The sequence below is a fragment of the Pedobacter sp. GSP4 genome, assembly GCF_051857575.1.
GTDB lineage: Bacteria > Bacteroidota > Bacteroidia > Sphingobacteriales > Sphingobacteriaceae > Pedobacter.
In genome coordinates this window covers 115343-173013 of sequence record NZ_JBPZIR010000009.1, presented here as the reverse complement: position 1 = coordinate 173013, position 57671 = coordinate 115343, and the positions used below count along the sequence as shown (strand labels likewise).

Here is a 57671-nt window from a genome sequence, read left to right as displayed (position 1 = left end):
ACACCAGTTTTTACATGGGCGATGATATGAACCAACCGCCGAAACCGAATATCAAACTAATTAAAAACCACCGTAATTCTAAGTAAATCATCATGAAAAAATATAGCTACATCCTTACCGGATTAATGATTGGCCTTGCCGCTATGGCTTTTGTTAGGCCAAATAAACCTGCATTGCATACCATTGGCGATTCTACCGTTCGCAACTCCAATAAAGAAACCTGGGGCTGGGGAACACCCATCGCTGAACTTTTCGATACCACAAAAATCCACGTCGAAAACAATGCCATGGCTGGCCGGAGCACCCGTACTTACCTTTCAGAAGGTCGCTGGGATAAAGTTTTGGAAACATTAAAGCCCGGCGATTTCGTAACCATGCAGTTTGGCCATAACGATGGCAGCGCACCCGACACTACAAAAGCAGGGAGAAGAGGTGTTTTAAAAGGAACCGGCGAAGAAACCAAAGTTTTAACCTGGCCCGATGGGAAAGTAGAAACCGTGCATACCTATGGCTGGTATATCCGCAAATTTGTGCGCGAAACCAAAGCAAAAGGAGCTACGCCCATTGTTGTTTCCATGATTCCGCGAAACATTTTTAAAGATGGTAAAGTAGTACGTGCCAGTAACGATTTTGGCAAATGGGCAGCAGAAGTAGCCAAACAAGAAAATGCTTATTTCGTCGACCTGAATCAAATTACCGCCGATAAATACGACGCGCTTGGTCCGGATAAAGTGAAGTTATATTTCCCCGGCGATCATACCCATACTAATTTAGAAGGCGCAAAAGTGAATGCCCAATCGGTAGTGGAGGGAATTAAGTCGCTAAAGGATTGTGATTTGAAGAAGTATTTGCTTTGAAACAAAACCTCGCAGGTTTTTTAACGAACTTCAAATTAAACCTGCGAGGTTTATGTAAATAGATTTCTCCATTCCGCTACGCTTCAGTCGAAATGACGGTCCCAAATATCTGTGCAATCAATTAATCTGTGTAACCAAGCCCGAAGGGTGTAAACATTCAAAAATGAAATCAACTAAATGCCTATACCTCATTCTCTTAACCGCGTTCATTATTTTTTCTTCCTGCATTGTTTTAAAGCAGCAGGCTAAACCCACTTTATTTCTCATTGGCGATTCGACCGTAAAAAACGGAAAAGGCAAAGGCGATGGTTCTTTGTGGGGCTGGGGGAGTTTTATTGGCAATTTGTTCAATACCGATAAAATAACAGTCGAAAATGATGCCTTGGGTGGAACCAGCAGCCGTACTTTTCAAACCAATGGCCTTTGGGATGCTGTGCTGGTAAAAATTAAAAAAGGCGATTTCGTAATGATGCAGTTCGGGCATAACGACAGTAGTCCGCTAGATGATACTGCCCGGGCCCGCGGCACCATAAAAGGAATTGGTATGGAAAGCAAAGACACCTACAATCCCATTAAGAAAAAGCAGGAAACCGTTTATACCTATGGCTGGTACATGCGCAAATTTATTAACGATATTAAAGCCAAAGGTGCAACACCGATTATCTGTTCATCAATTCCGCGTAATCCGGTTAAGGATGATCAGGTTGTTTTAGCCAACGATAGTTATGCTACCTGGGCAGAAGAAGTGGCCAAAGCCGAAAAAATCGATTTTATTCCCTTAAACAAAATTATCAAAGATAAATACGCCGCTTTAAGTGCCACAGAAGTTAAAAGCTTTTTTACCGAGAAAGATCATACCCACACCAACGAGGCAGGTGCACAGTTAAATGCAGCAGCAGTAGTAGAAGGATTGAAGCTTTTAAAAAACAATAAGCTTAATCAGTACCTCAAATAACAACGAAGCAGGATACTACAGGATGCCTACATGCGATTATTGTCTTATTTTAACAGCCTAACCAAATACCTGCGGTACTAAACCGTTCTATTTATGCAGATACAGATTAACCGAATTCTTAAAATATTTATTTGCGTTGCTTTCATCGTTTTGAGCATTGCGCAAACCCATGCCCAAAGTATTTCGCTGGCGGGCAAGTGGCGTTTCAAAATTGATGCTAAAGATGAAGGCATAAAAGGGAAATGGTACTCAACTGTGCTTCCCGAAGCTATTCAGCTGCCCGGCTCAATGGCCGAAAATTTAAAAGGTGATGATATTACCCTCAAAACAAAATGGACAGGCAGTATATATGATAGTTCTTACTTTTTTCATCCACGTTTAGCCAAATATCGCAAAGCCGATAACCTTAAAATACCTTTTTGGCTCACACCGGCTAAGCATTATACTGGCGCGGCATGGTATCAGAAAGATGTAGAAATCCCAGCCAACTGGAAGGGTAAAAGGATGGTACTCTCTTTAGAATATCCCCATTCAGAAACACGGGTTTGGATAGATGATATGGAGATAGGCACCCAGTTTACTTTTGTGGTAGCCCAGAATTTTGAACTGCCCGCAAATTTAAAAGCCGGAAAACATACCATTACCTTGTTAATCGATAACCGCATTAAGGCAATAAATGTCGGGCAGGATTCGCACAGTTTAACCGATCATACCCAGGGCAACTGGAATGGTGTGGTAGGCAAAATGGAACTGGTGGCAGGCTCGCCTGTTTATTTTGAAGATATACAGGTTTATCCCGATTTGAAAAATAAATCGGCTAAAGTTAAAATTCAGCTTAAAGCCAATGCCAGTCAATCTGCTACCGGAAAAATTACACTTTCTGCTGCAACTTTCAATACCAAAAATGTAATCGAGGTTAAACCCGTAACAGCGCCCTACCAAATTACCAATGGCGAAGGTACATTGGAAATCAATTTGCCAATGGGCGATAAAATAGCCACCTGGGATGAGTTCGACCCGGCACTGTATCGTTTAACAGCTGCTTTGGTTTCGAAGGATGGTAAAAAGGACGAGAAAAAAGTACAGTTCGGGATGCGCGAGTTTAAGGCTGTAGGCAGATCTTTTGAAATAAACGGCAGACCGGTGTTTTTGCGTGGTACCGTAAACAATTGCGAATTTCCTTTAACGGGCTATCCTTCAATGGATGTTGCCGCCTGGATACGCATCTTTAAAATATCGAAAGCCCATGGTTTAAACCACATGCGTTTCCACTCCTGGTGTCCCCCCGAAGCCGCTTTTATTGCTGCAGATCAGATCGGATTTTACCTGCAACCCGAAGGACCAAGCTGGGCCAATCATGGATCATCAATCGGAGATGGTAAACCGATTGATCAGTTTATTTACGACGAAACCAACCGCATGACTAAAAACTATGGCAACTACGCCTCTTTTTGTATGATGGCCTATGGAAACGAGCCACGCGGCAGGCAGGTAGAGTACCTCACCAAATTTAATAATTACTGGAAAGCCAAAGATTCGAGAAGGTTGTACACAGGCGCATCGGTAGGCGGTAGCTGGCCGGTGATTCCGAACAACGAATTTATGGTGCGTGCAGGTGCCAGAGGGCTTGACTGGGGCAGGAAACCTGAAAGTATTTCAACCTATGCCAAACAGATTGAGCAGTTTACGGTGCCTTTTGTAGCACACGAAATGGGACAGTATTGTGCATTCCCGAATTTCGACGAAATAAAAAAATACACCGGGGTTTATCGCGCAAAGAATTTCGAAATGTTTCAGGAAGACCTTAAAGATCACGATATGGCCGATCAGGGGCACGACTTTTTAATGGCTTCGGGTAAATTACAGGCACTTTGCTATAAAAATGAAATCGAAAAAGCATTACGAACACCTAATTATAATGGTTATCAGCTTTTGTCTTTAAATGATTATCCGGGACAGGGCACCGCACTGGTTGGCGTTTTAGATGCTTTCTGGGACGAAAAAGGATATATCACAGCTAAAGAATTCAAGCGTTTTTCTAATAGTACCGTGCCTTTGTTAAAAGTTTCGAAATTTGTGTTTACCAATGCCGAAACCCTTGAGGCTGCGGTAGAAGTAGCGCATTTTGGCAAAGCACCTATTGAAAATGCAAAACTTTCCTGGACCGCAAAAGATGAAAGCGGTGCCCTTATTGCCAAGGGTAATTTCAGTCCTAAAACCTTAGCGGTAACCAACTGTATTGCTATCGGAGAGCTTAAAATTCCATTAAATACTATTACAAAAGCAACAAAACTCAAACTGGAAGTTACAGTTGATGGAACTGAGTTTGCCAACGACTGGAATTTCTGGGTTTATCCGGCGCAGCTGCCAGAGGTTAAAAGCGACGTATATTATTGTACCAGTTTAGATGATAAAGCCCAATCGGTTTTGGCCGCAGGTGGCAATGTTTTCCTCAACGCATCAGGCAAGGTGGTAAAAGGGAAGGAAGTGGTGCAAACTTTTTTACCTGTTTTTTGGAATACTTCCTGGTTTAAAATGCGCCCGCCTCATACTTTGGGCATTTTATGCGATCCAAAACATGCTGCTTTTAACAGTTTCCCAACCGATTTCCACAGCGATATGCAATGGTGGGAAATTGTAAACAAAGCGCAGGTAATGAACCTCGAAGATTTTCCAGCTGGCTTTAGGCCCATTGTACAGCCTATCGATACCTGGTTCTTAAACCGTCGCCTGGCGCTGGTTTTTGAAGCAAGGGTGGGTAAAGGAAAGCTGATTGTTTCGAGCGCGAACCTATCTCCCGATCTGAAAGAAGCTCCGGCAGCACAGCAACTTTATTTCAGCTTGCAGCAGTACATGTCGTCAAACCAGTTTAATCCAAAATATGAAGTTGCTTTTAGCACCGTGAAAGATATCTTCGAAACTCCGTCGAAAATTCAGTTCGATACCTTTACAAAAGATAGTCCGGATGAGTTAAAAGTTAAACCTAAAACCAAATAATTAAGATAAGCGAAATAACATGAAGAAATTTGTATTCAGCACCGCAGTAATATGCAGCATAGCCACCCAGATACTTTTCGCCCAGAAAATCCCGAATAAAAAAGAGGTTTTAAAGGTGTTAAAATCTACGAACGCTTATTTCATGAATAAGTGGCCCGATGCCGGCAAATCGATCATAACCAATAAGGAAAGACCAAGCAACATCTGGACAAGGGCTGTTTACTACGAAGGCCTGATGAACCTGTATAAAATTAATCCTGAGAAGGAATATTACGATTATGCTGTTCAATGGGGACAGAAACACAATTGGGGTTTAAGAAATGGTATTGCCACAAAAAATGCTGATGATCAGGCTTGTGGGCAAACTTACATTGACCTTTACCTGATTGATAAACAACCTGAGCGCATAAAAGATATCAAGGCTTCGATAGATCTGGTGATGCAATCGGGCAAAGTTAGCGACTGGACCTGGATTGATGCAATACAAATGGGTATGCCAGTGTTTGCTAAACTGGGCAAATTATACAACGATACCAGTTATTATAACTACATGTACAAAATGTACCTGCATTCGAAAAATACCGAAGGTGGTGGCTTGTACAATGCTAAAGACGGACTTTGGTGGCGCGATAAAGATTTTGTACCACCGTACAAAGAGCCAAACGGCGAAGATTGTTATTGGAGCAGGGGTAATGGATGGGTGGTTGCTGCCCTCGTACGCGTTTTGGAAATTATTCCTGCAAATGAACCACACCGCAACGAATATTTAAAAACATATCAGGAGATGATCAAAGCCCTTGTGCCTATTCAACGTGCCGATGGTTTTTGGAATGTGAGTTTGCACGACTCCACGCATTTTGGCGGCAAAGAAACCTCGGGAACAGCATTATTTACCTACGGTATGGCCTGGGGCGTAAACCAGGGTATTTTAGACAAGGCCACTTATTTGCCCATTATTACCAAAGCCTGGAATGCCATGAGCACAGAGGCCGTTCAAAAAAATGGTTTCATCGGTTACATGCAGGGCACAGGTAAAGAACCTAAAGATGGGCAGCCGGTAAGCTATACCAGTATGCCCGATTTTGAAGATTATGGTTTGGGCTGTTTTTTATTGGCCGGAACCGAAGTATATAAGCTTAAAAAGTAGGTAGCATGAATTTCAGAAATTTAGCGGGTTTATTGGTATTGATTTCCTTCTTTTTGCTGCCTGAACAAAGCAGGGCACAAAAAGCAGGTATCGCTGTTTCTGAAATTAACAGTGCTTTAGCTTTTCCTGTTGTTGATGACGAAAAACCGGCAGCCATTTATATTGATGCCAAGGATGCTGAAGTGGTTCATATTACCGCCGAGGCTTTTAAAGCTGATATTCAGTTGTTAACGGGGCAAACTGCTCAGGTTTTAAAGAATAACCCTGCTTTAACCGCTTATCCCATCATTATTGGTACAATGGGGCAGTCCTTTTATATCGATCAATTGGCCAAAGCAGGGAAAATCAACAGCGCCTGTTTATCTGGCAAGTGGGAAACCTTTTCTGTTTCGGTTGTCGAAAATCCGGTAAAAGGAGTGAAAAGAGCTTTGGTTATTGCTGGCAGCGATAGAAGGGGCACGGCTTATGGTGTTTTTCAGCTATCGCGGATGCTGGGCGTTTCGCCCCTTTGTTGGTGGGCAGATGTTAAACCGGAAACTAAAAAATCACTCTACGTAAAAGCCGGGCAGCCTTTGGTAGAATCGCCATCGGTTAAATACCGTGGCATTTTTATTAATGATGAAGACTGGGGCATCCAACCCTGGGCAGCTAAAATGATGGATACCGATGTAAAAGACATTGGCCCCAAAACCTACACCAAAATATTCGAATTGCTGCTCAGGCTAAAAGCCAACTACATCTGGCCGGGTATGCACCCTTCAACCAAGGCATTTTATTATTATGCCAATAATCCCGTAATGGCCGATAAATACGGAATTATTTTAGGCTCGAGTCACTGTGAACCCATGCTGCGCAACAATGTTTTTGAATGGGCGGAGAATTTTGAGCACGAATATGGCAAGAAACCGGGTGAGTGGCGTTACGACCTCAACAAAAATGAAATTGCAACTTATTGGACCGACCGCGTAAAACAGGCCAAAAATTACGAATCGGTTTATACCGTTGGGATGCGTGGTATCCACGATGGCAGTATGCCGGGACCAAAAGATAAAAATGAAAAGGTAAAACTGCTGGGCGAGGTAATTGCCGATCAGCGTGCCATTTTGAGCAAAAATATCACTAAACCCGTAAGTTCCATTCCACAAATTTTTTGTCCTTACAAAGAAGTACTGTCTTTATATCAGGCTGGCTTAAAACTACCTGATGATGTGACGATTGTTTGGGCGGATGATAATCACGGTTATATCCGTCAGCTTTCTAATTCCGAAGAGCAAAAACGATCGGGTGGGAGCGGTGTGTATTACCATATCTCGTACTGGGGGGCTCCGCAAGATTACCTTTGGCTTTCGTCTATTTCTCCATCGCTGATGGCTTACGAGTTAACGAAAGCCTATCAATACAAAGCCGACCGCCTTTGGGTAATTAATGTGGGCGATATTAAACCTGCAGAAATGGAAACCCAGTTTGCAATGGATCTGGCCTGGAATGTAGACCAATGGAAACCCGAGAACGCCGATCGATATGCCGAAAGCTGGGCAGCGGAAACCTTTGGTGCTGAATTTGCAAAACCAATTGCCGAAATAAAAGGAGTTTATTATCGCCTGGCGCAGGCTGCTAAACCTGAGCACATGGCCAGTGTTAATTTTACCGACGAAGAAGCAGATGAAAGACTAGCCGCTTACGAAAAGATTTATCAGCAGGCCAAAAGTTTACATGATCAAATTCCGGCCAGGTTAAAAGATGCTTATTTTGAGTTAATCCTTTATCCGGTTGAAGGGGCGATGCTGATGAACCAGAAAATTTTATACGCCAAAAAAAGCTTGGTCTTGGCTGCAAACGGAGATCAATCGGCTTTAAGCTATTCGAAAAAATCGAAAGCAGCTTTTGATCAGATTCAGGTAATTACCAAAAAATACAATAAAGAAATTGCAGGTGGCAAGTGGAATGGAATGATGAGCTGGAAACCACGTGATTTGGCCGTTTTTAAAATGCCCAAAGTAGCAGATACAGTAGCGCCACAGTCATCGGCCCCTAAAGCGAAAGCCGAAGATAAAATAACCGTTCGTGCAACTGAATATCTCGTAAAATCATCGCCGAAAGAACTTTCATTACAAATCCTTAAAGGACTCGGCTTGGGTGGCAATGGCATTTCTGTGCTTTCTTTTACATTTAAGCCTTTTAGCGAAAAAGACTTGCAAAATGCACCTTTTGTTAGCTATAACATTGATTTTAAAACGCAGGGCGAGCACCAGATTGAGGTGAAGTGTTTACCTACCCAGGGCGTTAATAGCGGTATAAAAGTGCGTTATGCCATTTCAGTTAATGATGATCAGCCTCAGGTAATTAATATTTCTCCGGCTTCAGAAAATAACATCTGGAAACAGAATGTATTGCAGGGTTACGCTTCGGGTATAACCAAGCATCAGGTAAATAAAACAGGTAAATCAACAGTTAAAATCTATATGCTCGATCCGGGATTGGTGCTTAACCAGTTGGAAATAAAATAATACAATGAAGAAACTTTTAGTCTTTGCCCTATCCTTAATTTTTGTCCTGTCTTTTGCCCAGGCGCAAAGCATAGGCGATTATAAATCCGGTTTTAAAAAAGCAGGAAATGTCATTTCTTTTTCTACCACCAAGGGTGAGGTGAAATTGGAATTCTGCACGCCAGAAATATTCCGCATCAGAACCAGCTGGAACGGTAAATTCGAAGCCGACGAAAACCTGATGGTAATTCAGTACAAATGGGACGATGTTAATTTTAAAGTTTCGGATAAGCAGGATCATTTTTTGCTTACTACCGCCAAACTGACTGTTAAATTGTATAAATCACCATTCAGGCTTGATGTTTATGATACAAAAGGTAAATTGTTATGCAGCGATGCGAACAGCGCAATAACTAAAGTAGATACCAGGGTTGGCGTAACCAAAAAACTGCAGGCTGACGAGCATTTCTTTGGCTTTGGCGAGCGCATGGATTTTATGGACCGCCGTTTCAAAAAAGTAACTTTAAATGTTGGCCGCGGTAAAGGTTTGCCACATGCCATCGGCGCTTACAACATATTGGAAGCCAATTATTGCCCGGTTCCGTTTTTTATGAGCACAAAAGGATATGGCATTTTTCTGCATAATTCTTTTGCTACCGAATGGGATATGGGGGCTTCGAAAAAAGACCAGTACAGCTTTAAGGCTGCTGATGGAGAATTGGATTATTATTTCATGTATGGACCAACTTTCCCTGCTATTTTAGATCACTATACCAGCATTACAGGTAAATCGCCAATGTTGCCACAGTTCGCCTTAGGCTTACATGCGGGTACTTATAGTGGCGGCACCTGGGGTTACGAAGCACAAACTTCCGATCATTACGTGGTTGAGCTGGCCAAAAAATACAGGTCGCTGGGGATTCCTGTTGATCTGCTTTGGCTCGATTCGACCTGGCGCTTATTTGGCGAAAACGGTGGAAAAGGTGCTACTTCTTTTGAGTGGAGGGAAACTTTTAAAGATCCAAAATCGATGTTCGATAGCATTTATGCCATGAACTATAAAATGGTAGGCTTGCACCTTCGTCCTAGGTTTGATAACGCAAAAAAACTAAACCTGTTAGATCAGGCCAGGGAAAAAGGTTATACCTATCCCGAAAATGGTAAACCGGGCGAATTTGTAAACTTTTTTGATGAAAAGGCCACAAAATGGTGGTGGGATAATGGCGTAATGCGCGTTGCAAAATTAGGCGCTAAATTCCTGAAAACAGATGAAGGAAGTGCTTTTGGTGCACTCGCCAACGAAAGTGAAAAAGTAGGGCCAACAGGAAAAGATGCAGAGCGCCTGCACAACCTTTTCCCGGTGGCTTATGCCAAAGCACCATTTTTGGAATTTGAAAAATTTAATGGCTTTAGGGGATTAAATCAAACCCGAGAAGGCTACTCGGGCATACAGCGTTACCCTTACATTTTTGCCGGCGATTGGCCCAGCGAGTGGCAATATTTTGCGCCCGTTATTAAGGCAGGTTTAAATGTAGGTTTATCAGGCGTAGGCTCGTGGGCGCATTGTATGGGCGGTTTTGAACATCAGGCCGATCCCGAATTGTATATCCGTTGGGTTCAGTTTGGTATGTTTAGTCCCATTGCACTGGTTTTTGGAATGGATCATCCCGGTTATAAAGAACCCTGGAAATATGGTGAAGATGCCCTGCGTAATTTTAAAAAATACGATCTGCTGCGCTACCGTTTATTTCCTTACCTCTACACCAGTATGCATCAGCAGTACCAAACAGGTTTACCGATGATGAGGGCTTTAGTGCTAAACTATCAGGATGACGAAAATGTGTACGAAATTGGCGATCAATATTTATTTGGCGATAATTTAATGGTTGCGCCCGTTACCACCAAAGGAGCCATTACCCGCTCAGTTTACCTGCCCGAAGGCACCTGGTTTAACTATTGGACAGGAGAGCAATACAATGGTAAAAGTTATCACCATGTTGTAGCGCCTTTAGATACCATTCCATTGTTTGTAAAAGCCGGCAGCATCATTCCGATGCAACCAGAAATGGCATACAGTGGCGAAAAACCAGTTGATGTAATTACTCTGGATATTTTTCCATACGGCGAATCTAAATATAACCTGTACGAAGATGATAATTTAAGTTCGGCCTATAAAAAAGGAAATTTTGCGCTAACTACGATTACTGCTTCGTTAAAATCGACAGGTTTTACACTCCAAGTGAATAAGCCTGCAGGGAATTTTAAAGCAACTAGCCATAAATACCTGGCTAAAATACATTGGACTGGAAAAACAGCGCCTAAAACCGTTACAGAAAACGGTACAGCGTTAAAAACAGAGAAAACTCCAAGTGCATTGGATAAAACAGGAGGCTGGTTTTACGATGCAAAGAACAAAATACTTTGGGTCAAATCTGTCGGAGATAACAGCACTGATTTGAATATTGTAGTAAATTAGGCTGGTTGGTTAATGTGGTTCGTGAGGACACGAACCACGGTAGCTGTGTCTCTGTGGTAAAAAAAGAATTGTGAAAAAAGTGTTCATGGGAGAATGAATCATGAAAGATGGATTAGTAAAAGGTCTTCGACAAGCTCAGACTGACAACTTATGTTGTTAATTTAACAGAAAAAACAGTTCTGTGCTTTCCGTGCCTCCGTGGCAAAAAGAGAAACTAAACCCTCGGTCTGTGTCCTCACAGACCGAAACGAGTGTTTGGATAGATGAAAATATATGGTTCTTGGGGACACGAACCACGGCGGAGAAGAAAAAGAAAACAACTTTATGCGCTCCGTGCCTTTGTGGTAATAAATAACGGTGAATTAACAATATTCGTGGCAACACGAACCAAAGAATAATAAATACAAGTAAACATGAAAATTGCATTTAAGATGAAACTTAAACCCGGTTTTGAAACAGAATATAAAAAGCGCCACGATAAGATCTGGCCAGAATTGGCAACTTTGTTAAAAGAAAATGGTATCAGCGACTACTCTATCTTTTTAGATGAAGAAACCAACACGCTCTTTGCTGTTCAACAGCAAAATGGCAGTTCCTCGCAAGATTTGGGCAGCACGCAGATTGTGCAAAAATGGTGGGCATACATGGCCGATATTATGGAAACCAATGCAGATCATTCCCCAAAAACATTCCCTTTAGAAATGGTATTCCATTTAGATTAAAATGATGCAATTACATAAATTCTTTCCTGTTCTGCTGCTTGGTACCTTAACTTTCGGGATAGCCAAAGCACAAAAACCAGTAAAAAATACAGGTGGCTGGCCTGTTATCGAAAAGCAAATGAAACCCTGGACCCGCTGGTGGTGGATGGGGAATGCAGTAGACAAGCAGAATTTAGATCTGGTTTTGAAAAAATATGCCGATGCTGGCCTTGGTGGGGTAGAAATTACACCTATTTACGGCGCTAAAGGCTTCGAAAAACAATACCTGCAGTTTTTATCGCCAGAGTGGATGAACATATTGCACTACACCGTAAACAAGGCAAATACTTTAGGCTTAGGGGTAGACATGAACACAGGCACCGGCTGGCCATTTGGTGGTCCGCAGATTAAGCCTGAAAATGCAGCAACTAAGCTAATTACACAGCAATATCAGCTTAAAGGAGGCGAGCAGTTAAACGAAGCCATTAAAGTTAAAGAAGCCAAACAGGATTTTGCACAGTTACAAGCTGTAACCGCTTATGGCGAAAATGGAGAAGTACTCAACCTACTTCCAAAAGTTGGGGAAGATGGAAAATTAAATTGGTCGCCTGGTAGTGGAAACTGGGATATTTATGCTGCCTTTGCAGGTAAAACCAGGCAAATGGTTAAGCGCGCCGCACCCGGGGGCGAGGGTTTTACTTTAGATCACCTGGATAAAAACGCTGTAAATGTTTACTTAAAAAGATTTTCGGATGCTTTTGCTGGAAAACCACAAGGCATCAGGTCGTTTTTTAACGATAGTTACGAGGTATACGGCGCCACCTGGACGCCCACTTTCTTAGAGGAATTTAAGAAAAACAGGGGTTACGATTTGGCCAGCTACCTTAAAGATTTAAGCAGCAAAGACTCTACCAGCGAAAACATAGCCCGTTTAAAATCCGATTACAGGGAGACTATGGACGAACTTTTGCTCCATAATTTTACCCAAAACTGGACCAATTGGGCACACGGCCTTCAATCGAAAACCAAAAACCAATCGCATGGCTCGCCGGGCAACCTGCTCGATTTATATGGGGCCGTAGATATTCCGGAAACAGAAACCTTTGGTTCGAGCTATTTTCCTATTCCGGGCCTGAGGCGCGATGCCGGAGATATCCGGAACGTAGATCCCGACCCAATGATGTGTAAGTTTGCCTCGTCGGCTGCGCATACGGGCGGTAAAAAACTAGCTTCTTCCGAAACGTTCACCTGGCTGACCGAACATTTTAAAACATCCTTTTCTCAGTGCAAACCCGAAGCCGAGCAATTGTTTTTGGCAGGGATTAACCATATTTTTTATCACGGAACTACCAATTCGCCAAGCAATGCCCCATGGCCCGGATGGCTTTTTTATGCTTCGGTAGAAATGAATCCGAACAACAGTTTGTGGCCGCAGGCCCAGGGCTTAAACAATTATATTGCCCGTTGTCAGTCTATCCTTCAATCGGGTAAGCCAGATAACGAACTGTTAATTTATTGGCCAATTTACGATGTATGGAACAAAGCCAAAGGCTTGGATATGGCTTTAAAAGTTCACGATGTTGATGATTGGTTACATCCAACGGCCTTTTATCAACTATCGAAAGCGCTGTCCAAATCGGGCTATTCTTTCGATTTTGCATCCGATAGGTTACTTAAACAAGCTACCGTTAAGCAGGCATTGATCAGTACCAACGCCCAAGCCGCTCCATATCAGGTACTCATTGTTCCGCAGTGCGAAATGATGAGTCCAGAAACTTTAGATAAAATGATCCAACTGGCCAGTAACGGCGCGAAAGTAGTTTTTCAGGCATTGCCTAAAGATGTTCCGGGCTTAAATAATATAGATGTCCGCAGGGCACAGCTTAAAGCTAGCTTGGCTAAATTAACTTTTATTGATGGCCCAAATGGTATTAAACAGTTTAAAATTGGCACGGGCTTAATTTTGTTGACGGATGATGTGCAACAGGCTTTAAGCACAATAGCCCTTAAGCGCGAAACTTTAACCGATTCGGGATTGCAGTTTATCAGAAGAAATACAGCCACTGGCAAATATTACTATTTGGTTAACCACACTGCAAAGGATATTGATACCGATTTAACTTTGAATACGGTAGGACAGGTTTTAATGATGGACCCGCAAACTACGGCGGTGGGTTTGGCAGCGGTAAAAAACGGAAAAGTGCGTGTGCAGCTTAAATCAGGAGAAAGTTTGTTTTTAAGGGTGGCGCATAATGTAGCCGCCAACAGTGCATGGGTTTATTTGAACAAAGCAGAGAAAGCCATCCATCTTAACCAGCCTTGGGCTTTACACTTTACCGAAGGCGGACCATCGCTTCCAGCTGATCAGACATTGGACAAACTGGTAAGCTGGACGACTTTAAACGATCCTAAGCTACAGGCTTTTTCTGGAACCGGAGTTTATACTTCTAGTTTTAACCTCGATTCCAAAACGGCTAAAGAATACCTGCTCAACTTAAATCAGGTTGATGAGAGTGCGAAGGTGTGGATTAATGGTCAGGAAGTAGGTATTTTATGGAGCATTCCTTTTCAGGCCCGTGTAGGCAAATATTTAAAAATAGGTAAGAATACGATTAAAATTGAAGTGGTAAATTTAATGGCCAACCGCATCCGCGATATGGACCAAAAGAAGATCGAGTGGAGAAACTACCATGAAATCAATTTTGTAAACATCAACTATAAGGATTTTGATGCTTCGCAATGGAATGTAATGCCTTCGGGTTTAATTGGGCCGGTTATGATTACACCATTTAACTAATTCGTAAAAGCATTAAGGTGGGGCGGAAATAATTAACCATAGAAGGAACATAAGGTCATCAAATCTTATATGCTCATTTATGCATTAAATGGTAAAAATATAAGTAGGTGATATGATGTTGTTAATAAAATCTGTGTCCTTTTTCCGTGTGATCAGCTGGCCCTCGCGCCATTTTCCCGCAGATACAAAAAGATAAAAGCCGCAGATTTTCGCAGATGCAGGTGAGATAATCTAAAAACAATGCATTAAGATTCCCGCCTGTGCAGGAATGACGGCTAAATTTAAAAATCTGCAAACGATGGTGTTAAATATTGCCGCTTAAGTCAGTACGGTTAACAGCTCAGGTCTTGCTCATATCCATGAATTAAATGCTAAAATAATTTAATAAACACATCGTGAGGCTTCAATCACGTATGATTACATCTACCCAAAATTATTTAACATATAATTTTTTGCTGTAGTTAATCGATTTAGCCGGCTGTTTGGATATACTTTATTTTTATGCTAATATTTTATAAAAAAAAGACAGGATAGTACAGGATGGGATTTTTGTGCCACCTTTTTATATTTAAGAAATAATTCACTAACCAAATAACTTTTTAACCAAATTTTAAATTAACGAACGTTAATACTCCTCTATGTAATAAAAATCTACTCATTTCTCAAATCAGTTTTTTTTACCATTCCAATTTCTAATTGATTTAGATCCATAGCTTTTTATTGCCCTGTATTTAATGGCCGTTTATCCAATGAAATTGCTATGAGTAAAATTTTACAAAAATTTTTAATCGTTAATCTGACGATTATATTCATTCTCAGCGCTTGCCGGAAAAAAGAGTTTGATGAGTTCTACGGCCGACCTGAAAACCTGGGAGATCCCATTTATCAGCAACTTCAGGCCAAAGGCAACTTTACCAAATTTTTAGATTGTATTGATAAAGCAGGTTACAAGGAAACCTTAAGTGCTGCTGGCTCGTGGACGGTTTTTGCACCAAACGACGAAGCATTTAACACTTACATGAAAGAGAACACCTTAACTGAAATATCAGCAGATCTGGCCTCGAAAATTGTACGCTATTCGATGATTTACGATGGGGAGAAAGTAGAAAGGTTAAGTGATTTTTTTTCTGTAAAAGGATTTGTAAAAAATACGGCCTTTAGACGAAGATCAGTTTACTACGATTTTGTATACGATGGCGTAGATAAGGATGGAAAGGCCATTAAGGTGATTGATGGAAACCGCAATGGCAGTTATCTTTCATCCGATTTCAATAATAAAAGTATCAGCTATTTTTTATCTCCATTTATGACTTTTTCAAGTCTTTCGGCAGCTGACTATAATTTCTTCTATCCAAACAGTGCCTATAACGGCAACAATATTGGCCCCGGACAACTGGTTAGTGGGCAAACCAATATTATAGCCGAAAACGGTGTAATACATGTGGTAGATAAGGTATTAACACCACCATTGAGCATTGATCAGTACATTGGCCAAAAGAGCGATTACAGTGTTTTTAAAAATATGCTGGATAAGTTTGTAACCTACTCGCTCAATACCGATGTTTCTCACCGTTATGAGGTACTTACCGGAAAAGCAGCCAGTGTATATGCCAAAACCTACAGTATTTTATTGGCATTTTCTCCCAACAATGAAAACTATTTAAAGGCTGATGCCAACGATGCCCAGTCGGGTTCTTATAGCATTTTTGCCCCAACCAACGCGGCCGTAAATACCTATGCCAATAATGTACTGCTTAAGTACTGGAAAAAACGGGGTGTAAACACCTTAAACGAACTATACGTGGTAGCACCCGATGTGATCCGCGATTTTGTGAACTCACATTTATTTACCAGCACCGTTTGGCCAAGCAAATTTACCACTACGGTAAACGCCCTTGGCGATGTAACCAAAAGAACCACCGCCGATGTTGTAGATAAACAGGCATTAAGCAATGGCTTTTTATATGGTCTTAACAAGGCGCAGGATGCCAGTGTGTTTTCTACCGTTTATGGTAATGTAAACCTCGATCCTGATTACAATATCATGAAACAGGCACTTAACTTTTTCAATTTAACGGTGCCTTTAAAAACGCCTTCATTAAGATATTTAATTGTGATGATCCCGGATGCAACTTTAAGGAAAATGGGTTTTTCTTACGATCCGTTTTTTGTAACCGCGCCGATCAGGGGAGACAATGCAGCCTTAAGGCGTATCCTTCAAACACATATCATCCCGCTGGGAGATAGAACCATACCTAATTTTGCAACAGGCTCGGGCATTTTAGAAGCTTCGAACGGTGAATACATTAAATACGATAAAGGCAGATTGATATCGGCAGGTACGCAAGATAGTGTGCTTGTGGCCAAGCAAACCATTCCAATCGATTCTACCAGTACCTCACCTGTAAACGGAGTAGCCTTATATGGTAAAGAAGCCCTTACCTATACCGTATTGAACATTGGTAAACATATCGAGAAGTATGGTACACTGCCTACCGATCCTTACTACAATTTTTTCCAGTACCTGAACAACAGTTTAATGTATAATAAAACCACTGGGGCCATAACCGGATTAACCGAGGGTGTAAATTACACGGTACTGGTACCCACCAATGCAGCTATTGTTTTAGCCGTAAAAGCTGGTTTATTACCAGGTACGGTGGCCACAGGTGTTCCAAATTTTACCGCATCTGATGGGGTATCGGTAACCTTGGTAAATAAGTTTATACAGTACCACATCATCAACAAAGCTACTGTGGTAAGTGATGGACAAAAAATAGGCGAATTTGAATCGTTGTTAAAAAATGATGGGGGTGATGCGGCCAAGCTAACCGTTACCATGAACACTACAAATACGCTTATTATCAAAGATGTAACGGGGGCAACTGCAAATGTGCTTCTGGGCGCAACCGATAGAAGTAATGTGCTTTCTAACAGGGCAGTAATCCATCAAATCAGTAACTACTTAAAATATCAATTCTAACCAACATGACTAAAAAATATACTTTTCATTTTTGTATTTTAATATGCTGCGTGTTGATATCTTCTATTGCCAGCGCTCAGCAGATTAATTACGTACGCGGTAAAATTATCGATAAGAAAGACAAGCAGCCTATTATTGGTGCTTCGGTTGTTTTGGTAGATAAAGACCGTAGGGTAATTAAAGGCGTTTCGTCTGATATTGACGGAAACTACTCGCTCCCTGTGGCCGATAAATCGTACCGGATTACTGTTTCGTACATTGGCTATAAATCTACTGCTCCAATTGCTATTGAAAAGGCTGTAATCAACTTTCAGTTAGAACCGGCCGATAACCAGATGGATGAGGTGCAGATTGTATCGAGGGCCAAAACAGATAACGGGAGCGGGATGAGCATTGATAAAAGAGATCAAACCTCAGCCATAGGTACCATCAACGCAAAAGAGTTGGAAGATATGCAGGCGGCTTCAATTGATCAGGCTTTGCAGGGCAGATTGGCGGGTTTAGATATTGCGGCAAGCAGTGGCGATCCGGGTGCACCCATGCAGATCAGGATCCGTGGTACATCTTCAATAAACGGGGCTGTTGATCCGCTTATTGTGGTAGATGGTATGCCTTATGATATTACCATCCCATCTGATTTTAACTTTGCCACTTCTGATGAAAATAATTACGGACAGCTATTAAACATCGCACCATCAGATATTAAAGATATCAGTGTGCTTAAAGATGCTGCGGCTACCGCCATCTGGGGTTCGAGGGCTGCAAACGGGGTTTTGGTTATCAATACCAAAAGAGGGGTTATGGGCCCACCGAGTATTTCTTACAACTTTAAAGGCTCGTATTCAAAACAGCCAAGCGCTGTTCCAATGTTAAACGGTAACCAATATTCATCATTAATACTGGAAGAGTTTTACAATGCAGGCCGTCAGTTTTCGACTTCCGATTTTGCCAAAGAATTTCAGTACGATAAAAACGATCCCTACAATTATTACAATTACAGTAATAATACCGATTGGTTAGAATCTATCACCAGGATCGGGTATTTACAGGACCATAACCTGTCTATTTCGGGTGGTGGTGAAAAAGCCCGGTACCGCGCATCGTTAAATTATTTTAACCAGAACGGAACTACCAAAGGCACCAGCTTGGGGCGTTTGAGTGCGAGGGTAAATTTAGATTATACCGTATCTACAAAAATCAAGTTTACGGCCGATATCGCTTACACCCATATCGATAATCAGAATTTATACTCTACAAGGGTTAGGGATGTTGCCTACAACAAAATGCCAAACCAGGCAGTTTACGAGTACGATGAATATGGCAATTTAACTTCAAATTATTTTAGTCCGGCAGTTACCGCACAAGGTTTATATGCAGGTACTTATAACCCCTTGGCTATGGTTATGGCTGCAAGCAATAGCCAGCTGGGCGAAAGGATTATCCCTAAGTTTGGTTTACAGTACCAGATTATTCCAGATCGTTTGCGTTTGAATGCTAATTTTCAGGCCGATATCAACAACACCAAGGTTAAAACATTCTTACCGCAAATTGCAACAGGAAGACCCTTCACCGAGTCGGTGGTAAATTCGGCAGGCGATTCGGATGGTGATGCTTTTACCATGGCAACCAATATTACGCTGGCCTACACACCACAATTTGGCAAAAAACACGATTTAATTGCTTTTGCCAGGTTTGATAGTAATGATAGCAGGAGAACGGGGCAGGGTATGTTTACCACCAACACCGCATCATCATATCTGGCCGATCCATCAATTGATAGCCGGACCAATACTACCGGATCTGCCTATTCATCTTATGCACAGAGCCGTTCGGTGGGTTTATTGCTAAATGCACAGTATAAATTTTTAGACCGCTATATTATCAATGCCGGTATCAGGGGCGATGGAAATTCTAAATTCGGACCAAACAACCGTTATGGTCTGTTTCCTTCTGCATCATTGCGCTGGAGGGTTTCTGGCGAGCCTTTTATGGCCAAAGCCAACAAATATATAGACGATTTGAGTTTCAGGGCCAGTTATGGTATTGTAGGTAATGCACCGCGTAACGATTATTCTTATTTCAACACCTATCAAAATTATGGTTTCAGTTACCTCGGTCTTTCGGGCGTATACCCAACCAATATAGAATTGTCTGATCTGCGCTGGGAAAAAGTTGCCCAGTCTAACGTAGGTTTAACCATCGTACTGTTAAAAAACAGGTTAAACATGGATATCGATGTTTACCGCAAACGTACAACCGATCTGTTTTATCCGGGTATCCAGATTCCAAGTTACAACGGTTACAACGGGGTAGACATGAACGTGGGTACAATGGATAACCAGGGCTGGGAATTCTCTTTTAACTATACAGCCGTAAGGAGTAAAAAACTGCGGGTAGATTTTAACTTCAATATTGCTCATAACGAGAACATTATCCGCGAAATTGATCCGCTTTACCCAAGAGAGAACAAAGGCAGGGTTACACAGAACAATGTGTTTAAGGTTTACATCCAGGAAAACAATCCTTTCGGCTCATTTTACGGCTTTAAATACAAAGGTGTTTACAGCGATTTAAATTCGACCATTGCACTTGATGAAGGCGGTAACCAGATTATCGGTCCAAACGGGCAAAAGGTGTATATGCGTTTTGCCTATCCATCAATTGATTATGTTTTTCAGCCGGGCGATGCTATGTACGAAGACATTAACCACGATGGTAATATCGATTACAAGGATATTGTATACCTGGGCAACAGTAACCCTAACCTTACAGGTGGTTTTGGTACCGGTATAACCTTTAATGGCAACATTAGGTTTGGCGCCAATTTTAGCTACCGTACAGGCTACCAGATTATCAACGGTACAAAAATAACCACTACCAACATGTATGGTTTTAACAACCAGAGTACTGCTGTTCTGCGCCGTTGGAAAACCGATGGCGATATTACCGATATGCCAAGGGCAACCTATGGTACCGGTTACAATTTTCTGGGCTCCGACCGCTATGTGGAAGATGGTTCGTACCTGCGTTTAAGGAGTATTACATTGAAATACGATTTTGGTAAGGCTTTTTTAAAGCGGATAGGGATGAAAGGTTTAAGTGCCAACTTAATGGTAGAAAATGTTTTAACCTTCACCAAGTATACCGGGCAGGATCCGGAAGTACCGGTAAAGCTAACGGCGTTTTCTACAGTAGTGGATAACTCTACAACACCTCCCATTAAAACGGTTACCCTGGGTTTAACGGCAAATTTTTAATCAGCGCTAAAAATGAAAAAAATTATATATAGTATAGGGATAATCATGATGCTGATCATGTCAACCTCATGTAAGAAATGGTTGGATTTACAGCCCCGTGACGGCATTACGCGCCAGGGATTCTGGAAAACCAAAGAAGATATTCAGGCTGCGGTTGCAGGTTGCTATGCTTCTTTACTGGCTGCACCGCCTACAGCTGCCGATCGGTCGCTAACCGAAAACATTTTTATGTTCGGAGAGCTCCGTGCAGATATGATTGATGCCGGACCGGGTTCGCTAACAGAAGAAAAAGATATTTTTGATGTTAACATTACCGAGAGCAATACCTTAACCAGCTGGGCTACTTTTTACCGCACCATTAATTTTTGCAATACGGTTTTAGATTATGCACCTGCTGTAAAAGAAAACGATCCGACACTTACAGATACCCAGTTAAACGCTTATCTGGCCGAAGTACTGGCCATTAGGAGCATGATGTATTTCTATCTGGTAAGAAGCTTTAGGGATGTGCCTTTGAAACTGACCTCAACAGCAAAAGATACCGATTTAGAAGATTTGCCTAAAACTGCCGGTGCCGATATCCTCAACCGGATTGTTGCAGATCTGAAAAAGGCAGAAACGGGTGCCGTAACCACTTATGGCAATACCTTATCAGATAAGGGAAGGGTAACTAAATTTACCGTAAATGCCATGCTGGCCGATGTTTACCTGTGGATGGATAACTATAGCGCATGTTTAACCGAATGCGAAAAAATTATCTCCTCGCAGCGTTTTGCACTGCAATCGGCCAGTTCATCGTGGTATTTTAATGTTTTCTATAATGGCAGCTCAACCGAAACCATTTTTGAGTTTAGCAACCAAACATCGGTAAATAGTCCTTTTTATAGTCTTTTGGTGCAATCGCGCAAGCGCTACCTCGCATCGCCTTATGTGGCCAGTGATGTGTATATCCCAGATGATGTGGATCCAGATCGTATTTATGATATCCGCGCCGATAACTTTTACCGTACTTCCGATTTTACCATTACCAAATGGGGTACCGAGAATCCATCATTTGTAAACTGGCAGGCTTATCGCTTATCTGATATTTTAATGATGAAAGCAGAAGCGCTGACCATGACCAATGGTGGAGCAGAAGCCCTGCAGATTATTAACGATTTAAGGGCGCGCCGTAATGCAGTAAATGCTACGGCCGAAACACCCGATCCAACTGATATTGATGGCTTATTGGGTTATATTTTGGCCGAACGTGCCCGCGAGTTTGCTTTTGAAGGCAAACGTTGGTACGATGTTTTACGGATTGCCAAACGCGATAATTATCAAAGGATCAATATTTTATTGAATATGGTGGCCCAAACGGTATCACCGGCGGTACAACAATCGGCCATTGCCAAATACAGGGATGTGAACAGCCACTACTTTCCCATTTATGAGGCAGAGCTTTTTGCTGATCCTAAACTTGTTCAAAATCCATTTTACACCAAATAAATAGAGCATGATGAAAAATAATTTAAATGTCCGCAATGTAACCGTATTAATGGTTATCCTCGCTTTTACATTTGTGTTTATAAATGCTTGTAAAAGGGAACAATATACATTGGCCACAACCGATGATGTAAATATTACCGGTTATTTGGACCGCTACCCTGATCAGTTTTCGATGATGAAACAGATTATTGACCGTTCGGGAACCACAGGCTATTTGGGCGCGTATGGCAAATACACCTTGTTTACGCCAAACAATGCTGCCGTTACCCAATGGCTTAAAGGAAAGGGCAAAAATGCCGTTGCCGATTTAACTGTTGATGAAGCAAAAGACATGGTTAAGTTCCACATCCTTCCCGATACGGTTGCCACCAATAAATTTACCGATGGAAAACTGGCGCAGATAACTTTATACGGGCAGTACCTGCAAACCGGAGCCATAAACGAAGGTGGGGTAAGCAGCCATATTGTAAATAAACTGGCCAAAATTACCAAATCAAATATCAGGGTAGGTAATGGGATTATACATGTAATAGATCATGTACTTATACCTGCAACCCTAACGCTTGCCAAAAGTGTAGAGGCCAATACCCGTTACAGTTATTTTACCCAGGCACTGAAAGAAACCGGATTTTACGATTCGCTAAATGTAGAACAGGCCGCGGTTAAAGATACCACCAAAAGATTTCAGACACTGATCCTAGAGTCTGATTCTGCCTTAAAAGCTGCCGGTTACGCTACGTATGCCAGTTTTAAAAGCCGTTATTCAAAAACAGGGAACCCTAAAAACCATGCAGATAGCTTATGGCTGTATATGGCTTACCATATTTCGGCCGGACCAACCTACACACCGGATATTATTTCTACGCCGGCCATCTATACATTGGCGCCAAAAGAAATTATTACCACAAAATTTGCCGGGCAGCGCATTTTATTAAATGAAGATGAGTTTAACGGCGTAGTGGAACCAGGTGTAGAAATTAACAGATCTTTTAGCGATGTTACCGCTGCAAATGGTGTTCAGCACGAGGTTAAAAAACCTTTCAGCATTAAGGTAAGGGTACAAACACCCGTATATTTTGATGTTGCGGATCAGCCCGAACTCCGCACCAACCCTAAATGGAGAGGAGCATCTGCAGCAACAATCCCACTGTACGCAAATGGTTTAAGCACATTAAGTGGCGTACTTTTTAACGATCCTTCTAAATTAACACAGGGTCAAAACTATCAGTTTGTTACTGTTCCTGATGCTACCAGAAAATACAATGCCAACGATTATTTCAACCTATCGATGGGTACCAACGTACAAAGGGCACAATGGATAGAAATTAAAACACCGATGTTGGTAAAGGGCAAGTATAAAATCTGGATCTGCTATTCGTATAATACCAGCGCACCGGTATTGCAGGCTGGTGTTGATGTAGGCAGACCGGGCGAACAGATTTTACCGAACATTATCGATATGAGGCAAAGTTTGGGCTCTTCCGGTGTTTCCTCGGCAACATCATCTCTGCCATCGGCCGATCCATTGATGCTGACCAACGGGTTTAAAAGGTACATGGCTACCACAGCAGAGTTTGCCGGTACGCTAAGGGGCGCCCAGCCTGTTACCGGTACCGGATGGGATGTAATGGTTGGCAGGTTGGCCGGAACTGCCGATATACAAACCACCGATAGGCACTGGATTAGGCTAACGGTAGTTAATACAGCAGCGGGCAGCAGTAACTTCACCTGGATTGATATGATCCACTTCATTCCGGTTGATGCTGACCAGAACTATCCAAGGTTTTCTATTTCAGGTACACAATTTAACAGACCTTAATTTTTTTGCCAGGTAGCCATACCTGGTAAAATAATGCTAACCAAACCAGAATGTTCCAAATGAAAAAATATATCATCAATTCCTTTCTAATGCTGACCGCAGTTTTTGGGCTAAATGCCTGCAAAAATGCCATGGATGAGCATATTGAGGTAGTTAACGTAGATAATACGGTAGATCTTGTTCAAAAAATAGCTGCACAGCCTAACCTGAGCAAGTTTAGCGAATACATTAAAAGCACAGGTTACGATCAGCTGCTTTCCTCATCGCAAAACTATACCGTGTGGGCGCCCACAAATGATGCCCTGGCCACTTTAGATGCAGCCATTAGCAGCGATGCCGCTAAGCTTAAAGACTTTGTAGCCAACCATATTGCATTAACCACCATTGAGGCAGCCAAAAACCCGAACGATACCACTAGGGTACTTTTGAACAATAAGAAGTACGCCACCATAATTGGAAATAAATTTGAAGAAGCCAGCATAACCGATGCCGGTAAGTTTGTTAAAAATGGAGTATTGTATACCTTGGATAAACCGGTACCCACCAAACAAAACGTTTGGGATTACATGCTAGGCAGTACTGATGCCGCACTGCAAACCAGCTACATCAGTAATATTTCTACTATGGTTATCGATTCGGCAAATGCCACCATTATAGGGTACACCAGTTTGGGCAGGCCTATTTTTGCGCCTAACCCGCCAATGGTTTCGAGAAACGCTTATTGGACAGCCGTTGCAGATCTGCGGGCAGAAAACCAGCAGTATACTTTTTTTATGCTCCAGGATGCAGCTTTTACAAGTGAAGCCAATAAGCTTAGTCCTTATTTTTTAACCGGCGATAAATTTGCCCTTGTGCGCGATTTTACTGTTAAAGGATTATATACCCAAGATAAACTGCCTGATACTTTGCTTTCGACAAGAGGGGTTAAAATTCCGGTTTCAAAGGCGGCTATCGTAAAATCGTACCGCGCCAGTAACGGCATTGTGTATGTAATGAGCGCCCTGCCATTCCGCCTGAAAGATAAAGTACCAGTTTTTAAAATTGAAGGCGAATTACCAAGCGGTTTCCGTACAGATAAAACGGGCAATACATTATATAGGTTAAAGTTGGATGATAAAGGTTTGCCTTACAAAGATATAGAAGTTTACGATCATGCTTTTTCAGAGTTTTACATTGAATATCTGCGCAGTACAGTGCCCATTGTAAAGTATAAGGTTTATGCAAGGGCAATTGCCGGAGCAGCAGGAGATGCACAGGTAGCAGCCTTTACACAGCGCTACTTTATCTATAACCCGATAACTTCTACACCTACGGCACCTGTTTACGACCTGTTTGCTACACAAGTGGTTAATCCGCTCAATTACAACGAAGTATTATTGGGCGAGTTTACACCGAAGGCACTCAGTACCTTAAGCATCAGGCTTACCGCTGCAGCAAGTACCGCGAAAAATGTAAATACGCTCATTTTGGATTATTTGAGATTCGAACCTATTCTTCCTTAATCAAATACATCTGACTCATAAAATTGACTATGCATAATTTTACCATCATAAAAAAAGGATTTTCGCTGGCACTATTCGGGCTGATGTTTTCTGCTGCAGCATATGCCCAGCAAACAGATACCAGCCAGTACAGTACCGATACCACAACGGTTAAAGTGAAACAGAAAAAAGTAGTAGGCCAAAAAATAACCGGCGTTGTTGTAGATGGCTACACCAATAAACCCATAACAGGTGTAAAGCTAACGGTTACCGATTTCTCTGGCGCATTAACCGATGAGAAGGGCCGTTTTTCTATCATCGTACCCGATTTTAATGCAACCATCTTAATCAGCAATACAGGCTACCATACCAAATTATTGCCTGTACATAAAGGCAAAACTGCTACCATAAAAATTTACCCAACCAGTTACAGTTCGCTGTTTACCGAAGTGGCACTACCCTCGGGAACCGAGAATATTGCGCGTTCTACCTCGGCCATCGGTTCGGTAAACCCGCAGGGCGGATGGAATGTAAATTCGGAAACACCTGATGGTTTTTTGCAGGGTAAAATTGCCGGGCTAAACGCAATCAGAAGATCTGGAACACCCGGAATCGGAGCCGATCTGTATGTGCGCGGCTTTACCTCATTGTATGCAACCAACCAGCCTTTGTTTGTGGTTGATGGGATGGTGTACGATGCAAATGCCTACGGCACCTCGTTAACCACCGGCCACCGCAATAACCCCTTACAGTTTATTGATGTTAGGGATATAGAAAGCATTAGCCTGATTAAAGATGCCGCTGCATCGGCCGTATATGGAGCTAAAGCCGCCAATGGGGTAATGATCATTACCACCAACCATGCTAAAGATCTGGCTACAGCCATTGATTTTTCGGCCTATGGTGGTTTTAACTTTGTGCCTAAACAGCTTCCTGTAATGAATGGAGCCGATTTTAGGACCTATTTATCCGATGTTCTAAAAAGTCAGGGTTTAAGCAGCAGCGCAATAGCCGCACAGCCTTATATGAACGATGATCCGAACCCGGTAACCAATCCAAACTATTTTAAGTATCATCAAAACACCGATTGGCAAAAACAGGTTTTTAAACAGAGCTTCGATCAGAGTTACTTTTTAAAGGTAAGCGGTGGAGACAACATTGCCAAATATGCCCTTTCTGCAGGTTATTCAAAAGATAAGGGGATTATCGATTCGACAAACAATGTTAAATATACCATGCGCTTTAACAGCGACCTTAATTTAACCAAAAAATTAACGGCCAATACCAATCTTTCATTTAGTTATACCGAGCAGCGCTTAAAAGATCAGGGCCTATCACCACGTACAAATCCTATTTTCCTATCGCTGGTTAAGGCGCCGTTTATGGGCATTAACGAAATCAGTGCCAACGGAGCGGTTTCACCCAATCTGGCTGAAGCCGATACCTTGGGCATCAGTAATCCACGTGCATTGATTGAAAAAGGACTGAACCAGAAAAAAGCTTACCGTTTTTTTGGTAACATTAATTTCGATTACGTGTTTAACAAAAACTTTAAGCTATCCAACCTTACCGGCATTACTTACGATAAAACCCAGGAAACCTTATTCATACCCAGAAAAGGGGTTACCAACGAAGTGCTGCCTACCACCATTGGCGATAGCAAGCTGGGCTCGCAGGTAATCAGGTATTTGAGCGTTTTTAACGATTTACGTTTTGCCTACGATCAAACCTTTGCCAAAAAACACAAATTGCATGTGGCCTTGGGCACGCGTTATTCGCAAAACTCAAGCGAATCCGATTTTGCCATCGGCTACAATTCTGCAACCGATGTTTTGATCAGTATTGGCAACAGTAATGCCGCTTTAAGGTATTTTGGAGGTGATATTGGCAAATGGAGCAGCTTAAACACCTATTTAACTGCTGATTATAATTATAAAGATAAATACTATCTGGGTTTTGCCATGGCAGCCGATGCTTCTTCTCGTTTTGGCAAGCGTGATGTTTCATCATCAGTACGTTACGTGGGCGGCTATGGTTTGGATATCGCCGGTGGAAAAACAGCCTTATTGCCTGCTTTAAGCGGTGCCTGGTTAATTTCATCAGAAGATTTTATGAAAAATTATAAAGCCATCGATCTGTTGAAATTCCGCATGAGCTATGGCCTGGTAGGAAACGATGATATTGGCAATTACAACAACAGGCAATATTATGTTTCGCAGAACCTTCTGGGTTTACAGGGTGTGGTGCGCGGCAATATCGCCAATCCCGGTATCCAATGGGAGCAGGTTGCCAAGTTTAACACCGGCTTAGACGGTGCTTTTTTTAATGAGCGTTTAAGCTTCAGTTTGGATTATTATCAGCATAGAACAAGTAAGATGCTGGCTTATGTTCCGGTAACATCAGTTGGTGGTATCGATTCGTACATTGATAACCAGGGCGGTATGACAACCTCTGGCCTTGATCTGGGTTTAAACGGAAGGCTATTGAATAAAAAGTTTAAATGGGATTTTGGCTTAACCATCGGAACCTATAAAAACGAAATAAACAAACTGCCAAATGGTACCGATATTTTAACCAGTTATGCCAATGCTACTTATATTACAAAGGTTGGGCAAACGGCTAATTTATTTTACGGACAACGCACCAATGGTGTTTACGCTACAGATGCCGAGGCAGCAGCTGCGGGTCTTTCTATTGTAAACAGTGCCGGTGTTTTAGTACCATTTAAGGGAGGCGATATGAGGTTTGTGGATACCAATGGCGATAAAATCATCAACAGTGCCGACCGTGTGGTTATCGGAAATCCAAATCCTGATATTTTTGGCAGCATTAACAACACTTTCGGTTACAAAAACTGGACTCTGGATGTTCTGGTTTCTTTTGTTGCCGGTAACGATATCTACAACTATACACGTGCTCAATTAGAATCGGGCAGTAATTATTACAACCAAACAGATATTGTAAGAAACAGGTGGAGGGGCGAGGGCCAGGTTACCAATGTGCCTAAAGCGGCTTATGGCGATCCGATGGGCAATGCCCAGTTTTCTGACCGCTGGATTGAAAATGGCTCGTACCTGCGTTTGCGCACGGTAAACTTAACCTATAATGTGCCTATCAAAACCAAAACAATTAAGTACGCTAAAATTTACGCCACCGGAAATAATTTATTTACACTAACCAATTACCTGGGTTACGATCCGGAGTTTAGTGCATCTGGCAGCATTTTTACCCAAGGTGTTGATGCCACTTTCGAACCACAGTTCAGAACAGTGCAATTGGGTGTTAGAGTTGGTTTATAATTAATGGTTTATAAGAAGATGAAGATGGATTTTAATAAAAAAGTTATTGCCCTATTAGCAGTAGCCTTGCTTGCAACAGGTTCATGGTCTTGCAAAAAGATAATAGATGAAGCCCCTTTGGATAAGCTCGATATTACAAATGCTTACCGCAATGTGGCTGATGCAGATGCTGCCGTAATCGGTATTTACGGACAGTTTTTAGGTTTGCAGAAAACCTACATTTTACAGAATGAACTGAGGGCCGATCTGGTTGATGTAACCGCAAATGCCGATCCTTACCTAAAGCAGCTGGCCAACCATACCACTACAAAAGATAATCCTTATGTAGATCCAAGGCCTTACTATCAGGTAGTGCTGAACTGTAACGATGCCTTAAAAAACTTTAAACTGATGGTTGATGACCGCAGGATGAGTGTTGATGATTACAATAAGCACTATTCCGATATCGGCGCTCTGCGCAGCTGGATCTACCTACAGTTGGGCATCCAGTACGGCAGTATTCCTTATATTACCGAGCCGGTTGAAAAAGTAGATGATATTAAGAATTTAAGTGCCTATCCGCGTATTTCTTTCGAAGAACTATTAACCCGCTTGATCGATTTTACCGAGAAGCTGCCTTACAAAGAAGTATATGCCTATCCGGCCGGAAATCCTTTGGTGGTAACCATTGATGGAAGCAGTACAAACAAACTTTTTATCTGTAAGCCATTCGTATTGGGCGATCTTTACCTCTGGAATAACAATTATACCAAGGCTGCAGAGAACTACGAAAAGATAATGGATGTAGAAAACAACAATACCAATATCAATATTTCTTTTAACGCCTATAAGGTGGGTTATTACTTATCGTCTGATTATACCGATCAATCTGTTCGTTATTTGAGGGCGCAGGATGAAAGCACGCTGTTGGTTGATGCAGGATGGAGAACGATATTTTCGGCGCCGAATACCTCAAACGTATGGAACATCGAATTTTTGTGGGGAATACCTTATAATGCCAACTATAAACCGGGCAACCCAATGATTGAAGTTTGTTCTTCACTGTATGGTAAATACCTGATCAAGCCTTCACAGCTGGCCATTGATAATTGGAATGCACAAAGGCAATACAGTGGTATCCCTTACGATGCCCGCGGTAAACTATCGTACAGCACAACCGTTGCCGGCCCGGTAATTACCAAATTAACAGATAATATTGTTCCGGCAACCAATTTTAACAGAGCAGGCAAATGGGGCATTTACCGTGCGGCTTTATTACATTTACGTTTTTCGGAAGCTGCAAACCGCGATGGCAAAGGTAAACTGGGATGGGCCTTGTTAAATACCGGCATTGCAAATACCTTTTATGTAGGTACCTATGTAAACGGGGCAAAATCGCCGGTTTCTTTTGATGAGATCAATACCATGCAAACGCCATATGCTGCTCCATATTATTTCGATGCCAGAAGCAACAACGATTATAAAAGTCCGTGGTACCGCAACACAGGCATACGCAGTAGGGCGGGTATTACCGCGCTTGATATTAGCCTACAGAATAATGTGCTCGGTTTAGAGGGTAAACTGATTGATGAAGGTGCGCTTGAACTGGCTTTTGAAGGTAACCGCTGGCCCGATCTTTTGCGCATTGCCCGTAGGCAGAACAATCCTGCGTTTTTAGCAGAAAGGGTGTACCAAAAATTGTTGAAAGATGGCGATCCGAATGCCAGTGCAGCAAGAGAAAAATTAATGACCCCTGCAAACTGGTATCTCCCGTTCGATTGGAAATAGTTACCGGCGAAGAGGGGGTTCTGCGTTAATATGCGTGAACCCCCTTTTTCATTGGCGGTGAGCGTTTGGCGTAAAGCGTTGAACCTTTCCCCGTTGTGCCATTGCGAACTGAAGGGTGGGCTTTGGGGGGATAGCGTGAAGCAATCTTTATGGTTGGTTTCTCCCGCAGATTGCGCAGATTTACTTGCTTTATGGCTGTTCTCTCACTACTATCGGACCAATGACTAGTGAACCAATGATAAGTGAACTAATGACTAATTAACCAATGGCTAGTGAACCAATAACCTTAAATGCGATATTTACCCATGTTATGATCAAAAAACTAATATTCACCTTTTGTTTTGCAGCTATCGGTGTAACGGCCATCGCTCAAGAATACCTCATTACCAAATTTGGGATTGGTAACGATAGTACAAAACTGAATACCAAGGCCATTCAAAATGTGATCGATAAAGCCTATCAAAAAGGTGGTGGAACAATCGTAATTCCAAAAGGGACTTACCTAACAGGTGCATTGTTTTTTAAACCCAAAACCAGGTTGCTGTTACAAGAAGGGGCAGTGCTGAAAGGATCCGATCAGATTAAAGATTATCCATTTATCCCTTCGCGCATGGAAGGCCGGAGCCTTAAATATTTTGCAGCATTAATTAATGCCACAAAAGTAGATGGTTTCAGCATTACCGGCCCTGGGGCCATTGATGGTAACGGACTTAAATTCTGGAAAACATTTTGGGCGCACCGCGATTCGTTGAAAAAACTCGGAAAAGAATCAACCAATCTCGAAGTTAGCCGTCCGCGGTTATTGTTTATATGGGGCTGTAATAACGTGCAGATTAAAGGTGTAAAGCTGCGTAACTCGGGTTTTTGGACTACCCATTTATACCAGAGCAACAATGTATTGATCGAAAACTGCGACATCCGTTCTCCTTTTAGACCTGTAAAAGCGCCCAGCACCGATGGAATAGATATCGATGTTTGCAAAGGGGTAACCATTAGAAACTGTTATATCTCGGTAAACGATGATGCAATTTGCATCAAAGGCGGTAAAGGCGCTGATGCACAGCAACTGCCCGAAAACGGAATAGTGGAAGATGTATTGATTGAGAACTGTACCATTGGTGAAGCACATGCCACGCTAACCATGGGCAGCGAATGCATTCATGCGCGCAATATTACCATGCGCAACTGTAAAGTTGATAACAACTGCCCAATTTTGAAAATGAAGATGCGGGGAGATACCTTTCAGCTTTACGAAAATATTACTGTAGAAAACATAACCGGAAAATGCGGTGCCATTATTGATTTAAACCCCTGGAAACAATTTTTTGATCTGGCAGGGAGCACCCAAAAACCTTTTGGCACTATCAGGAACATCAAGATACAAAACGTGAAAGTAGAAGCGGCCAAGTTTGGCGAAATGGATGGAAACCCTGACGACAAAGTTTCTGGCTTTCTTTTTAAAAATGTGGAAGTGAGCACTAAAACACCCTTCTTAAAAAACAGGTACCAGGATGTTAAAATCGAAAACGTAATGGTAAATGGTGCTGCGTTGGTGGTAAAGCCATAGGCTGAAAAGCGGATCATTATTTAGATTAGACTTCCGAAGTTTAATAAGCTGATGTGCTAGAGAAACTTTGGAAGTCTTGGCCGAATATGAATTTCAGCGTTGTCAACTTTCTGGCAAAGAGGCTATTAAAGTTGACAACTCTTTTAGATTAGGTGATCGTCATACTGAACTTGTTTCAGTATCTATCATGCTATTATCGATAGGCTTTCAGCGTTGTCAACTTTTCTAGCAAAGAGGCTATTAGATTAGACTTCCGAAGTTTAATAAGCTGATGTGCTAGAGAAACTTCGGAAGTCTTGGCCGAATACGAATTTCAGCGTTGTCAACTTTCTATCAAAGTGGCTATTAAAGTTGACAACTCTTTTAGATTAGGCGATCGTCATACTGAACTTGTTTCAGTATCTATCATGCTATTATCGATAGATTTCCGATTTTAAAAATATGAATTTCAGCGTTGTCAACTTTCTAGCAAAGAGGCTATTAAAGTTGACAACTCTTTTAGAATTTAATAAGCTGGTGTGCCAGAGAAACTTCGGAAGTCTTGCTCGATATTACCAATCCAATTTCAAAAACGCTACACCCTGCCTTGCCAGGTTCAGCTCAAAAGTTCCCGATGTGGTATCAAATTTCTTGGGCTTACCCATCATTTTTAGCTGCCCTTCTTTTTCCAATGCAGCAATTTGGCTGGCACTTGGGTTTTGTGGCGAACCCATTTTCTTCCATGCGGTATAAGCATTGCTATTTTCAGTATCAATGCGGTATTCGGTTATGGTTACGGTTTTGACAGGCAGTTGATTTAACCGGATAGCAACCACATCCTTCGAATCCGTTTTATCTTCATCATGGTAGTTCCAAATCATTACCGATGCTGTTTTCTGATCTTTGGCGGCCAGAACCCCCACATCTGTTTGGGCCTTTCTGATGCTCGAATCCAATATGGAATTTAAATTGTACATGCGGTTGCTTACCGCTTCCACACGGTTGCCTTTCATTTTTCCAAACATCCTAAAAACATTCAGTACCGGTTTATCCACACCGTTGGTTGCCAAATCCCTAAAACCGGCAAACCAGGGTTGGTTTTCAAATTCGAACGACCAGGTTACGGCTCCTAAAAGGTTAATCTGGTATTTATCCGTTAGCTCGTAAAGGCGTGCAAAAGAAGCTGCGGTATAACTCGAGTACATGGTGCCATTGCGGTAGGCATTTTCGGGGTTGGTGCTCATGCCGCAAGCTGCACAGCCCTCGGGATCTGACTCGCCGATAATAACCGGTATGTTTTTAAGCTGCGGGTACTTGCTGATCACTTTATAGTTACCGTCAATATTGCGCAGCTGCGTACGTACATTCATTACCACAGTTCCATTTACCACCCTTGGCGATCCTTTGGCATGAAATAGTACTGCATCCAAAGGAGAACCGATTTTGCCCGTTACATAATTGGTATCCATTAAGCAGTGTTTAATAAAAGCATCTAAATACTTTGTGCCGCCACCGGTAACATTTGCGCCGCCAATTTTTGCGGTGGGCAAGGCGCGTTTAAGTCCGTCGGCAGCATAATCGTATAACTTAAAAAACTCGGCCTGTGTGCCTTTCCAATAAGCCCCATCTGGCTCGTTCCATACTTCCCAGTACCAGCTTTCTACCTCTGCTTTGCCATAACGCTCCACACTGTGTTTCACCCATTCGTAAACCAGATTGCCCCATTTTTTATAATCTTTAGGTGGGTAGGCCCAACCGGTTAAAATTTCTTCGTATCTAACACCTGGTTTCCATTTGTGCTGGTAAGGGATAGGTTTGGTAGACATTGCCTCGGGCATAAAACCAATCTGTGCCAAAGGTTTCATGCCCCTTTTTACATAGGCATCGAAAATCTGATCTACAATTTTCCAGTTGTAAACTGGATTGCCCGCTGCATCTTCGGTATAGGCGTTGGTAGAGCCCCATTTTAGGGCAGGAATACCATCGCCAGAAGTTAAAAGATTGTGCGCCCGCACATACACCGGCACCGGGCTCAGTTTGGAAATCTCGGTCAGTAGTTTCTGTCCATCTTTCATGTAAGTGTAGTTTGGCTCATCGTATCCAAACCAGGCCCATATCGGTTTCATGGGGGCAATGTTCTTGTCGAAGTTTACCTCAATACTGGTTTTGTTTTGGGCAAAGCTGGTTTGAGATAATATTTGAACCAATACCAATAAGCGCAATGCATTTTTAAATGTTTTCATTTTTATAATGGTTATTATTTCTTCAAAATCATACCTTATTCTTTGATGATGAATTTGTTAATCGATATAAAACTGCCGGTACTGCCATAAATTGTTTTGCTTTTATCGGTCCAGTTTGGCCGTTCTCCTGTTGTGGCCATAGTAAGCTTATATTCGCCTTTGGGCAATATGGGGCTTAAATACACTAATGTTGTTGTTGGAGATTTTGAATATAAATCAATAAAAGTGTGCAAGAGAACATGCCCTTTTTTATCAAAAAGCTTAATGTTAGCATATCCATTGTCTGGCAAAACAGTACTGTAAATACCAATTCTCTTACCAATAAAGTTGATAGAGGCGGTTGCGGTTTTATCATCCGATCGGTTGGTCGGTTCATCACCATTAAGCTGTTTTGTCCAATTACCACTGTATATAATTTGTTTGCTGGCGTAATTAACAGTTTTATCCTCGATCGGCTTGGCATTATTTTCACCGGTTTGCGTATTAATTTGCCATACATTTTGATAATCAGGTAGGGTAATTTGTTGATTGCTGAAAGTAATAGGCTGCCACACGTAAGTTGCAGCCGATAATTGGCGTGGAAAAGACCATCTATCTCCCATAAACATAAAGGTGGTATCTTTTGAACCTTTAATGGGAAGTACAAAAGTTGCCTGCGAATTCCAGGTTAAAGTTCCTTTAGGTGCAATTAAACCCCTGGCTATCCAAGGGCCGTTTAATGACTGCGAGGTATAGTAATAATTATCGTTCTTCTCCCAGCTGGTTAGGTTCGATCCAATAAAATAGTACATATTATCCTTTTTAAAGAGGGTGGGAGATTCAAATCCGGAAGTGATCTGCTTATTGGTCTCCGCTACTATGGATTTATAATCGCTGCTTAATTTATAGATCAATCCACCATGGGTTAGCACGTATCCAGTACCATCGGTATCTTGAAAAACCCCCATGTCCCACTTTTTTATGGGTTTTCCATTAAAAAGAATTGGGCCTTTAAACTGATATGGCCCTTCAATATTTTTAGCCACAGCATAGCCTACAAATTGATCTTTGTAACTCAGCGTATCAACATGCATAAACATGATATATTCTCCCGATTTTGGGTTTTTTATCACTTTTACACGTTCTCCAACTCGATTTGGGCCAAGCTTACCTGTTTTTTGAATTGGCAGCGCTATACTTTCGAACTTCCAATTGTATAAATCTTTCGATGAATAACAGCTAAAGCCGGCAAAAGCATTGCTGGTATCGCTATGTATTTCGCCAAACAAATAAAATTTATCCCTATCCTGGATAATATTTGCGCCGTGGGCAGAAACTATTTTTCCGTTTTGGTCGTACCAGGGAATGCCCGAATAAATTGCATCCGTTTTGCCCTTTTGTTGAGCCAGTAAACTGTTGAGGCTTAATAACAATAGGAGGATGGTGTTTCGTGTTAATTTTATCATGGCTGCTCGTAAACTTCTGCTTCTATAATGCTTAAACCACCTTTTAATTTTGTTTCTGCACGTTCAATGCCATCATCCAGCTTTTTGCCATTTACCTCCACACCAATGTTGTTCTGCTCTTTTTCTTTTCCCGAGCCTACCAATTGGATGGTAACTGTTTTGCCCTTTGTGGGTTTGCAATTGGCCGTGAAATAACCTAAACTTGGCTTGCTGTTTCCCTCAAAAACTATTTTGTCATCAACCAAAATGCGTAAAGGATAAATTTTGGTCCTAAAGCCGTTTAATTTTAAGGCAACTGCCGATATGGTGCTTTCCTTTTCGAGTGTGTATTTGATCCAGGCGGTAGCTACATTTCCATCATTTACCCAATCGCTCAGTTCATTGTCATCGAAACTTAAATGGGCTTTCTCGGTATTGGCACCTGCTTGGGCCGAAACAACTTTAACCGATTTTCGCGATACCCGGTACGATTGATTGAGCGGTGTGGCGCCTTTGGCCAAACTGGGTTTTAAAGCCTCGCTTGGTAACTGGTTGCCTAGTCCTTTTATAGTGTTTACGGGTAAAGTTGCCAATAATAAGCTGGCAGTAGTTAAGCCTTCGGCTTTTGCTGTTAAATTAATTTTTCCGGCGGTAGTGGTCGATCTGATCAGTACGCGGTTTACCCCATTTTCTACCGGCAGGTTTTTGGCTAAAATATAATTGTCTGGTCCTTGGGCTAAGCCTCCACGCCATTCGGCTGGGCCATTTAAACTGAAACTAATCTGGTTCGATGCCGTTGGGCAACGTTTTCCGTTTTGATCTACCACTTCAATCTGTATCAGGGCTACATCGGCTCCATCTGCCTTAAAGCCAGTGGGGTTTTTTATGGCTGTGAGTTTCAAAGCAACTGGTGCACCGGCGGTTGTTAACTGTGTTTCTGCCAGCTTTTGGCCTACTGAAGTATAAGAAACGGCCTTGAGCATACCTGCTTGGTAGGCTACGTTTTTAAAGGTAAATAGAAAGCCATTGCTTTTCTCGCCGTAACCCAGCGATTTATTGTTCAAAATCAGCTCTACCTTATCGCCGCTGGCCACCACGTATACATTTTTATGTACACCGGCTTTGTAGTTCCAATGCCCGATTAAATGGATGCCGGTTTTTTTCGCATCCACCCAACCGTCCCACATTACCTGATGGGCAAAATAGGCATCTTTTGGGATGCGCATGGCATCTACTTCGCCACTTCTGCGGTAGTTTTCTTCACCGCGGTGGTGGGTGTTCGAATCAGAAAATATAATGTTTACCCCGCCCGAGCTTACCCTGCTGCCTGTTCCCGGCCGTTCTTCGTAATATTCGTTCCAGCGGATCACATCTTCAATGGCGAACGAGTCTTGGTTGCGGTTATAATCGCTGGCATCGGCACCTTTATACTGCGGGCCTGCACCATTGATGTGAAAAGGGGGTGAGAATTCGTCCCAGTATTTGCGGAGCGCCTCATCTCTCGAATATTCCATAGACCATACTGGTTTGGTTGCACTTTTGTTGATGTAGAGCATTTCGCCACCATATTCGGCTTCGGGGATATCGAGCATCTCTCTTGAGCCAATGGCCCTGCCGCCGTTCGGATCGTAAAGATTCCGGATTGCTTTCATTTCGAGCATGTGTGCCGCGCTGATGGATTCGTTTCCACATTCGTAAAAAACGATGCTTGGATTGTTCCGGTTATAAATAATGGCATCTGTCATTACCGCCTTGCGTTGGTCCCAGCGCGTTCCGGTTACATCTTTTTCCGAATCTCCGGCAGGCATGGCCTGAATTAAACCCACACGGTCGCACGATTCAATATCCTGTTTCCAAGGGGTAATGTGCATCCAGCGTACCAAATTGGCATTGCTTTCCACCATCAGCCTGTTGCTGTAATCGCTCAGCCATGGCGGTACCGATAAGCCTATTGCCGGCCACTCATTACTGCTTCGCTGGGCATAGCCTTTCATCATCAACACCCTATCGTTCAGGTAAACCATGCCATTTTTAAATTCTGTTTTTCTAAAACCTGTTTTGGTGCTCAACTCATCAATAACCTGATTATCTGATATTAACTTAGAGGTAACGGTGTAGAGATAACCATAACCCCAGCTCCAGAAATTTAAATTGTTTACCAAGGCTTCTGCTTTTAAGGTTAAGGTATCGCCAGCTTTGATATGGGTTGCCGCCGATCGGAAAGTTTTAACGGTTTTTCCGTCGAGGTCTTTTAAGGCCACCTCATATACCAGATTCTTATCGGTAGCACTTTCATTCTTAACCTGCGATTCGGAAACTATAATGGCAGATTTACCTTTAATATCGAAATTTTTGGCATAACAGTAATTGCCCGTGGTTTGTAAGGTAGTGTAGAGCGGGAGGGTTTGGTACACAGGGCCTGTAACATGCATGCGGACGTTTTTTGAGATTCCACCGTAATTGGCATTAAAGTTTTTATCGTTCCACTGGTAGCCCGAGTTGGTGGCTTTTTCTTTATAGTTCCAGGCATTATCAATCTTTACGGCAATTACATTTTCCTGGTTGGGGATAACTAACGTACTAATGTCGAAACCAAAGGCCATTACCCCATTTTCGTGCCGGCCAATAAACTTTCCGTTCAGGTAAAATTCTCCCGCTTGCCTAATGCCTTCAAATTCGAGAAATATTTTGCTGATGCCAGCTGCCGGAACGCTAAAATGTTTGCGGTACCAGGCAATGCCGGTTGATAAATCTTCTATCGATTTTTTAAAGGCTTCATCTTCATTCCATGCGTAGGGCAATGTAACGGCTTTCCAAGCCCGGTCGTCGAAATCAGTATGTTCAGCGCCCGTTAAATCACCCACATATAATTTCCAGCCTGGGTTAAAGTTATAGGTTTTTCTTGGGTTGGCGGTTTGGGCCATTGCAAGGCTTGGTACAAGCGCTGCTATTAACAAGAGGTAAATCAGTTTCATTATGGTTTTAGTTTAACAGCTAAAGGTTTATCGCGGTTGCAAACAATTTCTCCGTTCAGGTATTCCAGTTCTGCCAGTTGGATTACGCTCCGGCGGGTATCGGCATTATCAATCCCTTTATTGGCAGGGGTGCGGCCCGGGTGGGTAAAGTAATAGATAAAAGCGCGATCGCCGTTTACCACCACATCGGCATGGCCACCCATTACGCCATCATCAGTCCCTTTTCCGGGTTCCTGTAAAATGTTTTTGGGCTGTCGTTTCCAGGACAGCAGATCGGTAGAGGAGTAAATGCCCAGGCCGTTCCAGTTATCAACCACCATCCAATAGGTGTTTTTCCAGTAAAATACCTTTGGGCCTTCGCAGCCCTTATCGCCAATTAATTTTTTACCGCTATCCTGCCAATGGTAAAGGTCTTGGCTATCGGCATAATAGATCGATTTGCCTGCCATTTCATTGTTGTAGTACATGCGCCAGCCTTTGTTATCGGGCAGTTTAAAAACGCAGGCATCAATGCAGCGGTCGGATGCCAGGTTCAGTTTCGATTCGAATTTCCAGTTAATGAGGTTCTTACTGGTTAAATGTACAACGTAGCGGGGGTGGCGCCAATCTTTAAATACGCCGGGTACGTAGGTGAGGTACATGTGGTAAATCCCTTTGTTTTCGATTACCTCTGGCGCCCAATGTGTGTAATCGGTTAGCCTGTACTGGATATCGCAGGTATCGCGGTACTTCCATTTTACCCCATCTTTTGATTCGGCTATGCCAATGCGGGTACCGTGAACCCAGCTTACCCCATCTAAATTTTTCTCATTTGCACGGCGGTTGGTATAAAACATGAACCATTTTTTTTCGCCCTTGTTCCAAATCACCACCGGATCGGCAGCGCCATCATACACCGGATCGCTGTAGAGCGGTTTCGGAACCAGCTGCACCTGTTTGGTGTTTTGTGCAAAACAACAGGCTCCGCTTAAAAGAAGGCAGATAAGAAGAATTTTCTTCATTTAAAATGTATTGTGAAATCTGGAATCAAATACGCTTTCTACGTAAAAAGTATGTTTAAAAGCGTGCGTTAATGCCCGAAATATTTGGTTAAAAGATGTTACGAGGATAATATTTTAAATCCGAAAGTCCGTCCTGTTCTATCCTGCAAAGCGAAAAATAAACAGGACACCACAGGATGATTTTTTAGTAGGGATAAGGTACTTTCGTTTAGGCCATAATTATTTGCCTTACCTAACCAATATATCATCATGATGAGAACCTGCTTACTTGCATCGGCATTATTGTTCCTTTTTTCAGCGGTGTCTTTCGCTTTGGTGGGCAGTCCGCAAAAACCTATAGTTGCGCCCGGAACGGTTTCGGCCAGTTCGGCTACGCTGATCTGGAATAAGCCAGAAGTTTACCATAACATTAAGGGCTACCACATTTTCCTCAACGGAAAAGACATTGCCACTGCCACAAAAACAAATTTCACCCTTCAGCACCTTCAAGCTTCAAAGGGATATACCTGTAGCATACAGGCCGAAGATATGGAAGGGAAACTATCGCCAAAGAGTATTCTGATAAAATTTACCACCCAGGCCCAAGGTAAAGTGTTAAATGTGCTCACTTTTGGGGCCAAAGGCGATGGTGCTACCTTAAACACGGTAAGTATACAAAAAGCTATAAATGCATGTCCGAAAGGTGGCACGGTACTTATTCCCGAAGGGATATTTGTTAGTGGTGCGCTGTTTTTGAAAAGCAACATGACCCTGGAGATTGCCAAAGGTGGCGTGTTAAAAGGCAGTGGCAATACCGACGATTACCTGCCATTTTACAATAACCGCTTTGAAGGCTGGGAAATGAAAACCTATGCCAGTTTGCTAAATGCAGGGGTAATGAACAATAAAGGCGGTTTTGCTGTACAGCAATTGGCCATAAAAGGAGCGGGCACCATTAGCGGAGGTGGTGGCGCATTGGGCAAAGCCATGATTGATAAAAACGGGATCAGAAGCCGTGGGCGTTTAATCTGCCTGATGAACTGTAAGGATGTTGAAATACAGGGTTTAACGATAAAAGATTCGCCCTGCTGGACCATCCACTACATTTACAGCAAAGGGGTTAGCTGCCACGATTTAAATATCAGCAGTACCGCCAGAAACGGCGATGGTTTAGATCCTGATTCTTCTGATGACAGTTATATTTTTAACTGCAGCTTTTCAACAGGCGACGATTGCATCGCGATTAAATCGGGCAAAAACCCTGAAGGATTTTATATTGGCAAACCCACGCGAAATGTAAATATTACCAATTGTACTTTTAGTAGGGGGCATGGAATTTCTATAGGCAGCGAAATGTCGGGTGGAGTAAGAGATGTGCTGGTACAGGATTGTACCGCAGGGGCATTATTGCATGGTATGCAGATTAAGGGTACCAAAGAACGTGGTGGTTACGTAAAGAACATAACGGTAGCCGATTGCCAGTTGCTTAAAATAACTGTTTTTTCGGCAGTAAATTACAATAATGATGGAGAGGCAGCGCCTGAACCGCCGGTATTCGAAAATTTTGTGTTCCGGAACATCGATCTTAGCAAGGCCTCGGCTGCAGCACCCGTAATTGATATTAATGGTTTTAAAGAGCAAGGGCATAAGCTTAAAAATGTGGTACTACACAATATTAAGCTGCCTGATGGGGCACAAGTAGTGATTAATGATGCCGAGAATGTAAAACTGAGTGATGTGGTAACTGCCAATGGCAAGCCCAAGTATAATGTGCTGCGGAGTGAAAATGTAGTGTATTGATTGTGGCTAGGATGCGGGGCTTAAAGCCTGTTGCATTACGATTCCCGCCTACGCGGGAATGACGTTTCTAGTAAAAAAAAAGCGGCGTTTAACCTATTATTTGATGAGTTAAACGCCGCTAAAGTTATTTACTTAGGCTAACTACCAGCCTGGGTTTTGAAAGGACTGCTTCTGTGCAGCTGTTAAAGGTTCTCCGTTAATTTTCAGTACATCCAAGAAACTTTGAGGTATTGGGCGCAGGTAATGTTTGCCCTCAATAGGTTTGGCCTCGAGGTTAAATGCAGCCGTACGGGCCACTAATGTTTTGGTCCGGGCCAGGTCTTCCCAGCGCATCAGTTCGCCCATTAGCTCCCTTGAGCGTTCATCCAAAATAAAGGCATTAAATTTATCGGCATTAGAACTTGCCCCAACCTTATCGTAAAAGTCTTTGGTGGAGTTAAAAATATCGGCTTCACTATTCAGGTGCATGGAACTTAGGGTGTTTACTGTGGTAACGGGAATATTGTTCGATTCGAAATAGGTGTTTTTATCCGAGTACGAAACAATGGCCGAAGTTACTGCCGGATTGGTTTTATATGCAATTCCACCGTCTACATAAGCAGAACGGTCTTCGCCTTCTTTATAGGCGGCACGATCGCGTACACTGTTTAGGTAAGGAATAGCCTGCGCATACTGACCTAAGCGGCCATAAGCTTCTGCTGCAATCAAATACGTTTCGGCAAGGCGGGCCAAAATACCATCGCGCTGGCCAAATTGTGAAGCCACCAAGTTCCTGGAGCCATCCATAAATTTAGATAGGGCTACATACTGGCTCACCCCGTAATTGCCATGGCTGTTTAAATAACTCTGCGGTTGACCAGCAAAATACCGCACAAACATAGAAGGTTTGCGGCGGGCAATATCAGTTGGTAAAGCCGGGTCGGCGTTAGGTACAATAGGCGTATAGCGGGTATCGCCGGCATTGTTAACAATATATAAAACGGCTTCTTCGCCAACCGCAAATTTTGGCTGTCCCTCCTGTGCCGGGCTTGGGGCACTGCCTTTCACCCATTTCGGTATACTGGCCGCATTATTGGAAACGTAACGTGTTTTAAAACTTTTCCAGAACCTCGAATCGTTAACGCGGTCAAAAACATCTAAAGCATAATCTGTAGATCTCAAACGCTGAAACTCCCTTCCTCCGGCAATGTCGCGGATCATACCTGGCAGGGTTTGATAAACCGATGGATAATAAAGATGGATCTGGTTGCCATATCTTCCCTGTGTTGCGGTGTTGTTCGAAAATTGCGCCGCCAGAATAACCTCTTTGTTGGTTTCGTTGGCACCATCAACTGAGGTAAAGTTCCACAGGTCGCTGTAGTTGGTAGCCAAACTGTGCTGTCCACTGCCAATTACCAGGTCGGCATATTTAATGGCATTTTGTAAATCGGCTGTTTTGGTTTCGCTGTTCCATTCATTGTTGATTTCGCTGGCGCGGAAAAGGTAGGCTTTGGCCAAAAAGTGTGCAGCTGCCCATTTGGTAATCCTGCCTCTTTCTGCCGGTACTGTAGGTAACAGGTTATAGGCCTGCGTAAAATCCTGGATCACCTGTTCGTATACTTCCTTGGCCGAGTTTCTGGTAAATTCATCTTTAATGGTTTCTAACGATTCGAGCTGCAAGGGCACGCCACCATACTGTTTAACCAGTTTAAAATAATCGAAGGCACGCATAAAGTAACCTTCGCCCAAACGGGTATTTTTATTGGCACCGGTATAATAAATGGGTACATTCTTAATTACAATATTGGCCGAGTTGATATTGGTGTACATGTTATCAAAAACTGCCTGTACATCTACATTAAACGAATTTAAGGTTCCATCGTAAGAATTCCACATCTGTTCAGTTCTATCGCCGCCCACGGTAAATTCATCTACTCCGTAATTGGTGCTTGTATAGGCCCAGGTATAGTTAAAGTGAAATTTTAAACTCTGGTACATCCCGATAACCAAGCCATCTAATCCCTCTGTTTTTTGAAAATCGGATGTATTGCGCGAGTTGATCACTTCTTCATCCAGAAAACTTTTTTTACAGGATGTAGGCACAATCATTAAGCTGCCTAGCAATGCCACACCTGATATTATATTTATAAACTTTTTCATAATCAATATTTTAATTCCTTAGAAACTGGCGTTAATGCCAAATACAACACCTCTGTTAAATGTAGAGCCACCCAAATCAGGATCAATCCACTTAACTTTCGAATAAATCAATCCTGGGTTAATCATCTGTGCATAAACCCTTAACCTTGAAAGTGTTAATTTTTTAGCGATATTTTCTGCAAAATTATAGCCTAATGATATATTTCTAACTTTGATAAAAGAACCATCCTGATAGTTCATTGCACTTTTAAACTGATCGCCAGCTGCACTGCCGTAGTTGGGCGCCGGATAATCGTTGGTTGGGTTGCTTGGCGTCCAGTAATCCAATACACGTTGTGCAAAACGGCCCTGTAAGGATTCTGCGCCTGTTGCAATTAAGAAATTATAGCGTGCAATGATAAAAACAGAAAGATCAAAACCTTTGTAATTAAAGGTGTTTGTGATACCGCCCGTCCAGCTTGGGGTGTAACGCCCTAATACCTGTCGGTCGTTATTCGCATCAATTTTAAAGTCGCCGTTCAAATCCCTTATTTTAATACTTCCCGGTAAGAAAGTTTGTCCATTTGCGCTAAACTTATCGCGGAGTATCTTATCCTCAGGAGTATCTTGCCAAATGCCGTCTTTAACATAATCATAGGCTACGCTGATCCCGTTTCCGAGAAAGAAAAGGTCGGCAACCATGTCGCCACCATTCAGTTGTACAATTTCATCCCTGCTGGTAGAGAAATTCAGGGTAGATTCCCAGCTAAAATCTTTCGATCTCACATTGACTGAGTTGATGGTTAAATCCAGTCCTTTGTTTTTGGTCGAACCAATATTATCGAAAGAGGTTGGGTAACCATTAATGATGTTGATTTTTTTGAGCAGGATTAAATCTGTTGTTTTAGATTTATAGAGATCTAATGAACCGTTGATCCTTCCTTTAAAAAGGTCGAAATCCAGTCCTAAGTTATATTGCTGTGTTTTTTCCCAGCCCAACAGTTTATTCGGGAAAGAAATTGGGTTGGCTAAAGAAGCATCAGAAGCTACATAGCCTATTTGTGCTGCACTACCGAAAGTATAAGTGAGCGGTTGTAAAAGCCCTAATGTACTGCCGATATCTACTGAAGAGTTACCCGTACTTCCCACACCAATGCGTAATTTCAATTGACTTACCCATTTGATGTTTTTCATGAAATCTTCCTGATCAATACGCCAGGCCAATGCTGCCGAAGGGAAAAAATCCCATTTGTTGCCTTCAGCCAGTTGCGATGCCCCATCCGAACGGATAGATGCGGTTAACAGGTACTTGTTATCAAAACTATAGTTTACCCTGGCCATGTACGATTCGAGTGTAGATTTTCTAAAATCAGTGTCAAATCCATCCAAAGCGGTAATACTTCCGGCCCTTAATCCATACCAAAGCGGCGCAATTAAATTGATTTTACTACCTGTTAATGATGAAGATTCATCCTGGAACAGCGACGAACTTTGCAATAAGGTTACCCCAAAGCTGTGTTTATTAATGGTTTTATCGTAGTATAATAAATGATCGAGTGTGTAAGCAAATTTATTGCTCTGGTTTAGCTGTGCATAGTTGTTAACCGAACCCGGTATACCTGCATCGCGGTTTACAGATTTTGCATCCTGGTATTTTCCGTTATAGAAATTCGAGAAATCAGGGCCGAAGTTGATGCGGTATTTTAATCCTTTTAAAATGTTAACTTCAGCAAAGGCCGAACCCAGGGTTCTTAATGTTTTGCGTAAATTGATGTTATAATCAGCTTCCAGAATTGGGTTCTGGATATTGATATCACCGCCCGGCAGGTTAATCCGGTTGCCATTCGGATCGTAAGGGATCGCCATTGGCAGCATTCCCCTGGCAGCTGCATATATATTGCCTGCACCCGAAGCACTTGCGGCAACGAAACCATAGTTTTGAAGTCCGTAGGTTGCGGTTACATTAAGCCCCATTTTAAACCACTTAACCGGGTTAATTTCTACACTTAATTTACCGCTGTAACGTTCAAAATCCTGTCCCAGCTGTGTGCCGGTTTGATTTAAGTAACCGAATGAGCCGTAAGCCTTTATTTTATCGGTACCGCCGCTTACACTTAAAACATGATCTTGTGTAATTCCGGTCCGGGTTACCAGATCGCCCCAATCGGTAGTTGGAACCAAGCTGCCGTCATATACACCATTTGCCCAACCTTTTTCTATATTTTCAAGCACATAAGGGTCTCCTGCAAAAATTTCCCGGTCTTTGGCTAAAGTGGGTACGGTTGGGTATTTCCGAACATCTGTTGCAGGTAATGCCCTAAATGCATCGCGGCGGAACTCGATATATTGTGCCGAGTTCATCATGTCCATTCTATCGTTTAAGGTTTCGATGGTGGCCGTACCTACATAATCCATTGTTAACCTGCCCGTTTTACCTTTTTTGGTGGTTACGAGTACTACACCATTCGCTCCGCGCGAACCGTAAATAGCTGTTGCCGAAGCATCCTTTAATACATCGATATTTTCGATATCATTTGGGTTAATGGCGTCGATACCACCGGCCTGTAACGGAATTCCATCTACCACAAATAATGGCGAATTACTGGCTTTTAATGAGCGGAGACCACGTATTTTAATATCGCCAACCTGACCTGGGCGTTCATTTGAAGTAATATCTACACCGGCCGCTTTGCCCTGCATGGCCTGCAGCGCATTGGTTACCGGCCTAGATCTGATTTCTTTGGCGCCAACACTTACCACAGCGCCTGTTAAATCGCTCTTTTTAACCGTGTTGTAACCCACTACTACAACCTCGTCTAAATCATTTGTGGCACTTTTGAGCTGTATGCTGATGGTGGTTTTTCCATTAACAGGTACCTCTTGCGTGGTGTAACCAATGTACGAAACCACTAAAACCGGATTACTGACCGTTGATGGGATATTAATTGAAAAAGCACCACTGGCATCAGTAGAGGCTACTATGGTTGTGCCTTTTAACTTAATGCTTACGCCAACTAAAGTTTCGCCTTTTTCATCAACAATTTTTCCTTTGAGGTTCACATCCAGTTTACGTGTTAAGGTATTTGTACCCACTGTAAAAGAAGCTACTTTCCAATCATTGGATTCGGCCTTGGCCATGTTGGCTGTACAGAGTAAACTTAAAGCAGACATACCGGTAATCAAGATTTTTTTGCACGAAGAGCCTTTTCGTCGCTTTAGATTTTCTGGATAAAAATTAGGACCCATAATTTTATTGGATTTGTAAATATTTGGTTATTTAGCCAAACAGCCTATCAGATGGGTAGGGCTATCTGTTTTGAAGCGCGTATGATCTAGCTATTGCCCTTGTATTTAATGTTTGGGCCTTAGCGTAATGAAGAATTAGTTAGTTTTTTAATATTTGCAACAGTTAAGCCCCTTACTTATGTAGATCATTATTGCCTACCAAGCAATTGAAGGGCTTGGTATTATCGTAATTTGTGCAAACGGTTGCATTTAAAGTGATTTGTTTTCCTGCTCATATAGGTTGTAGATTATTTTTTTTACTGATTGGATTATATTTGGTTATACGAGATTATAACTTTTATTCCGGTAATCCATCCTGTTCCATCCTGTAGGTGGGTATAGAATAAATAAAAATTATAAAGGAAGGGTTTAAATGAGGAAGAAAGAGATGGGTATTGCCGAAGAAAAATGTTAAATAACAAGGACAGACCATCCGGCCTGCCCATGAGTCATTAACTAAAACTAGTGGATCTTCTAAACCACAATACCTTATTTATTGGTAAGCTTTTAAACCACTTTCCAAGAATTTTTTATAGTTGGCTATTTCGTAATCTGCACCTTGTGGCGGTGCCAGTAATGTTTCTGTTTTTGGATCGAGCAGTACATAAAAAGGCTGCGAATTAGACTGGAACTTTCTGGCCTGTAAATCGCTCCACTTTTTGGCAATGGTATTCAGTTTTTTGCCTTCTGGGGTAACTACCACATCTGCTGCATCCAGTTCCGATTTATCATCTACATACAATTGGATCAGTATGTAATCGTTGCTGATCATTTTGTACACCTCTTTATCAGGCCAAACATTGGCTTCCATTTTTCTGCAGTTAACGCAGGCATGTCCCGTAAAATCGATCAGCACAGGCTTGTTCTGCCTTTTGGCTGCTGCAAGGCCTTCGTTATAATCGAAATAAGCATCCAGTTTTAAAGGGGCATGGAATTTATCGGCATATTTATGCGGGCCATCGTTGGCTGCTGACTGTTTTCCGGCCAATAATGTGGTGGTGTAGAGGTCGAAATCCTGCGTTTCCTGGGGTGGAAGAAAAGCCGACACACTGCGTAAAGGCGCTCCCCACATTCCCGGAATTAAATAAACCGTAAAGGCGAGTACCACAGTGGCCAGGAAAAGCCTTGGTACAGAAATAAAAGCCAGCGCACTATCGTGAAAAAACTTAAGTTTACCCAAAAGGTAAATGCCCATCATGCCGAAAATCACGATCCAGAGGGCTAAGAATATTTCCCTGTCAAACCATTCCCAGTGGTAGGCCAGATCTACATTGCTTAAAAATTTTAACGCAAAAGCCAGCTCAAGGAAACCCAAAACTACCTTAACACTGTTTAACCAGCCACCAGATTTTGGCAGTTTATTCATTGCCGATGGAAATAGTGCAAATAGGGCAAAGGGAATAGCCAAAGCTAAAGAAAAGCCAAACATGCCTATGGCAGGACCTAAAAGGGCACCCGTTGTTGACGCCTGTACCAGTAAAGTGCCAATAATTGGGCCTGTGCACGAAAAAGATACCAGTGCCAGCGTACCGGCCATAAAAAACAGTCCGGCAGTGCCGCCCTTGTCCGAATTGGCATCCATTTTATTTACCCACGAAGAGGGCAGGGTAATTTCGAAAGCACCTAAAAATGAAGCGGCAAAAACAACCAGTAACAGAAAGAAAAAGAAATTAAATATACCGTTTGTAGAAAGGCTGTTCAGCGCATCTGCACCAAAAATTACGGTTACCAAAAGCCCAAGTACCACATAAATGAGGATGATGAACAAGCCATACAGCGCTGCGCGCCTAAAAGCCTTTCCTTTTTCTGAGCCTTTGGTAAAAAAACTTACCGTTAAAGGCAGCATCGGGAAAATGCAGGGCATTAACAGGGCTGCAAGACCACCCACAAAACCTGCAATAAAAATTCCCCACAGGGTTTTTTGCGCTTCTTTTTGTGGAGCGGTAACCTTACTGGCAGCTACAGTTGTTGCTGGGGTAACCTGGGCACTCGAATCAGTTTTTTTTATGGTGCTGTCAACTGCCGCATCTGGCTTAATTTCGGTAAAAACAAGCTCATCGGTACTGGTGCTGTCTTGGGCGTAACCACTTAATGATAAGGCACAGCAGAACAGCAACCCGATACAGATTTTTTTAAAGGATATCATATGCTCTTTTCGCTTATTTTACCGGAACACTAAAATCTACCTGCTCTGGTGGCAAACATTGTTTATCATCGCACACCATAAACTCTACACTGCCCTTAACGGTTGCCGTTTTGCCTTTAAGTTTGATTTTTTGCTGAAATACCACCGATTTTTCGAAATAGCTTACATCCATTTTAAAGGTTGATTCGAATTTGGTAATCGCCTTTGGCTCAATGGTTTTTCCAACCAGGCTATAAGTGGCCGATGATGGGAAAGTAAAGGTTGTTTTAACCGGACCGCCATCTTTAACAAATTGCGAATACAGGTGCCAGCCCTGATCTACCGTGGCTTTAATAAATACTGTAGCCGTATTTGGTCCTGTTTTTTTGGCTGCGTAACTCCAGGTTACAGGTTTTAAAATCTGGCTGTATACCGTAAGGTTAATGAGGCATACAGTACAGAATAGAAAAATGGTTTTTTTCATGTTGTGGTTTATTGGTTGTTATTAATGTAATCTGCTAAAGGCTTGGTAGTCAATAAAATCTACCGCTGGTGTGATATAGCCTGCTTTAACAGGCTCTGTTTTCATTAAATCGGTGCTCAGGTATTTCTTGTTGCTGTCAGAGAATATGGTAACCACACAGCTGTCTTTGCCCATTATCTGCTGTTGTTTAATGGCGCCGATTACGTTGGCACCTGATGATATGCCTACTGCCAGACCGAGTTTTTCGGCCAGTTTCTGTGCCATCAGTATTGCATCGCCATCGTTAACCTGTACCACTTCGTCCAGTTTATCCAACTTTACAATCTGTGGAATAAACTCATCCGAAATTCCCTGTATCCTGTGGCTGCCCACTTTATAGCCTGTGGTTAAGGTTGGCGATTCTGCAGGCTCTAATGGATGTATCTTGATAGCGGCATTCTGTTTCCTTAAAAAATTACCTACACCCATAATGGTTCCGCCTGTGCCTACGCCGGCAACAAAAGCATCGGGCGATAGGTTTTTTAAGCGCAGCTGCCCCCATATTTCTTTGCCTGTGGTATGTTCGTGGGCTTCTGGATTGGCCGTGTTTTCGAACTGCTGTGGCAGAAAGATAGCCGGATTGCTGGCTGCCATCTGCTCGGCAAGTTTAATGCTGCCAATAAAGCCGCCTTCTTCTTTGCTTACCAGAATAATTTCGGCACCCAGACTTTTAATAATATCCATGCGTTCTTTACTTAACCAGTTGGGCATAATAATGGTAACCGGATGCCCCAATGCCTTGCCTATGGCTGCGAAAGCAATCCCGGTATTGCCGCTTGTGGCCTCAACAATCCTATCGCCAGGGCTGATCTTACCTTCAGCATAAGCTTTCTTTAAGGTGTAAAGTGCCATCCTGTCTTTAATACTTCCCGTTAGGTTGTAATGCTCGCACTTTACGTAAATTTTGCTTGTACTGCCGTTATACACGTAGGTTAGTTCGAGCATTGGTGTATTGCCAACCAGAAGCGATAAGTGTTCAAATTTACCCTCCATAGCAGAAATGATTTGATTTGCTGTTCGTATTGTCATGGCCGTTGTTAAATAAAAAAGCACTAAAATTTAACTGATTTTTATTTCGGTAAAACTCCGTATTATAATTTTTTATGTCAATACATGTTGTTTTTTACAGAAATTTTATGCTTTTTTGGCTATTATTTAGTTTTTATTTCAGTTTAGGCTGATTTTTTTAACATCCGTTATATTTTTTTTCAATTCATAAAGGTTCATGACACAGGGAGATTTAGACCAGGTTGACGTAGAAATATTGAAATTACTGCAGCATGATGCCTCGTTAACCAACAAAGAGGTTTCGTTAAAGCTGCACAAATCTATTGCTACCATACACGAGCGGATAAGAAGGTTAAAAGAGCAGGGGTATATCAAAAAGATTGTGGCTATTCTCGACCGCAAAAAAATCAATAAAAACCTGATCGCTTTTTCGCATGTGCTGTTGAAAGAGCACACCGCAAGTACCTTAATCGAATTTGAAACTGAAGTATCGAAGTTCAGCGAAGTAATGGAATGTTTGCAGATGACGGGCGCACACGATTTTATTCTCCGCATTGCCACCAAGGATATGGATGCCTACCACGAATTTTTAAGAAATAAACTCGCTACGCTGCCCAATATCACCACCGTGCAGAGTTATTTTGTACTTTCTGAGCCTAAAAGCGAAACGGCTTATCCTTTGTAATGAACTCCCAATTATTATAACCACAAAGACGCCAAGAACAGAAAGCGACTCGTTTAGTGGTGCTTCTACATTTCCGTGGCATAAAATACTTACGCTTATTTTTGTGGCCCCCGTTTCTTAGTGGTAAATATTATCAAAACTAAATGCTTTAAGGTTCCCGCCTGCGCGGGAATGACGACTTTCTATAATAACCACACAGCCCCCAAGAACACAAAGCTTAATGTACTTAACTTCTCAATAGTAAAAAAAACGTGTTATTATTTCCCTAGTCTTGTGGTAAAAAAATGGTCCGCGCGAAGCGCGAACCATAACAACACTATTTATTAAACAACACAGATTTAAAATACCCTACCGTTTTTAAAATTAAAAACCGTTGCACCAATCAAAATTACCGTTAAAACTGTTACAGAAAATAAATTGGCCCAAATATTAGGAGCTTGTTGAGGTACATATTTCTCCAGTTTATACTTCAATATATCTGTACCCGCAATATCCTGATTAAGGAAAATACTGGGATAAAAATGCAGGCGGATCTGCTCGTGGCGCTGCCTTACAGCCTGTTGAAAGTCCAGATGGGTATCAAGGTCGGTAGCAGCCATTTTATTTATGCCGAGCTGTGTTTGTATGGTGGGGAAGAAAAATGCTGCAATGTAAGTAAAGCGCTGCCTTAAGGCCAATTTATTTTCTATGGACAATCTGCTTTCCTTGGCCTGGTCATCGCCCATTTGCTGCATGGCATAGTACCAGAACCAGCTAAAGGTTTTTTCTTGTGGAAAAGGATATTTTGCCAATTCAGGGTAGTGCTTAAAAAAGGGTTTCATGGTAACTTCTTTGGGCATATCCCATTTTTCATGGTACCCTTCGCGCTGATCAATAACATGCTGCAGTGCTTCAGGTACAGGATATTTTTGCGTTAAAAACAGGTTTAAAGAAGCGGGGATTACAATACAGATCAATATCCAAACTGCTACCAGTGCCGAAGCATTAAAACTCGACGACCTGCCCACAGAAATAATGAAAAACGAAACCGAAAACCAGAAAGCAAGGTAAAGCATAAGTAAGGCTGCCACCGAAAAGAAAGTAAAACCGATAGGCAATTGCAGGTATACCACTGCGCTAAACAGCAAGAGTATGGCAACCGTAAAAACAACAGCAGCCCTTACCAAAAATTTTCGCCATATTACCTTAAAGGCATTATCGGTTTGCGATTTTAGTAGCGACCAAATGCCACTTTCCTTTTGCTCAGAAAGCAGGTTATAGGTAAAGGCAATAATTACCAATGGAAATAAAAAGATAAATACAAAACTGAGATCCATATTGCCCAGTAGTAAGCTTACCGGATTATTGATGTCCGTATCATAAAGCTGTCCTTCCAGCCCAAGCATGGTTACCGAAATTAAATAGGGATTAACATCGCGCTGTCCGTTGGCAAAAGCAGCCCATTTACCTGGTGCATTGGCTATCGAAAATTTATTGTGATAAAATAATAGGCCAATATCTTTGCCGAAATGATCGATATTGCTTCGTGTATTTTTCTGTTGCAGCAGCGCAGCTTTTTCAATTACAGCTTGTTGACCGGCCATAAAGGTTTTGCCGAAATATAAACCGGCAAAACCAGTTACCAGCAGCACAATTATTCCAATCCATGATGAACTGTTCCTGAAAAACAGCTTAAATTCAAGGTTATATATACTTTTTTTCATGTTAAGATATCGTTTTAATCCACCTGTTGGCATATTGCAGCATTAATATAGCAGCCAATAACCAACAAATCAGGGCGCTTATTGCCAGCAGTTCCTTACCCATAATCACATTTAATTGATCAAACCGGTAATTAAAATCTGGCTGTTGTGCCCAATTGGTCCTGCTAATGGCAAGTGGTTTTTCCGCTTCGCCCGGGGCAATGTTACTGATCTTGTCGATCTGCAGTTTATTCATCTTTTGGGCAAGGCTGTAACGGTAAGCCTCAGCCTGGTTCTGAAAATCGACAAAGGTTTTAAAATCCGATGCAGTTAAAGCCATCGATATGTTCTTGATCGATAAATACAGGTTCAGGAAACCAGCTGCTGTGGTTAGGCTGTTCTGTTTTTCGAAGGTTTTGTTCAGCTCTTTTTGGTGTTTACTGTAAATTTCCGATGTAATTTTTTCGCCTTCGGCCATAATATAACCGCCATAGTTAAAGGGAAGCTTTTTTACATCATCTACACGATAAGCATTCAGTAACGAATCTTTAATGGCAGCATAATGCGAATCGTTCGGATTATGGCTATCGCCCTGTTTACTGATATCCGTATCAATAGCATCTGCAAAGGCAATCTTGGCAGGCGAGGGATGGATCTTTACGCCAACAGCCTGGGTAATCCGGGGCATTATCACCATAAAGCCTATCCAACAGGCCAGTAAGGTAATCAGTGCTGATTTAGAGCTGCGCGCAAAAGCCGAAACCAAAACGGTAATGGCTGCAATCACAAAAAAATAAATGGTGTAGCTTAAAACCAGTAGCAGTAGGCGCATGCCCGAATCTGTACTGATGTGCCAATGACTTAACGAGGCCCACAACAATATTGTAAGCAGTATAAGCGGAATAAAGATAGATAGGCAAACGCCGATAATGCCGAGGGTTTTGCCCCATAATAATTGTTTCCAGCTCACATTTTGGCACAAAAGAATTTTCAGTGTGCCCGATTCACGTTCGGCCGAGATGCTGTTATAGCCTAAAAAGAAAATTAGCAGCGGAACCAGCAGCTGCAGCACCATGGCCACACTAATTTCGCCAAAACGGAGCATACCATTGGCAAAACCGGCTTCGCTAAAATTTACGGTATTCTGCTTGTGGGCCTCTAAAAAGATTGATACACCGGCAAAACTTTCTATTCCAAAATCGAAAAAACTCAGTTCGTGCTTCTCGCGGAAAGCAAGGTAGCCATAATGGGCCATGCGGTGCGGGTGTTTATCTGGCTTGGCCAGCCATTGCTCCCTAACCAATTCTTTATAATGTAGCCGCTGACTTTGCTGTGTTTTAAAATTCTGCCAGCCAACATAGGTGGCCATGCAGAGCGATAGGCCAAGCAATATGGTTAATGCCAGCGTAGCTTTATTGCTAAATGCCGCCTTAAAGGTTTGTTTAGCTATGGTACTAATTATATTGGACATTATATTCTATAGGTTACGTTAAACATTACATTCCTGGGTGTACCCGGAAAGAGGCGTAGATAATTCTGTGCGCCAACCCAATAGGTTTTATTGAGCAGGTTGTTCATATTTACGGCAAGCTGTACTTTGCTGCCGGACGGCGAATAATACAGGGCAGCATCAACCAAGGTGTAGGCCGGAAGCACAAAATCTCTGATATACAGCGGAAGCTTAGTGCCGCTATACTGTAAGCCTGCACCCAAACCAATGCCCTTTAATTTTGGTATTTCAAAATTGTAGCGTGTCCATAAACTGGCACTGTGCTTTGGGGTATTTTGTACCCTTTGACCTATAAGTTCAGCATTAAAATCATCTTTAATAATGGCATCTACATAGCTATAGCCGGCGTTAAACTGCCAATTGGGCCTAACAAATCCAGAAGCTTCCAGTTCAAAACCCCGGCTCCGCTGTGCGCCACGTTCAATCAGCCGGTTCACATCCAAAGGATCGTTGGCATTCATCAACAGGTTTTTCTGGTTAATTTCGAAGAGCGAAACGTTAATCATCAAGCTTTTGTTCAGCCATTCCGATTTTGCGCCAATTTCCCTTAAATCGCTCTCCAAAGGCTTAAAATTGGTACCCGCAGGCGGTGGAACAATAACAAGGGTAGAGGTATTGCCCTGTGGTTGGTAACCCTGTAAATAGGTGCCGTACAGGTTGATGTTCGGATTTAGGGCATAGGTAATTCCAGCCCTTGGCAATAATTTGTGCTGGTAAATCTTCTTCTCCGTGGCCAGTTGGTAATTGCTGTAATCTTCATACCATTCCTGCCTTAAACCCAGCGTTAAAGTTAGCCTGTCGTATTTAAGCTGATCTTGAATATATACGGCATTAACCAAATTGTAGGCCGGCGGGATTTCAGTTTTGGTAAAAACGTAATCGCTTAAATTTTTGATGGTATAACTTGGATTGGCCAAATTAAAATGCTCAACATTGGGCACTGGTGCATTTACTCCGTTCACCGTTTTAAATAGGTAAAGGTCTTTTTTTGAAGGGTCGTACCTCGTAGCAATGGTACCATCTTTTAAGCGGTAGCCCTGTGCCGAATTTTCGCCTCCGCCACGCAGTTTCTGCGTATTGATCCTATCGTAGCCAATCACCAGTTTGTGGTTTAAGCCAAAGGTATTCGCATCCATGCTGAAATAGGTGCTCAGGTTATCGGTACGCCATTTTTGCTGACGCTGAACGGCACGCATGGCTGCAAGGGTAGGGATGGCCTGGTTATTTTCGTCAACGCCAAAAGCATTTGTAGTTCTGTGCTCCAAGAGATCTTCTGTCCAGTTCTGTTTCATGTAAGCCACATTAAATACAATATCTTTTGTAAGACTATTTGAGAAATTGGTCATCAACATTAAGTCCTGACTGTTAAACCGATCGTTGCTGGCGCCCATATTGAAGCTGATCGGGGTGCTTTTTAAATCCGTTTTACCGGCAATGGCACCAAAAATTGCCTGACCTCTATCCAGCCTCGAATTGCTGTTGTTCATGACCACTTCAACGTTTAAACTGGTACGGCTGTTCGGGATGTAAGAGAAAGAAGGCGCAATCATATAGCCCTTTCTGTATTGCAGGTCGCGAAAGCTTTTACTGTCTTCGTAACCTACGTTGAGGCGGTAGAGGAAAGTTTTATCTGTGTTTAAAGGACCGGTAAAGTCCAGTGCACCGCGTACCGTACTAAAACTTCCGGCAGAGAGGCTAATTTCTTTCCGGTTTTCGGTCAGCGGTTTTTTGGTTACCAGGTTAATACTTCCCCCAGGGTCTACACTCGAAAAGGTGGCACTCGCAGGTCCTTTTATCACCTCTATACGCTCCAGGTTATTGGTTAGGGGCTGGTTAAAATAATATTGGCGGGTGCGCATACCATTAATAATGGCCCCTTCTTCATTTTGGTTAATCCCCCTGATGGAGAACTGGTTGTAATAGCTGCTTTGCGATACACTGGTTACGTTCTTTACCGCATCGGCCAGTACAGCAGCCTGCCTGTCGGCAATAAGTTCTTTAGAAACAGAAGAGATTGCCTGAGGAATATCTTTATTTAACGTAGCCGTTTTGGTAGCCGAGAAGGAATAATTGCCATAATATTTTTTGCTGTTGGTGCCCATCACTTCTACCGTTTGTAGAGACTCGTTGCTGGCCTGCAGCACAATGGTTTGAATATTTATACCGTTTTTATTAATGGTGTAAATCTGGCTAAAACCAGCATATCCAATTGCCGTAACAGTAAGCGTATAATTGGTTGCTTTAGGCAGGATAAGCGCGAAATTCCCTAAAGAGTCGCTGCTGGTATTCAGTTGATCTTTGCCGCTTTTAAACTTAATGGTGGCTTTGTAAATGGCCTGGTTCTCTGCATCGGTAACTTTTCCGCTCACTTTAAACTGCGCAAGAACAGGTAAACTGAAGGTGCTGAAGAACAACAGCAAAAAGAGCGCCCTGGTAAGCACAGGGAATTGATATATGGGGTACATGAAATGTTATTGTTTAAATGGTCTGTAAGTATAATTCCTGTAAATCGGCCGCGGTAATATCGCTCGCCTTAAGCGTATGGATCAGTTCGCCCTGTTTCATAATACCAATGTGCGAGCCAACATTTACGGCATTAAAAATATCGTGGGTAGCCATGAGGATAGATTTACCCGCTGCCGCCAATTGTTTAACGAGCTGCGTAAATTCGGCCGTTGCCTTTGGGTCTAAGCCACTGGTAGGCTCATCCATCAAAATAATTTTTGCATTTTTTGCCAGTGCGATGGCAATGCCCACTTTTTGGCGCATGCCCTTACTAAAGCCTGCTAAATTTTTATGGTGGGCCGTTTCCTGCAAGCCACACTGGTTTAAAAAAGCTGTAAGGCTTTGGGTGCCATAATTAAAACCTGCCAGTTTAGAAAAGTAATCCAGGTTTTCGATGGCAGAAAGATTGCCATAAAGCATTACCACCTCCGGAATATAGGCGAGGTGCTTTCTCCGGTCGTGATCGTGAGGCGCAACCTCTTCATTATCAATTAAGATTTTGCCTGCACTGGGCTCAATAAAACCCAGGAATAAATTGATGGTAGTGGTTTTTCCGGCACCGTTCTGACCGAGTAAACAGTATACTTCGCCAGGGTTGACCGTTAAGTTTAGCGCATTTAAGGCCCGATAAGATTGGTAGTTTTTAGATAATGAAATTGCTTGAAGCATAATATAAAATATAGGCTTATACGTGCGTGCCGATAGGCTGCACATGAACAGAATGAATTTGCTTGGTAAAAAAGAAAAAGGCT

The 57671-nt window shown here is 42.4% G+C and carries 32 protein-coding genes (1 of these 32 cut by a window edge); 19 read left to right on the top strand and 13 right to left on the bottom strand.

Going from position 1 to position 57671, the window contains the following annotated elements; translation table 11 throughout:
- The 17 genes from ACS5PU_RS20325 to ACS5PU_RS20245 all read left to right on the top strand — a co-directional run.
- Positions 1-86, top strand: partial view of a rhamnogalacturonan lyase gene (locus ACS5PU_RS20325; protein WP_439460999.1) — the final stretch only. Its footprint begins 1813 nt before the window's first position; the window shows 86 of its 1899 coding nt (coding positions 1814-1899); the start codon falls outside the window, past its left edge; the stop codon is at positions 84-86.
- A 6-nt stretch (positions 87-92) separates the two neighbouring features.
- Positions 93-857, top strand: a complete 765-nt coding sequence (locus ACS5PU_RS20320; RefSeq protein ID WP_439460998.1) for a rhamnogalacturonan acetylesterase — start codon at positions 93-95, stop codon at positions 855-857.
- 163 nt (positions 858-1020) lie between these two features.
- Positions 1021-1812 carry a rhamnogalacturonan acetylesterase gene (locus ACS5PU_RS20315; protein ID WP_439460997.1) on the top strand — a complete coding sequence of 264 codons (792 nt, stop codon included), beginning with the start codon at positions 1021-1023 and terminating at the stop codon, positions 1810-1812.
- A gap of 93 nt (positions 1813-1905) precedes the next feature.
- On the top strand, positions 1906-4809 hold the full coding sequence (locus ACS5PU_RS20310; protein ID WP_439460996.1) for an exo-beta-1,4-galactosidase: 2904 nt from the start codon (positions 1906-1908) through the stop codon (positions 4807-4809).
- Positions 4810-4828: 19 nt separating this feature from the next.
- The gene (locus ACS5PU_RS20305; protein ID WP_439460995.1) at positions 4829-5956 is read left to right on the top strand and encodes a glycoside hydrolase family 88/105 protein; all 1128 of its coding nucleotides are present in this window, start codon (positions 4829-4831) and stop codon (positions 5954-5956) included.
- A 5-nt stretch (positions 5957-5961) separates the two neighbouring features.
- Positions 5962-8463, top strand: a complete 2502-nt coding sequence (locus tag ACS5PU_RS20300) for a glycosyl hydrolase 115 family protein (RefSeq protein WP_439460994.1) — start codon at positions 5962-5964, stop codon at positions 8461-8463.
- A 4-nt stretch (positions 8464-8467) separates the two neighbouring features.
- A complete protein-coding gene (locus ACS5PU_RS20295; RefSeq protein ID WP_439460993.1) occupies positions 8468-10918 on the top strand; it encodes a glycoside hydrolase family 31 protein in 2451 nt (816 codons plus the stop codon).
- Between the two features lie 413 nt (positions 10919-11331).
- On the top strand, positions 11332-11640 hold the full coding sequence (gene rhaM / locus ACS5PU_RS20290) for an L-rhamnose mutarotase (RefSeq protein WP_439460992.1): 309 nt from the start codon (positions 11332-11334) through the stop codon (positions 11638-11640).
- A 1-nt stretch (position 11641) separates the two neighbouring features.
- Positions 11642-14416 carry a glycosyl hydrolase gene (locus ACS5PU_RS20285; RefSeq protein ID WP_439460991.1) on the top strand — a complete coding sequence of 925 codons (2775 nt, stop codon included), beginning with the start codon at positions 11642-11644 and terminating at the stop codon, positions 14414-14416.
- A 760-nt stretch (positions 14417-15176) separates the two neighbouring features.
- Positions 15177-17399: a fasciclin domain-containing protein gene (locus ACS5PU_RS20280; RefSeq protein WP_439460990.1), complete on the top strand. Its 2223-nt coding sequence runs from the start codon at positions 15177-15179 to the stop codon at positions 17397-17399.
- 5 nt (positions 17400-17404) lie between these two features.
- A complete protein-coding gene (locus tag ACS5PU_RS20275) occupies positions 17405-20656 on the top strand; it encodes a SusC/RagA family TonB-linked outer membrane protein (RefSeq protein ID WP_439460989.1) in 3252 nt (1083 codons plus the stop codon).
- Positions 20657-20668: 12 nt separating this feature from the next.
- Positions 20669-22144, top strand: coding sequence for a RagB/SusD family nutrient uptake outer membrane protein (locus ACS5PU_RS20270; RefSeq protein ID WP_439460988.1), 1476 nt, complete (start codon positions 20669-20671; stop codon positions 22142-22144).
- A gap of 7 nt (positions 22145-22151) precedes the next feature.
- Complete coding sequence (locus ACS5PU_RS20265; protein WP_439460987.1) at positions 22152-23963, top strand: fasciclin domain-containing protein; 1812 nt, start codon at positions 22152-22154, stop codon at positions 23961-23963.
- 59 nt (positions 23964-24022) lie between these two features.
- The gene (locus ACS5PU_RS20260) at positions 24023-25465 is read left to right on the top strand and encodes a fasciclin domain-containing protein (protein WP_439460986.1); all 1443 of its coding nucleotides are present in this window, start codon (positions 24023-24025) and stop codon (positions 25463-25465) included.
- Positions 25466-25494: 29 nt separating this feature from the next.
- On the top strand, positions 25495-28743 hold the full coding sequence (locus ACS5PU_RS20255; RefSeq protein ID WP_439460985.1) for a SusC/RagA family TonB-linked outer membrane protein: 3249 nt from the start codon (positions 25495-25497) through the stop codon (positions 28741-28743).
- Between the two features lie 24 nt (positions 28744-28767).
- On the top strand, positions 28768-30510 hold the full coding sequence (locus ACS5PU_RS20250; protein WP_439460984.1) for a RagB/SusD family nutrient uptake outer membrane protein: 1743 nt from the start codon (positions 28768-28770) through the stop codon (positions 30508-30510).
- A gap of 310 nt (positions 30511-30820) precedes the next feature.
- Complete coding sequence (locus tag ACS5PU_RS20245; protein ID WP_439460983.1) at positions 30821-32077, top strand: glycoside hydrolase family 28 protein; 1257 nt, start codon at positions 30821-30823, stop codon at positions 32075-32077.
- Between the two features lie 551 nt (positions 32078-32628).
- Here the strand turns inward: ACS5PU_RS20245 and ACS5PU_RS20240 are convergent.
- From ACS5PU_RS20240 to ACS5PU_RS20225, 4 genes are read right to left on the bottom strand one after another with little or no spacing between them, the layout of a single operon-like run.
- Positions 32629-34299, bottom strand: coding sequence for a GH39 family glycosyl hydrolase (locus ACS5PU_RS20240; RefSeq protein ID WP_439460982.1), 1671 nt, complete (start codon positions 34297-34299; stop codon positions 32629-32631).
- A 35-nt stretch (positions 34300-34334) separates the two neighbouring features.
- Positions 34335-35744: a family 43 glycosylhydrolase gene (locus tag ACS5PU_RS20235; protein ID WP_439460981.1), complete on the bottom strand. Its 1410-nt coding sequence runs from the start codon at positions 35742-35744 to the stop codon at positions 34335-34337.
- The gene (locus tag ACS5PU_RS20230; RefSeq protein ID WP_439460980.1) at positions 35741-38698 is read right to left on the bottom strand and encodes a glycoside hydrolase family 2 protein; all 2958 of its coding nucleotides are present in this window, start codon (positions 38696-38698) and stop codon (positions 35741-35743) included. The genes ACS5PU_RS20235 and ACS5PU_RS20230 overlap by 4 nt, the downstream gene beginning before the upstream one ends.
- Complete coding sequence (locus ACS5PU_RS20225) at positions 38698-39699, bottom strand: family 43 glycosylhydrolase (RefSeq protein ID WP_439460979.1); 1002 nt, start codon at positions 39697-39699, stop codon at positions 38698-38700. The genes ACS5PU_RS20230 and ACS5PU_RS20225 overlap by 1 nt, the downstream gene beginning before the upstream one ends.
- Before the next feature lie 249 nt (positions 39700-39948).
- On the opposite strand from ACS5PU_RS20225, the gene ACS5PU_RS20220 reads away from it, so the two are divergent.
- Positions 39949-41478, top strand: coding sequence for a glycosyl hydrolase family 28 protein (locus ACS5PU_RS20220; protein ID WP_439460978.1), 1530 nt, complete (start codon positions 39949-39951; stop codon positions 41476-41478).
- A 141-nt stretch (positions 41479-41619) separates the two neighbouring features.
- Here ACS5PU_RS20220 and ACS5PU_RS20215 read toward each other — a convergent pair whose 3' ends face one another.
- From ACS5PU_RS20215 to ACS5PU_RS20195, 5 genes are all read right to left on the bottom strand, one after another.
- Positions 41620-43617 carry a RagB/SusD family nutrient uptake outer membrane protein gene (locus ACS5PU_RS20215; protein WP_439460977.1) on the bottom strand — a complete coding sequence of 666 codons (1998 nt, stop codon included), beginning with the start codon at positions 43615-43617 and terminating at the stop codon, positions 41620-41622.
- 18 nt (positions 43618-43635) lie between these two features.
- Positions 43636-46767, bottom strand: a complete 3132-nt coding sequence (locus tag ACS5PU_RS20210) for a SusC/RagA family TonB-linked outer membrane protein (protein ID WP_439460976.1) — start codon at positions 46765-46767, stop codon at positions 43636-43638.
- A gap of 607 nt (positions 46768-47374) precedes the next feature.
- Entirely contained in the window at positions 47375-49027 is a 1653-nt protein-coding gene (locus ACS5PU_RS20205; protein ID WP_439460975.1) for a protein-disulfide reductase DsbD family protein, read from the bottom strand.
- 13 nt (positions 49028-49040) lie between these two features.
- Entirely contained in the window at positions 49041-49490 is a 450-nt protein-coding gene (locus tag ACS5PU_RS20200; RefSeq protein ID WP_439460974.1) for a protein-disulfide reductase DsbD domain-containing protein, read from the bottom strand.
- 21 nt (positions 49491-49511) lie between these two features.
- Complete coding sequence (locus ACS5PU_RS20195) at positions 49512-50558, bottom strand: PLP-dependent cysteine synthase family protein (RefSeq protein ID WP_439460973.1); 1047 nt, start codon at positions 50556-50558, stop codon at positions 49512-49514.
- Positions 50559-50754: 196 nt separating this feature from the next.
- Here ACS5PU_RS20195 and ACS5PU_RS20190 point away from each other — a divergent pair, with 196 nt between their 5' ends.
- Complete coding sequence (locus ACS5PU_RS20190) at positions 50755-51222, top strand: Lrp/AsnC family transcriptional regulator (RefSeq protein WP_439460972.1); 468 nt, start codon at positions 50755-50757, stop codon at positions 51220-51222.
- 338 nt (positions 51223-51560) lie between these two features.
- Here ACS5PU_RS20190 and ACS5PU_RS20185 read toward each other — a convergent pair whose 3' ends face one another.
- Genes ACS5PU_RS20185 through ACS5PU_RS20170 form a run of 4 tightly spaced genes read right to left on the bottom strand, consistent with a single transcriptional unit; the run spans position 51561 to position 57588 of the window.
- Positions 51561-52925, bottom strand: coding sequence for a DUF3526 domain-containing protein (locus tag ACS5PU_RS20185; RefSeq protein WP_439460971.1), 1365 nt, complete (start codon positions 52923-52925; stop codon positions 51561-51563).
- A 1-nt stretch (position 52926) separates the two neighbouring features.
- Positions 52927-54375 (bottom strand): DUF3526 domain-containing protein, encoded by a 1449-nt coding sequence (locus ACS5PU_RS20180; RefSeq protein WP_439460970.1) that lies wholly within the window; start codon positions 54373-54375, stop codon positions 52927-52929.
- Positions 54375-56879 (bottom strand): TonB-dependent siderophore receptor, encoded by a 2505-nt coding sequence (locus ACS5PU_RS20175; RefSeq protein ID WP_439460969.1) that lies wholly within the window; start codon positions 56877-56879, stop codon positions 54375-54377. Before ACS5PU_RS20175 ends, ACS5PU_RS20180 begins: the two co-directional genes overlap by 1 nt.
- Positions 56880-56892: 13 nt before the next feature.
- Positions 56893-57588, bottom strand: a complete 696-nt coding sequence (locus ACS5PU_RS20170; RefSeq protein WP_439460968.1) for an ABC transporter ATP-binding protein — start codon at positions 57586-57588, stop codon at positions 56893-56895.
- Between the last annotated feature and the right edge of the window lie 83 nt (positions 57589-57671).

Excerpts from the sequence above, each read along its gene's own strand:
- ACS5PU_RS20275 (WP_439460989.1), top strand. The coding sequence starts at position 17,405 with ATGACTAAAAAATATACTTTTCATTTTTGTATTTTAATATGCTGCGTG.
- ACS5PU_RS20210 (WP_439460976.1), bottom strand. The coding sequence starts at position 46,767 with ATGTCTGCTTTAAGTTTACTCTGTACAGCCAACATGGCCAAGGCCGAA.
- ACS5PU_RS20265 (WP_439460987.1), top strand. The coding sequence starts at position 22,152 with ATGATGAAAAATAATTTAAATGTCCGCAATGTAACCGTATTAATGGTT.
- ACS5PU_RS20175 (WP_439460969.1), bottom strand. The coding sequence starts at position 56,879 with ATGTACCCCATATATCAATTCCCTGTGCTTACCAGGGCGCTCTTTTTG.
- ACS5PU_RS20235 (WP_439460981.1), bottom strand. The coding sequence starts at position 35,744 with ATGATAAAATTAACACGAAACACCATCCTCCTATTGTTATTAAGCCTC.
- ACS5PU_RS20240 (WP_439460982.1), bottom strand. The coding sequence starts at position 34,299 with ATGAAAACATTTAAAAATGCATTGCGCTTATTGGTATTGGTTCAAATA.
- ACS5PU_RS20270 (WP_439460988.1), top strand. The coding sequence starts at position 20,669 with ATGAAAAAAATTATATATAGTATAGGGATAATCATGATGCTGATCATG.
- ACS5PU_RS20195 (WP_439460973.1), bottom strand. The coding sequence starts at position 50,558 with ATGACAATACGAACAGCAAATCAAATCATTTCTGCTATGGAGGGTAAA.
- ACS5PU_RS20205 (WP_439460975.1), bottom strand. The coding sequence starts at position 49,027 with ATGATATCCTTTAAAAAAATCTGTATCGGGTTGCTGTTCTGCTGTGCC.
- ACS5PU_RS20190 (WP_439460972.1), top strand. The coding sequence starts at position 50,755 with ATGACACAGGGAGATTTAGACCAGGTTGACGTAGAAATATTGAAATTA.
- ACS5PU_RS20225 (WP_439460979.1), bottom strand. The coding sequence starts at position 39,699 with ATGAAGAAAATTCTTCTTATCTGCCTTCTTTTAAGCGGAGCCTGTTGT.
- ACS5PU_RS20315 (WP_439460997.1), top strand. The coding sequence starts at position 1,021 with ATGAAATCAACTAAATGCCTATACCTCATTCTCTTAACCGCGTTCATT.
- ACS5PU_RS20180 (WP_439460970.1), bottom strand. The coding sequence starts at position 54,375 with ATGTCCAATATAATTAGTACCATAGCTAAACAAACCTTTAAGGCGGCA.
- ACS5PU_RS20220 (WP_439460978.1), top strand. The coding sequence starts at position 39,949 with ATGATGAGAACCTGCTTACTTGCATCGGCATTATTGTTCCTTTTTTCA.
- ACS5PU_RS20305 (WP_439460995.1), top strand. The coding sequence starts at position 4,829 with ATGAAGAAATTTGTATTCAGCACCGCAGTAATATGCAGCATAGCCACC.
- ACS5PU_RS20300 (WP_439460994.1), top strand. The coding sequence starts at position 5,962 with ATGAATTTCAGAAATTTAGCGGGTTTATTGGTATTGATTTCCTTCTTT.
- ACS5PU_RS20295 (WP_439460993.1), top strand. The coding sequence starts at position 8,468 with ATGAAGAAACTTTTAGTCTTTGCCCTATCCTTAATTTTTGTCCTGTCT.
- ACS5PU_RS20230 (WP_439460980.1), bottom strand. The coding sequence starts at position 38,698 with ATGAAACTGATTTACCTCTTGTTAATAGCAGCGCTTGTACCAAGCCTT.
- ACS5PU_RS20320 (WP_439460998.1), top strand. The coding sequence starts at position 93 with ATGAAAAAATATAGCTACATCCTTACCGGATTAATGATTGGCCTTGCC.
- ACS5PU_RS20215 (WP_439460977.1), bottom strand. The coding sequence starts at position 43,617 with ATGAAAAAGTTTATAAATATAATATCAGGTGTGGCATTGCTAGGCAGC.
- ACS5PU_RS20260 (WP_439460986.1), top strand. The coding sequence starts at position 24,023 with ATGAAAAAATATATCATCAATTCCTTTCTAATGCTGACCGCAGTTTTT.
- ACS5PU_RS20200 (WP_439460974.1), bottom strand. The coding sequence starts at position 49,490 with ATGAAAAAAACCATTTTTCTATTCTGTACTGTATGCCTCATTAACCTT.
- ACS5PU_RS20285 (WP_439460991.1), top strand. The coding sequence starts at position 11,642 with ATGATGCAATTACATAAATTCTTTCCTGTTCTGCTGCTTGGTACCTTA.
- ACS5PU_RS20280 (WP_439460990.1), top strand. The coding sequence starts at position 15,177 with ATGAGTAAAATTTTACAAAAATTTTTAATCGTTAATCTGACGATTATA.
- ACS5PU_RS20250 (WP_439460984.1), top strand. The coding sequence starts at position 28,768 with ATGGATTTTAATAAAAAAGTTATTGCCCTATTAGCAGTAGCCTTGCTT.
- ACS5PU_RS20245 (WP_439460983.1), top strand. The coding sequence starts at position 30,821 with ATGATCAAAAAACTAATATTCACCTTTTGTTTTGCAGCTATCGGTGTA.
- ACS5PU_RS20185 (WP_439460971.1), bottom strand. The coding sequence starts at position 52,925 with ATGAAAAAAAGTATATATAACCTTGAATTTAAGCTGTTTTTCAGGAAC.
- ACS5PU_RS20255 (WP_439460985.1), top strand. The coding sequence starts at position 25,495 with ATGCATAATTTTACCATCATAAAAAAAGGATTTTCGCTGGCACTATTC.
- ACS5PU_RS20170 (WP_439460968.1), bottom strand. The coding sequence starts at position 57,588 with ATGCTTCAAGCAATTTCATTATCTAAAAACTACCAATCTTATCGGGCC.
- ACS5PU_RS20310 (WP_439460996.1), top strand. The coding sequence starts at position 1,906 with ATGCAGATACAGATTAACCGAATTCTTAAAATATTTATTTGCGTTGCT.
- rhaM (WP_439460992.1), top strand. The coding sequence starts at position 11,332 with ATGAAAATTGCATTTAAGATGAAACTTAAACCCGGTTTTGAAACAGAA.